This is a genomic window from Prevotella sp. P3-122, assembly GCF_002251365.1.
GTDB lineage: Bacteria > Bacteroidota > Bacteroidia > Bacteroidales > Bacteroidaceae > Prevotella.
Genome location: NZ_NPJH01000037.1, coordinates 57672 through 100639, shown reverse-complemented (window position 1 = coordinate 100639; position 42968 = coordinate 57672). Strand labels below are relative to the sequence as shown.

Below are 42968 nucleotides of genomic sequence, written 5' to 3'. Positions count from 1 at the left end.
AAAGGTCGTTTTTAATAATGTGGATGAAAGATACTCCTCCAAAAGAGATAGTTTTTTCGAATCATCCCTCCTCTTGTTTTGTCTCATACTGATAAGTTAAAAGTGTCAACTTATTCAGTACACTACATGCAATGCTTTGCGTTGGCAGGTGCAATGCTTTGCGTAGGCGGATGCAATGCTTCGATTACAGGACCTCCTCTAATTCTCCCGTTTCGGAATCTATGATAAATCCACGTACCACAATATCCTTTGGCACAAGCGGATGCGTCTTTATTGTCTCGACTGTCTTTTTCACCGATGTGGGAGTATCCTTGAACCCCTCAAGCCAGTGATGCAAGTCTATTCCGCATTTTTGAATGGTGTCGAGTGTTTCATCCTTTACTCCACGGGCTATCATTTCATTGCGGAAATGGTCGAAGCTCATATGACAGGCTCCGCAATGAGAATGTGCCACAACCATTATTTCACACACTCCTAACTCGTAGATGGCGACTATCAGGCTGCGCATGGCAGAGTCGAAAGCGGAGATAACCAGCCCTCCCGCATTCTTAATAATCTTTGCGTCACCGTTCTTCAGTCCAAGTGCAGCAGGAAGAAGTTCGGTCAGTCGGGTATCCATACACGACAACACTGCTAATTTCTTGTCTGGGTACTTGTCTGTGACATACTTCTCGTAGCCCTTCTCGGCAACGAATGTCTTGTTGTAGTCAATAATCTCGTCTATCATATATGTAATACATTCATTATTTCAATTGCCTGTCATTCTATTATTTTAGCAAAAGCTGAGACAAAATTACAGAAAATAGTTGTATTACCAAAACATAATGATAAATAAACTCTTTTTGGGATATGATGGTACGAGGAAGTGATGAGGTCAGGGATACATGAAGCATACCAAGCAATGCAAAAAGGTGGACACACCCAACAAACGGATGTACCCACCTCTTTCTGTTACGGGGAAGTGATTATCTTACGACAAACTTCTTGCCGTTTCTGATATATACTCCCTTTGAAGCCTCGCCCGTGATGCGGCGACCAGCAAGGTCGAAGATTGGAGCATTTGTGACGTCTGCCCCTTCTACTTCAGGCTTTCCAATAGCCGAAGGCGTATCTTGGAAGCTGAACGTAAGGGTCTTAGCTGTGGGTGAACAATATCTCCTTGCGACCTTGGCGGCTTGGCGAGAAAAATATCACGCAATAAACATCTGCGAGAAAAAGCTCTCGCAAAGGCGCAAAGAGCGCAAAGACAATGTACGTTCAAAACGCTTCTGATACATGCGGCATGGCCACGATGTACTGGCGGAAACTCACATCCATGGCGGTTATACAGAGATTACCTGAAGTCATACTACGATGATTTTGACCTATCTAACAACGAACCTTAATTCGGGTGGCGCATTGACGAAGTCAGGAAATGCAACTTTAGTTGTGGCTTGACAAAGGTGCAATGTAAATGAAATGTTTATTTTGGTTTTTGTGGCAAGCAGGGATGGAGATATCAGAAAAACTGACGAGGGTACCATCAAATGAGGTAACCTCGTCAATAGATCTTAAATCGGCTCTGTGTAAAAGGATGGGGATACTTAAAGTACACAAGAAATGGGATACAGATACATCGCAGCCCATTAACTCCTGGCAAAATATATTGAGTACAGCACAGGCAATTATAAGCTATCAATTAAATAGCAGGGTAGTCATAATAGTACCAGTAGGTTTTGCCGAAGGCATCGCGGAGGGCAGTCTGCCGTTCGTGTGGATTGGTATATTTCTTTTCCATTTCCTTATATTCGTTATAGTCAGCCTCGGTTGCAGGGTCGCTGTAAACGACTATGGGTGTTGACCTTGTATGGCAGTAGAGGGTCATGGCCTCGCGGTAGTGCTTGGGCAGGCGTCGCATGTCGTATCTTTTGACCAGCTCGCATGCGAAGGCCTCAAGATTACGGTCGAGCAGATGTCCGCACATTCTGTAGTCGGGCGTTGTACGTACGACGAGCTTAAGCTGCTGGTCGTTATGGAGCATCATCTTGACTGACGTGCCATTTGGACGCATTGCCTCAGATCCTCCAACGAGTGGGTACTCGAAGAGTCTCTCTGGCAGTTTTCCCTGTGCGGCGAGTGCGTATATGCGCAACATTGTCAGGCTGCTGTCTGTTTCGAGAGACTTGCTTCCTGCATTTAGTGCTCCCTCGTAGTCCTTTCCGGCTATGCATCTCTCGGCTGTCATACGGTAGTGGAAGACATTGTTGCTGCTACCTGTGAGTCCCACGAGAGTCATCATGACGGTCATGGTTAAAACATTTATCCATACAGTTCTTGAGAACAGGCCGTAGGAGAAGGAGTCGGGCTCGTAGGGCTGTATCTGTCTTGCCACCCATACGGCGCATGCCCACAGAAGGAGAAGCAACGGACATAGCCACAGCCAATGTCCGAAGGTGAAGCCATGGTCGATGTCGGGGCTTATGTCTGTGAGCACGGCAAGAATCAGCAGCGAGGGGAAATAGGTCAGGGCATGACTTCGGGAAACGAGTCTCGAGACAGCCATGACAGCCACTTGCAGGAGGTAAAGCACGGAGGTTATGAGTAGTGCTCCGACTGTAGCATTATAGTGCGTCTTACCTTCGGACAGTACGTGCTGTGCCATAGCAAGCACATCTGCCTGATAGGAATACAGGTATGTGAATGTGAATATAATGAACAGTAGCGCGCATGTTATCCGTGTAGCCGTGATGCTGTTTTCTTTTTGCCTTACCATATTTATATATACTTAAGTTTCGCTTTGAGGTCGAAGGTCTGAGGTCGAGGGTTTGAAGGGTTTGAGGGGGGTGAGGGGTTCGAGGAGGTAAAAGACAATTGTAAAAGCCCTGCTTAAACATACGTCATTTACCTCCTCTTATCTTCCTTTACCTCCTCTTTACTACTTGTAAAAAGTTGAGTTATACTTTCCTCAAAACGACGGCCGAGCGTGCGGGGATGTATAGCTTAAGCCACTCCTTGTGGTCTTGTGCGTATAGCTGGTCGAAGTTTGTGAAGTGTGTGATGGTATCGTCTGTAAGTCCGTTGCCTCCGAAGTCGGGGTTGTCGGTATTGAGAACCACCTTGTAGGCGCCAGCCGGAACGATGAAGCCATAGTCTGTGTACGAGCGGTTGGGCGAGAAATTGAAGACGAAGATAAGGTCGCCCCTCATGTAGGCGAGTATCTGGTCTCCGTCGTTGTGCCATATTTCCTGCACGGGTGTCTTGTTGAAGTTTTTCTCGCTCTTGATGACGTTAAGCATCTCGCGGTCGAAGTCGCCGAGGTAGTGGTAGTCGAGTTCCTTATTGTCGACAAGGTTCCATTGCCTGCGTGCGTACTTGTAGCTCCATCCGTTGCCCTCTCGTGGGAAGTCTATCCATTCGGGATGTCCGAACTCGTTGCCCATGAAGTTGAGGTAGCCTCCGTTGATGGTGGATGCCGTTACAAGCCTTATCATCTTGTGCAGGGCGATGCCACGATGCACCATGAAGTTCTCGTCGCCCTTCTTGAAGTGCCAGTACATATCGGCATCGATGAGACGGAAGACGATGGTCTTGTCTCCCACGAGTGCCTGGTCGTGGCTCTCACAGTAGGAGATGGTCTTCTCGTCGCTTCGTCTGTTCTTCACCTCCCAGAATATGGAGCTTGGCTTCCAGTCCTCGTCGCGCAGTTCCTTGATGGTCTTAATCCAGTAGTCAGGTATGTTCATGGCCATGCGGTAGTCGAAGCCATATCCTCCGTCCTTGAACTTGGCGGCCAGACCCGGCATGCCGCTTACCTCCTCGGCAATTGTCACGGCCTTGGGGTTCACCTCGTGTATGAGCAGGTTTGCAAGCGTGAGGTAGCAGATGGCGTTATCGTCCTGATGTCCGTTGAAGTAGTCCTGATAGCCACAGAATGCCTCTCCGAGTCCGTGGCTGTAGTATAGCATTGAGGTTACTCCATCGAAGCGGAATCCATCGAAATGGAACTCATTGAGCCAGTACTTGCAGTTGCTGAGCAGGAAGTGCAGCACCTGGTCCTTGCCGTAGTCGAAGCAGAGGCTGTCCCATGCCGGATGCTCGCGCCTGCCTCCAGGATAGAAATACTGGTTGGGGTCTCCGGCAAGGTTGCCCAGTCCCTCAATCTCGTTCTTCACGGCATGTGAGTGTACGATGTCCATGATGACGGCGATGCCGTTCTGGTGGGCAGTATCTATGAGCGACTTCAGCTCCTCTGGTGTACCGAAACGGCTGGAAGCAGCGAAGAACGAGCTTACATGATATCCGAAGGAGCCATAGTAGGGGTGCTCCTGTATGGCCATGATCTGTATGCAGTTGTAGCCGTCAGCAATGACGCGTGGCAGCACATTCTCCTTGAACTCGGTATAAGTTCCTACCTTCTCGGCGTCCTGTGACATACCGATGTGGCACTCGTAGATGAGCAAGGGAGACGTGCACGGCTTGAACTTCTTCTTCGACCACTGGTAAGGCTCTACATCCCACACCTGTGCGGAGAATATCTTCGTCGTATCGTCCTGCACCACTCTCTGTGCCCATGCGGGTATGCGCTCTCCGTTGCCGCCTTCCCAGTAGACGTGCATCTTGAAGAGGTCACCATGCTTCATGGCCTTGGCTGGCAGCTTGAGCTCCCAGTTGTCGGTACCCTTTAGTCTCTTGGCTCTATACTTGTCGCTCTCCTTCCAGTCGTTGAAGTCTCCTACAAGATAGATGTCAGTAGCATTTGGCGCCCACTCACGGAACACCCATCCCCGCGGTGTCTTGTGCAGTCCGAAATAGTCGTAACCGCTTGCGAAATCAGAGAGTGTTCTTTTTCCATTGTCGGTGAGCTGTGCCAGTTTCCACAATACGTGGTCGTGTCTGCCCTGTATGGCCTGCTCGAACGGCTCGAGATAGGCGTCACTCTTTACAAGCCCAATGTGCTTAGGAGCTGCGGGCTTAACAGTTTTCTTCTTTGTAGCCATAGATTGTCTGGTAATAAATATTAAGTTGCTAACGTTTAGTTTAGATTCATCCGTGACGGCGTCAGGCTCTTACCTTGAAGATGGCCTTACGTATTTCTCCTGAGCCAACGCATGGCTTGTGGCCGTCCTGTGGCCAGAATATGGCAAAGTCGCCCGGCTTGCAGTTGACGAGTGTCGGGGAAGCCACGCCAGGATATTTTGTGACGTCCTTGGCATCGTTGTATTCGGCCTCTGGCAGATCGGAGAGTGGAATGTAGCCGTATGCCTCGGGTGCGTCGAGGGGTATTTGAATATCGAGCATACGCCTGTGTGTCTCGAAGACGGCCTCCTCATCGGTCTTGCCCTTGGCAACTGCAATGTTCAGGAACAGGTCGTCGCCCTTGATTGGATGCTTGCCAACCTCAAGGGTCATCAGGTCGTGCTCCTTGACGAATTTGACAACCTCCTCGAAGAGGGGGTTCAGAGAAACATATTTCTCCAGGTTTTCCATTGTATCAACTACCATGATTTCTTTGTATTTAAGAGGTTAATGTATTTACTTATTTTTATAGAGAAGATAGAGAAGATAGAGAAGATAGGGGGAGATAGAGAGAGATAGAGGATTTAAAAAAGTGATGGACGATAGAGATGAGGATTAGTCGTTGAAGCGCTTACCGCTCTCGTAATGTCCGGAAGATATCACCTTGCCGTTGCGGTCCTTCTCTACGAACTTGCCGTCACGACGGTCGTCAACATATGTTCCCTCGAAACGCTTGCCGTCTTTGTCTTCCTCTATGGCCTTGCCATTGCGCTGTCCATTATGGTAAATACCCTTGAAGCGGGAGCCGTCAGCGTAGTGTATCACCACCTCTCCCTCTACCCTACCATCGAGGAACGAGCCTTCGAATATGTCGCCCGTCTTCTTGGTAAGCTTTCCGTGTCCGTTCTGCTTGTCTGCCTTCCAGTCGCCCGTATAGATATCCCCATTACTCCATACGAATGTGCCCTGACCGGACTTGTCGCCCTCAACGAAATGGCCTGTGTATTTGTCGCCATTGGCATATCTTAGAATGCCCAAGCCCGTACGCTCGCCCTGCACATACTCGCCCTCGTAAACATCTCCGTTCTGGAACTTATATATTCCCCGTCCGTTCTGTATGTCGTCGAGCCAGTCGCCTACGTATATGTCGCCATCGGCATAGTGGTTGGTACCTTTGCCTGTACGCTGGTTGTTTGCCCACATGCCCTCGTATGTCGTACCGTCGCCCCAGTCGAAGAATCCCTTTCCCGACTTCTGGTCATCGCTCCAGTTGCCGTCGTAGAACGCCCCGTTGGAATAAGTATACTTGCCCTTACCCTGACGCTTGTCCTTGAGCCAGTTGCCCTCGTATTTGTCGCCATTGTAGTAGTACATTATACCATGTCCCTGTTGGTAGTCACGGTACCATAGGCCTACATATTTATTGTTGTTGTTGAAATAGTACGTTCCCTGTCCGTGTTGCTGGTTCTGAAACCACTCGCCCTCATACTTCTCTCCGTCAGCAAACGTGTATACTCCGAAGCCATGTCTCTTTCCCTTGACAAACTCTCCCTCGTATATGTTTCCGTTGTCAAAGGTCACGCTGCCCTTGCCATGGGGTTTGCCGGCCGAGATTTCTCCCTTGTAGACACCATGTATATTGTCCATGACGATATTGCATGAGCCAAGGACTACTTTCTGTGCTACGGCACCAAAAGGGAGCAAGGCGAAAAATAAAAATATTATTGGTTTTCTCATCAATACAGTTTCATTGTTAAAATCAACTCCAAAAGTAGCAAATTTAGTCCAACGAGCAAAATGTATTAGTATTTTTTAGTATTTTGTGTTTTTTTATTATTATCTTTGCCGCACATACGCAAGGAGCATAGGCAAATTGCGGTGCCAGAAAATACGAAAACATAAACCAAAACATACAACAGTTATGAGATTTGTTGCTATCATTCCAGCCAGATATGCCTCTACCCGCTTTCCAGGCAAGCCGCTGGCCATTCTTGGCGGCAAGCCCGTCATAGAGCATGTGTACAGAAAGGCCGCCGAGGTACTCGACGACGCCTACGTTGCCACCGACGACAGCCGCATAGAGGAAGCAGTAAAAGCTTTTGGCGGCAAAGTGATAATGACCGGCGCCAACCACAAGAGCGGAACAGACCGTATTGCCGAGGCGCTGGGAAAGATTGAGGGACAATGGGACGTTGTAGTGAACGTTCAGGGCGACGAGCCTTTCATACACAGGAGCCAGATTGAGGAGGTGTGCAGGTGTTTCGACGACCCCGACACGCAGATTGCCACCCTTGGCAAGCCGTTTGCTGACATGGAGGGCGTGCTGAACCCCAACTCGCCGAAGATAGTCACGGACAACAGAGGATATGCCATGTATTTCTCTCGCTCGCCGATACCATACGTCCGCGGCAAGGAACAGGCAGAATGGACAGACAACTTCTGCTTCCTGAAACATCTCGGCATTTACGCCTACAGAAGCGAGGTGCTCAAGGAGATAACGAAGCTCGGACAATCGCCACTGGAAATTGCCGAGAGCCTGGAGCAGCTGCGCTGGCTGCAAAACGGCTACAAGATAAAGGTTGGGCTCACGGATGTGGAGACCATCGGAATAGACACGCCCGAGGACCTTAGGAAAGCAGAGATATTTCTGTCACAGCACGCGAACGGTCTGTAAGGCAGAACCGGGCATCGGGACGGCATCCCACAACCCATACTATCTTGCCTGAGGCATCCGTAACGACAAGCTGGCGACGCTTGGCCGTCAAAGGCATCTTCAGGCCGGTAAGGAAGTCGCTTAGCAACTTGCTGCCCTTCATGCCAAATGGCACGAAGCGGTCGCCAGGCTCTACGCCACGTACCGTAAGCGGGAAGACCACCTTGTCGGCATCAAGGCATGCGTGGCACCTGTCGCGAGAGATGGCATAGTCACTATTGATGACGGACGAGGACACACGAATCCTCGCTCCGAAAGGACAGACGTAAAGCCCGGGTTCTGGAATGGTCATTGGCCTGATAGCCTCCCCACTCTTTTCTGACAGCAACAACCGTCCACGGTCAAGACACAACTCGTGGGTGGCAGACAGCCATGTGCGTCCAGGCTCTCCGTCGAGGCTCTGGGACACCTGCGCCACCTGTGCGGAATTGAAGCCATAGGCGCTGAGAATGTTCCACAGATAATACTCCACAGACGGGAACGAGCGCAACAGGCTTGTGCTGATTATTGCCTGCCCATCATTCCATTCCATACAGCCTGCGGCCGAGCTGACAGAGGCATCCACAACCCGCTGTGCCTCGGCCATCCAGCGTGCCATATTCAGAATGTTGGTCTTCACGGCCGGATTTACATCCTCAAGCATGGGTATGACATTAAGCCTTATCTTGTTGCGTTGGACGTCGGCTACAAGATTTGTGCTGTCCGTAACAAAATCCTGACCAAGGGCTGCAAGGTATTGCTCTATCTCACTTCTGTCCACACAGAGCAGCGGCCTTACAACGAGTCCGTTTCGGGGCGCCATGCCCGTGAGACCGTTCAGTCCCGTACCCCGTATGATGTTCAGCAGGATGGTCTCTACATTATCATCCCGATGGTGTGCCACACATACCGATTGGGCATCAAGGTCACGGCAGAGCTGTCGGAAATAAGAATAGCGCAGGTCTCGTGCCGCCATCTCTATGCTTACTTTGTGCAGGGAGGCATATTCCCTTGTGTCGAAGTGTATTCTGTGGAGCTCCACTCCGCATTTCCGGCATAGCGACACACAGAACTCCTCATCGCGTACGGACTCGTCACCCCGCAGGTGGAAATTGCAATGGGCAGCATCGACATCGTAGCCAAGACCATGCAGCAACAGCAGCAAGGCCACGCTGTCAGCACCTCCCGACAAGGCGACAACTTGCTTACGGTCCTTGTCGAGCAGAGTGTTCTCCTTAATAAAGGACGCCACTTTTAGGGTGACGTCCTTCGCAATATTGTCATTCGACATACAATACAAGTCCCTTTAGATATTCACCTTCCGGATGGTAGATATTGATAGGATGGTCAGCAGGCTGATGGAGCTGGTGCAGGATGCGCACCTTGCGTCCAGCCTGGGCCGCAGCAGTGAAGACGGCATTGCGGAAATTATCCTTGGTGACCACCTGTGAGCAGCTGAATGTAAACAGAATGCCTCCACTCTTTATCTTCTCAAATCCCTTAACATTGAGCCTTGTGTATCCTTTCAGCGCATTATGCAGGGCACCGCGATGCTTTGCAAAGGCTGGAGGATCGAGGATGATAAGGTCGTATTTGCCCTCGTTGGCGTCAAGGAACTTGAAGGCATCCTCGCAGAATGCCTCATGCCTCTTGTCACCTGCGAAGTTGAGGTCTACATTGGCATTGGTAAGCTCTATGGCCTTGGCACTGCTGTCGACAGAATGGACAAGCGTGGCACCGCCGCGCATGGCGTAAACGGAGAAGCCCCCCGTATAGCAGAACATGTTGAGAACGCTCTTGCCCTTGGAGTATTTCTCAAGGAGCAGTCTGTTCTCTCGCTGATCGACAAAGAAGCCTGTCTTCTGTCCCTTCAGCCAGTCGACATGAAACAACAGCCCGTTCTCCTTGGTGGTATTCTCGTCACTACCTCCATGTATGAAGCTGTTCTGCTGTCCCAAGTCTGCCTTGAAGGGCAACGTAGTCTCACTTTTATAGTATACGTTCTCGATTCTGTCCTGCATAACCTCGACAAGTGCTGCGCACACGTCCATACGGCACACGTGCATGCCAACGCTATGCGCCTGCATTACTGCCGTCTTGCCATAGCAGTCGATGACAAGCCCCGGCAGGTTGTCACCCTCGCCATGCACAAGGCGATAGGTATTGTTGTCATCGCTGTCGGCAATGCCGAGGCTGCGCCTTACCTCCAATGCCGAGGCAAGCCGCGATGTCCAGAACTCATGGTCGATGGTGATGTCGCGGAACGACAGGACCCTGACTGATATGGAACCTATCTGATAATGGCCTACGGCCAGGAACATACCGTCCGAGGACAGCACCCTGACGATGTCGCCCTCAGCTATGCCTTCATCGCTACGTTGTATGGCACCAGAGAAAATCCAGGGATGAAACCTTCTGAGCGATTCTTCCTTGCCCCGTTTCAAATATATGTTTCTATACATAAGTCTTTGTCTAATATGATCAGTGCTACTATTTATTCTACTCTCTCTCCTTGCGACGCATCCTCCACATTGGAGGCCTCCTGCTGCATGTTTTCCTCGGACACGACCTCAAGGACATAACCGTCCGACTGCAACAGCCGCATTATCTCCTCATAGAGCATTATGCAACTCCACGCATCTGTAGCCGCATACACCTTCTGCTTATCCGTGAGTACATCGTTCTCCCAGTTGGTGAGCCTCTGCCGCTTGCTAATTTTCTGTCCGAAGATGTTTGCATAGAGCTTTTGCAGGCTACGGTCCTCAATGCCAATGTTTCCTACAATGTCCTGAAGGTCAATGAACAGTCCGGGCTTGAAGTCCTCGCGCTTCTTTAGCATCAGTATGTCATCATGCCACGACAGACCAATCTTCTTTACAGTCTTGTCCTCAAGAAGGCGCTTTATGGCAGGAGTAATACCTGTATAGTTGAGCCTGAACAGAAAACAGATGTCGCGGCTCGACACCTGAAGCAGCGATACCTTGTGCATCTCGCCACGCTTGAACGACGGACGAGTCTCGGTGTCCACACCAAGAATGTCACGGGACAGAAGATAGTCCACAGCCTTCTCAGTCTCTCCTGCAGACACGATAACCACTATCCTGCCAGGAAACGTCACCAAAGGTAATGCTGTTATGGAATGCTTGTCAAACTTATTATATATTACTCTTTTCATTGCCAAATGGATGTTACGATTTGCAAAATTAGAAAAAAGTTAGCAAATTATGGAAGAATCTGAGTTTTTTACGCTATTTTTGCAGTTAAAAAACGAAACATTTGACAAATGGCAAAGAAAAAGACAGACCGAAAGAACAAAAATACAAATGAGACACGAGGCATCAGAAGCATTATTTCCAACGAGACCACTGATGCCATGTTTGGCCTAATACTCATAGCGATAGCCATAGTAATGATTATCGCCATGGGGTCATTTTTCGCTACAGGAGCGGCCGACCAGAGCATCCTGGAGAACATGCGGCCTGGCGAGTGGCTCAACAGCGACAAGCAATTCACCAACTACTGCGGCTCCTTGGGAGCATTGCTGGCATACTACCTTATGACAGTAAACTTCGGTTTACCGGCATTCATCATACCCGTATTCGTAATTATGGTAGGACTGAAACTGTTACGGGCATACAACGTAAACTTATGGAAGTGGTTCTTCGGAATGGCTCTCGTAATGATTTGGTCGTCGGTGACATTCGCCAAGATACTGACTCCCATCATGAGCGGGCTGATATTCAATCCCGGAGGCAACCACGGACTATACTGCGTACAGCAACTGGAAAACCTCATAGGTCCTCCCGGACTGACAGCCATTCTATTCCTTGTTGCGACAGCCTTCTTGGCTTACCTCAGCGCAGAGACCATTGAGGTGATAAGGAAAACTCTGAACCCCGTGGAATACCTTACATCAAAGATAAAGTTCAGCGTCACCAATACCCTGCACAAAGACGAGGAAGGAGTAGTGGAACCCATCTATGAGCAGAACTATGGCGACAGCGAAGACACATACAACAGCATAGACAACAGTAGCGACGGGGAGAAGGCACAGACTGTTGACTTGACTGATACCGAGGGTGTGCAGACACAGGCCATAATGGTTGAGCAGCCCGATGAACAGGACGGAGAGAACACGCTGAACGAGGAAGTGGACTGTGACCTGACGGTAACAGCGGCACCTGCCGTGGAGCAAGGACAAGGACGTGACCTTACAATAGAGGATATAATGAAAACCCCGATAAATCCCCTCGAACCGTTTGTCAACTACAAGAAGCCAGGACTTGACCTTCTAAAGAAATACGAGGACAACAACAGACCCGTCGTTGACATGGAGGAGATTACGGCCAACAAGAACCGCATCGTAGAGGTTCTCGACAGCTTCGGCGTGAAGATTAGCCGGATAAGCGCTACCGTCGGACCAACCATCACCCTATATGAGATTACTCCCGCCGAGGGCGTGAGAATAAACAAGATCAGAAATCTTGAGGATGACATCGCCCTGAACCTGGCAGCATTGGGAATACGTATCATCGCCCCAATACCTGGACGCGGAACCATCGGTATAGAGGTTCCAAACAAGAAACCGCAGATTGTCTCCATGGAGAGCGTCATAAACTCGAAGAAATTCAAGGAGTCGAGGATGGAGCTGCCCGTAGTGATTGGAAAGACTATCTCGAACGATGTCTTCATGTTCGACCTGCACAAGCTGCCCCACCTTCTCGTGGCCGGTGCCACAGGACAGGGAAAGTCTGTTGGTCTTAACGCCATCATCACATCGTTGCTTTACAAGAAACACCCCAACGAGCTGAAATTCGTACTTGTAGACCCGAAGAAGGTGGAATTCTCCATATACAACCAGATAACATCGCACTACATGGCATCGCTGCCCGAAAACGAGGACGAGCCTATCATCACGGATGTCAACAAGGTTGTAAGGACTCTCAACTCCCTGTGCAAGCTCATGGACCACAGGTACGACATGCTGAAGATGGCTCAGGTAAAGAAGATTGAGGAATACAACGACAAGTTCATCAACCACCACCTCGACCTTACGAAGGGGCATGAGTACATGCCTTACATAGTGGTCATCATCGACGAGTTCGGAGACCTCATCATGACCGCCGGCAAGGAGATAGAGCTGCCAATAGCACGTATCGCACAGCTGGCACGTGCCGTAGGCATACACATGGTGATAGCCACCCAGCGACCGACAACGAAGATTATCACAGGTAACATCAAGGCCAACTTCCCCGGACGTATTGCCTTCCGCGTGACATCAGTAGTTGACTCAAGAACCATCCTCGACCGCAAGGGAGCCGAGCAACTGGTGGGCAAGGGCGACATGCTGTTCCTTGCCGGTGGCGACCCCATACGCGTGCAATGCGCATTCATAGACACACCGGAGATAGAAAACGTCAATGACTTCATCTCCAACCAGCCAGGACCAGTCGCTCCAATGGAGCTTCCAGAACCTGCCGATGAGGGCAGCGGTGACTTCAGTGGTGACGGCTCTGCCGACCTGAAGAGCCTCGACCCATTCTTCGAGGAGGCAGCCCATGCCATTGTGGTATCGCAGCAAGGCTCGACAAGCATGATACAACGGCGCTTCTCTATAGGTTACAACAGGGCAGGAAGACTTATGGACCAGCTTGAGGCCGCAGGCATTGTTGGCGCACAATTGGGATCAAAGCCGCGTGACGTGCTCATCACAGACGAGAACACACTGAACACACTTCTCGCCAAGCTCAGAGGATAAGCAGGAGCCAGGCGAAACAAGAACAAAACATACATTAATATATATAACAACATCAAGACATGAAAACTAAACTGATTTCACTCATAATGGTCCTGTTCTGCATCAACGCCACAGCACAGAATGCAGAGCAGGCAAAGAAGATACTCGACAAGACTGCTGCCGTAGTGGGCAACAAGAACGGAGCAAGCGCAAACTTCAAGATGTCGAGCGAGAAAATAGGCACGGCAACGGGAACCATCGCCATAAAGGGAAAGAAATTTCAGGCTACCACACCAAAGGCTATTGTGTGGTTCGACGGAAAGACACAATGGAGCTACCTGAAGTCGACCAACGAGGTAAACATCACTACTCCCACAGAGGCCAAGCGAATGAAGATGAACCCTTATACCTTCATTACGATGTACAAGAGCGGCTACAATATGGGGGTGAAGACTTCCGGCAACAACTACGTCGTTCACCTGACGGCACAGAACAAGCAACGCAGCGTGCAGGAGCTGTACGTTACCGTGAACAAGACCAAGTATACCCCTGTACAGGTAAGGATGAGAGAAGGCAACACATGGACTACCATCAACATCAGCAACTTCAAGGCAGCAAAGCTGCCCGACTCTGCATTCACCTTCAATGCCAAGGACTATCCTACAGCCGAAGTTGTAGACCTAAGGTAAGAGGACACGCAGAAATAAAGACATAACAGATATATAAAAACAGCCGCGAGATGAACAAAATCGAGATATTCAAGGCTCTGTACCGCCACAGACGACTTGCCGAGAAACGTGACCCCATGTACTCACAGAACAAGGCGGCAAAATGGATTATTGGCTTCATGTCATTGTTCATCATCGCCTACCTGATGTTCTTTGCCGTGATATTCGCATTGGCGGTAAACTCCAGCCGCAACACTACAGCCCTGGAGATGATGCTTGGCATCATGCCTTTCGTCATGGCGGTAGACTTCGGAGTAAGGTGGCTGTCACAGCAAACTCCCTCGCAGATCATCAAGCCGTATATCCTGCTGCCCCTGCCACGGTATGCCTGCATAGACACGTTCATCTTCAGGTCACTCTTCAACTCCGGCAATACGATATGGCTCGCCATGCTCCTACCCTATTGCCTTATGTCGGTATTCTTCGCCTATGGTCTCGGCTCGTGCCTGCTGCTGATCTGCATGTTCATGATACTGGTGCTTGCCGACAGCCAGTGGTACTCCATAGTGAGAACGCTCGTTCTGAACCATCAGCTATGGTGGCTGCTGCCTTTAGGTGTCTATGCCCTGGTATTCTCTCCGCTGTACTTTAGTTTTGACGAGTTCTTCGACTTTTACAGCCATATCGGCACCTTGCTCGACAAGGGTAGTCTCCTGCCGTTGGCTGCCGCATTATTGTTGCTGGCAGCACTGACGGCCGTCAACAGGAAACTGCAATACGACAACGTCATGGCAGAAATAGGACGGGCACCAAAGGCCACTACCATCAAGCACGTTTCTGAGTTCAGCTTCCTGAATAGTTATGGCGAGATTGGCGAATACCTGAAACTGGAGATAAAGAGCCTTCTGCGCAACAAGAACCCGCGCAAGAGCTTCATCAGCGCTACGGTGCTGGTGGTATTGATAACTCTCATATGCACCTTCTCTGACGTCTACGACGGAGTAGGGATGACAAACTTCTGGTGTCTGTACAACCTCGTTGTATATGCGTCAATGCTCCTGATTAAGGTGATGGGCAACGAGGGCAACTATATCGATGCGCTGATGGTACACAAGGAGAACATCCTCTCCTTGCTCAGAGCCAAGTACATATTCTTCTGCGGACTGATACTTGTCCCCACCCTGTTGCTGATGCCAACGGTCATCATGGGTAAATGGACATTGTGGATGATTCTGTCATACGCCCTGTTCACCATAGGATTCCAGTACTTCGTCATCTTCCAGATGGCTGTATACAACAAGACCTCTATTCCGCTAAATACCAAATTTACGAGCAAAAACGGAGTGGAGAACAACTACTTGCAGATTGTCATCAGTCTGTCTGTATTTATAGTCCCTATCACATTTGTTGAAATTCTCCAGTCATTCCTAAGCGAAATGGTTGCTTACGGCATAATGGCTGTCATAGGAATGTCGTTTGTCATAACCAACAAGCTGTGGATACGCAACATATATACCAGGCTGATGGCACGCCGTTACGAAAACATGGAGGGATTTCGCAGCAGCAGATAGGACAAGTACCCAAAGGCTCATTATTTGTAGGTATTTTCATCCATAATGCCGTTATGACGCAACTTTTTACTATCTTTGCAATAAAAGAAATTATTAGCAGATGAGGTTATCCGATTTAAAGACTGGCGAGCGTGGCGTAATAGTAAAAGTGAAAGGCCACGGAGGTTTCAGGAAAAGAATTGTTGAGATGGGGTTCATCAAGGGCAAGAGCGTTGACGTACTGCTCAACGCCCCGCTCCAAGACCCCGTGAAATACAAGATTATGGGTTACGAGGTGTCTTTGCGACGCTCCGAAGCTGATAACATTGAGGTTGTATCGACCGAAGAGGCAAAGATGCTCAGCGACATTCAGGAAAGCGAGCATCCCTCATACATCAACACACCTGCTTCATGCGACATGCCACTCACTGACAAGATGATGGTAGACGCGGCCATGAAACGCCGCAAGTGCATCAACGTAGCACTTGTCGGCAATCCCAACTGCGGCAAGACCTCACTATTCAACTTTGCATCAGGAGCACACGAGCGAGTGGGCAACTACTCTGGCGTGACAGTAGACGCAAAGGTGGGCACAGCCCACTTTGAGGGTTACGAGTTCAACATCGTAGACCTGCCGGGCACCTACTCCCTGTCAGCCTACTCGCCCGAGGAACTGTACGTCCGCAAGCAGATTATAGAGCATACACCCGACATCATCATCAACGTCATAGACTCAAGCAACCTTGAGCGCAACCTTTACCTCACGACACAACTCGTAGACATGCACCTGAGGATGGTTTGCGCCCTGAACATGTTTGACGAGACTGAGAAGAGAGGAGACGTAGTGAACTACGACAAGCTGTCGGAACTGTTCGGCATACCGATGGTGCCCACCGTGTTCACCTCCGGACGAGGTGTCGACGATCTGTTCTCTGCTGTTATAAAACTATACGAGGGAACAGAGGACGAGGAGGCACACTTCAGGCATATACACATCAACCACGGACATGAGATTGAGGACGGCATATCACGCATACAGAAATATCTGAAGGAGGATGCCGTCATACGCCAACGCTACTCTACCCGATACCTTGGCATTAAGCTTATGGAGCGTGACCGCGATGTGGAGAAATTCATCAACACCCTACCAAACGCCAAGGAGATATTTAACGAGCGAGACCTGGCTGCTGAAAGAGTGCAGGAGGAAATGAAGGAGGACAGCGAGACGGCCATAATGGATGCTAAATACGGTTTCATTCATGGTGCCCTGAGCGAGGCCTCGTATGCTACGGGCCAGAACAAGGACACATACCAGATGACGCACCTCATAGACAGGGTTATCACAAACCGATACCTCGGCTTTCCTATCTTCATAGCCATGATATGGCTGATGTTCGAGACAACATTCTCGCTCGGACAATATCCCATGGACTGGATTGAGGCTGCCGTGGGATGGATAGGAGGAGCCGTAAGCAGCTACATGCCCGACGGACCGCTCAAGGCTATGATTGCCGACGGAATTATTGGTGGTGTAGGTTCTGTCATCGTGTTCCTGCCACAGATTCTGATTCTTTACTTCTTCATATCCTTCATGGAGGATTCCGGCTACATGGCAAGGGCAGCATTCATCATGGACAAGATAATGCACAAGATGGGACTGCACGGCAAGTCGTTCATACCACTGATAATGGGGTTCGGATGCAACGTTCCTGCCGTGATGGCAACCAGAACCATAGAGAGCAAGCGCAGCCGGCTCATTACGATGATGATTCTTCCGATGATGAGCTGCTCCGCCCGACTACCTATTTATATCATGATTACCGGAACGTTCTTCGCCTTGGAATACAGGTCGGCAATAATGATCTCGCTCTATATGGTTGGAATAGCCATGTCCATAATCATGAGCCGCATCTTCAGCCGTTATCTCATCAAGGGCGAGGACACCCCGTTCGTGATGGAGCTGCCACCCTACCGTTTCCCAACATGGAAGGCCATGGCAAGACACACGTGGGAGAAAGGAAAACAGTATCTCAGGAAAATGGGAGGAGTCATCCTAGTAGCCAGCATAATTGTCTGGGCCTTGGGATATTTTCCACACGATGAGAGTCTCTCACCACAGAAACAACAGGAACAGAGTTATATCGGCATGATTGGCAAAAGCGTGGAACCGCTGTTCCGTGCGCAGGGCTTCGACTGGAAACTTGATGTGGGCCTGCTATCAGGCGTGGGAGCTAAGGAGATTGTAGCCTCAACCATGGGTGTACTATATGCTGACGACAGCAGCTTCGCCGATGACAACACAAAATACTCACTATTGCGAAACAGAATGCTCAGCGATGGTATCACACCTCTCTCCGCTTACTGCTTCCTGCTGTTCGTACTGCTTTACTTCCCATGCATAGCCACTATAGCAGCCATAAGGAGCGAGACCGGCTCGTGGCGATGGGCCATCTTCGCCGCAACCTACACCACCCTGCTTGCCTGGGTGGTCTCAGCAGCAGTCTACCAGATAGGCAGTCTTTTCTGAATAATTGGATACTTTTATGCCTATTCAGAACAATGCACACGCTCATACAATGTGCAAGAAACGGGAAAATCGAAAAAAGTTTGGGGATATATAAAATTTCTGCACAAAACGTTTGGGTGTGTGCATGAAAGATTGTATCTTTGCACATGAATTTGAAAAATGTGCAATGAAAAATATACCGAGCTTTAACTCGTACATAGAAAAGAGCATTATTGACAACTGGGATTTGGATGCCATGACAGATTACAAGGGAGCCACTCTCCAGTATCATGATGTAGCCCGCAAGATAGAGAAACTACACATTCTCTTTGAAAACTCTGGCGTGCAAAAAGGAGACAAGATAGCCTTGTGTGGCAGGAACAGCTCATGCTGGGCAGTTGCCTTTCTTGCTACCCTTACGTATGGTGCCGTGGTAGTGCCCATACAGCATGAGTTCACTCCCGACCAAGTATATAATATTGTAAACCACTCAGAGTCTAAGCTGCTTTTTGTCGGTGACGTTGTGGCAACAAGCATCGATGCAGACCAGATGCCCAACCTTGAGGGTATCATCTATATTCCCGATTACTCCATCGTTGTGTCACGCTCGCAGAAGTTGACCTTCGCACGTGAGCATCTCAATGAGATGTTTGGCAAGAAGTACCCGAAATATTTCCGCAAGGAACACGTGAAATATCATCATGACAGCGCTGAGGAACTGTCTATGATAAACTACACCAGCGGCACAACAGGCTTCTCCAAAGGAGTAATGCTACCCTACCGTGCCCTGTGGGGCAACCTCGACCTGATGTACGACGTTATTGGCAAGAACATCAAGAAGGGAAGCAACGTACTGAGCATACTGCCTATGGCGCATATGTATGGGCAGATGGTTGAGTTCATAGCAGAATTCTGTTTCGGCAACCATATATTTTTCCTCACCCGACTCCCGAGTCCATCTGTAGTGGCGCAGGCATTTGCTGAAGTAAAGCCTGCCATTGTAATCTCTGTTCCGATGGTAATAGAGAAGATTATCCGTAAGGAAATATTCCCCAAGGTGCAGACACCTAAGGCCAAGATTCTTATGAAGATGCCGGGAATAGGCAAGAAGGTGAAGGAGTACGTGTACAACATGGTGATGGAGGTCATGGGCGGCAACGCATATGAGGTAATGGTTGGCGGCGCAGGACTGAACCGTGAAATAGAACAGTTCCTTCTCGACATCAACTTCCCAATAACTATGGGATATGGCACCACCGAGACTGCTCCAATGATTACATTCAGCGACTATAAGGACTTTGTTGCAGGCTCGTGCGGCACGGCAGTAAAGCACATGGAGGTGAAAGTACTCAGCGACGACCCAGCCAACAAGCCAGGAGAGATTGTCACACGAGGACTGAACGTCATGCACGGCTACTACAAGAACGAGGAGGCCACAAAGGCTGTCCTCGACGAGGATGGCTGGTTCCATACCGGAGACTTGGCAACAATGAGTGAGGACGGCCACTTCTTCATCCGCGGACGCATCAAGAACATGTTGCTCGGAAGCAACGGACAGAATGTATATCCGGAGGAAATAGAGGACAAGCTCAACTCCATGGCCATGGTGTCAGAGAGCCTCATCGTCCAGAAAGGCGACAAGCTAATCGGAATGGTATATCCAGACCACGACGAGGCATCGGCAATGGGACTCAGCGAGGAGGACATTATGAGCGTAATGGAACAAAACCGCCTTGAGCTGAACGCCATATTGCCACACTTCAGCCGTCTTGCGGAGATACGCATCCACAACCAGGAATTTGAGAAAACAGCAAAGAAATCTATCAAACGGTACCTGTACAAGAACGTATGACAGGACCTGTAACCAAATTTGGACTTTATATGGAAATACCATCCTTCACAAAACTTATTGAGAGTAGCATCGTCAAGAATTGGGACAGAGATGCTCTCACCGATTTCAAGGGAGCCACACTACAATACCATGATGTGGCAAGGAAAATTGAAAAACTGCACATACTGTTCGAGAACTCTGGTGTAGTGAAAGGTGACAAGATTGCCTTGGCTGGCCGCAATAGCGCAAACTGGGCGGTAGCCTTTCTGGCAACACTAACCTATGGAGCCATTGCCGTACCAATACTCCATGAGTTCACAGCAGACCAAATCCATAACATCGTCAATCACTCTGACGCCAAGCTGCTTTTCGTTGGCGACATCGTGGCGACACAGATTGACACTACAAAGATGCCGGGACTGGAAGGAGTGATATACATTCCCGACTACTCTCTCGTACTGTCACGTACCAACAAGCTGACATATGCACGCGAGCATCTGAACGAGATGTTCGGAAAGAAATTCCCCAAATTTTTCCGTAAGGAACACGTAAGCTATCCTGCTGAGGAGAATGCCAACGACATGGCTCTCATCAACTACACGAGCGGAACGACAGGATTCTCCAAGGGAGTGATGATTCCATATCGTGCATTGTGGAGCAACTACGACTTTGCCATAGGAGTACTTGGCGACAAGGTGCATGCCGGCGACAATATCATCAGCATATTGCCTATGGCACACATGTACGGCATGGCCTTCGAGTTCATATTCGAGTTCCTCACAGGTTGCCACATATTCTTCCTCACCCGAGTACCATCTCCTGCCATCATAGCCCAGGCCTTTGCTGAGGTGAAGCCTATTATAATCATTGCCGTACCACTGGTAATTGAGAAAATCATACGCAAGAAGGTATTCCCCAAAATACAGACCAACCGCATGCGCCTGCTACTGAACATGCCCGTAATCAACAAGAAGGTTAACGAGAAGATATGCGATCAGGTAAAGGCAGCGTTTGGCGGAAAGTTCTATGAGATAATCATCGGTGGAGCAGCATTCAACCAGGAGGTGGAGAGCTTCCTCAAACGCATCAACTTCCCGTATACCGTAGGCTATGGAGCAACAGAGTGCGCACCTATCATCAGCTATGCCGACTACTCTACCTTCAAGCCAGGCAGCTGTGGACGCCCCGTCGTACACATGGAAGTGAAAATAGACAGCCACGACCCAGCTAATGTGCCTGGCGAGATACTGGCACGGGGTACTAACGTAATGTTAGGATATTACAAGAACGAGGAGGCTACCAGAAATACAATAGACGCTGACGGATGGTATCATACTGGCGACCTCGGAACGATGGATGCCGATGGCAACATCTTCATCAAGGGACGCTCCAAGAACATGCTCCTCAGCAGTAACGGACAGAACATCTACCCCGAGGAGATTGAGGACAAGCTCAACTCCATGACACTCGTCACTGAGAGTCTGGTGGTGCAGAGAGGCGAGAAGCTTGCCGCACTGATATACCCCGACTACGACGAGGCTTCAGTAATGGGACTGTCGACTGACGACCTCAAGAACGTAATGGAACAGAACAGGCTGGAATTGAACAACATTCTGCCTGCATACTCCAAGATAACAGAAGTAGAGATACTGGAGGAGGAATTTGAGAAGACACCGAAGAAGTCTATCAAGCGGTATCTGTACAAGTAACCATAGGAGCTATTCCCGATTGGAAACGGACGTGGCGCATACCTGATAAATTGGGTATGCGCCACGTCCGTTTTATTCTTCACACAGTGACGTGCAGGGCATCAGTAGTCCTTTGACGTCACGCTGACCTCAAGCAGCACCTTGCCAGTACTTTCCGAGCGGTAGACAAAGTGGAAACCGAAACCCGCATCCTTGTATGCCTTCATCCTCGTGTCGTTCCTCACTCCTGCCACCAGCACATCCTTTAGCTTCTGCCTGTTCTCGCCTATCACGTCTGCATTGTCCGCAGGACCCGTCAGCGTATAATAATAGTTGTATGTGTGTGTATGGCGGTCAAAAGTCAGGCTGTCTGTGCGCTGGTTCTGCTGCACTGGCGTGGGACAATATCGCTCAGTATAGTTTTTGGCTTCCTTCTCCGCCCTGTCATCAAGACTGTCATGGCACGATACCATAAGCAATGCCATAACAACAAAACAAAATACTTTCTGCATAAGTTTAACCATATTTTTTTGCAAAGATACAAATAATATCCGAAATTATTGTTATCTTTGCAACTTAAAGAAAGCATATTGATGAACAACATAAGGAATTTCTGCATAATAGCACACATAGACCACGGCAAGTCCACGCTTGCCGACCGTCTGCTTGAGTACACCAAGACTATTCAGATTACAGGAGGACAGATGCTCGACGACATGGACCTCGAACGCGAGCGAGGCATCACCATAAAGAGCCACGCCATACAGATGGAATATATGTCACATGGCGAGAAATACATTCTGAACCTCATTGACACTCCCGGGCATGTCGACTTCTCATACGAGGTGTCAAGGAGCATCGCAGCTTGCGAGGGAGCATTGCTAATCGTGGATGCCACTCAGGGTGTGCAGGCGCAGACCATCTCCAACCTCTACATGGCCATCGAGCACGACCTGGAGATTATTCCTGTCATCAACAAGATAGACATGCCGAGCGCAATGCCAGATGAGGTGGAGGACGAGATTGTAGACCTTATAGGATGCAAGAGAGAGGAGATACTGCGTGCGTCGGGTAAAACCGGAGAGGGCGTAGAGGCAATACTCGAGGCCATCGTAGAGCGCATACCGCACCCGGAGGGCAACCCTGAGGCTCCGTTGCAGGCACTCATCTTCGACTCTGTGTTCAACTCCTTCCGAGGCATCATAGCCTACTTTAAGATTGAGAACGGACACATCTCTAAAGGCGACAAGGTGAAGTTCTTCAATACAGGCATGGAATACACCGCCGATGAGGTAGGAGTGCTCAAGATGGACATGATACCACGCACTACAATATCAACGGGCGAGGTAGGCTACATCATCAGCGGCATCAAGGACGCCAAGGAAGTAAAGGTCGGCGATACCATAACGCACGTTGCCAACCCCTGCCAGAAAGCCATTGCCGGATTTCAGGAGGTGAAGCCCATGGTGTTCGCGGGCGTCTACCCCATCGACCCAAGCGACTACGAGAACCTTCGCGCCTCGCTTGAGAAGCTGCAGCTCAACGATGCCTCGCTGACCTTCATGCCCGAGTCATCGGTAGCTCTCGGCTTCGGCTTCCGCTGCGGATTTCTCGGACTGCTCCATATGGAGATTGTTCAGGAAAGACTCGACAGGGAGTTCAACATGGATGTCATAACAACGGTGCCCAACGTATCATACATGGTATACGACAAGCATGGCAACTCCAAAGAGGTTCACAACCCCTCCGGACTGCCAGACATCACCATGATAGAGCATATCGAGGAACCATACATCCGGGCAACCATCATCACCGACGCACTATTCATAGGCCCGATAATGAAACTATGCCTCGACAAGCGAGGCGAGCTCATCAAGCAGGAGTACGTGAGCGGCAACCGCGTAGAGCTGCATTTCATGATACCATTAGGTGAGATAGTCATCGACTTCTACGACAAGCTGAAGTCCATCTCCAAGGGCTACGCCTCATTCGACTACCATATCGACTCCTTCCGGCCATCTAAACTCGCCAAGCTCGACATACTGCTCAATGGCGAGGCAGTAGACGCCCTGTCGACACTCACTCATCAGGACAATGCCGTCACACTCGGCAGAAGGATGTGCGAGAAACTGAAAGACCTCATACCGAGACAGCAGTTCGACATTGCCATACAGGCTGCCATAGGTGCGAAGATTGTGGCACGCGAGACCATCAAGTGCGTACGCAAGGACGTTACCGCAAAATGCTACGGAGGAGACGTCAGCCGAAAGCGCAAACTACTTGAGAAACAGAAGAAGGGTAAGAAGAGAATGAAGCAGATTGGAAACGTAGAGGTACCGCAAAAGGCATTCCTCGCCGTACTCAAGCTCGACTGACGACAAGCCCATGGACCTAAAATGACATAAAACTAAAAATCACACATTAATTATATAAGGGGAGGAACCCGATGAAAGATCTAACAAGCACAACCAGAGACATTGCAAGAGAATTGGCAAGAAAATACAGTACGATGACTCACGACGAGCTTGACACACTCGAGAGCATCCTCGTGCCTATGAAATTCACCAAGGGGCAGACTATCCTGGCTGAAGGCGAGGTGTGCCGCAACATAATGTACATTGCCAAAGGCCTTGTGCGACAGTTCTACTTCAAGAAAGAAAAAGAGGTTACCGAGCACATGAGCGTGGAGGGCGGCATGATAATGTGTATAGAGAGCCTGTTCAAGGAGGAACCGACCAAACTTCAGGTAGAAGCTCTCGAACCTACCATAATGTACTTCCTGCCCAAACAGAGGCTGGAAGAGGTGGCACTGCACAATGTCAACATACAGATACTATACAGGAAAATTCTGGAGGAAAGCCTCATACAGTCACAGATTCATGCAGACCTCGTAAGGTTTGAGACCGCACAGGACAAGTACAAGAGAATGTGCAAGCTCGCACCACAGGTAGTCCTGCGTGCACCACTCGTCTACATAGCCAGCTATCTGCAGATGACTCCCGAAACTCTTTCACGCGTGCGTACAGCCGCCCTAAACGAGGAATAATAAAAGTACAGCAAATTATGAAGGTATCTTCGATGGACAACGAAGATACCTTCTTAAATTTTGCCAGTTTTATTCCATGTCATCTGGAAGCTAACATGACATAAATCAAAGCAAGAACACACCTGTTGTGTCCGCTCACAACAGCACCCAAAAACACCTAAAAAAGCACCATTTTTAATGTTCCAAGACAACCTTCTCGGTTTTTAACTTTTATTCACTATCCACAAACTGCTAATTATCAATACATTACGAAAAGGTTACAAAAAGAGCCTAAAAAAAAACTATAAAAAGTGTACGACTTATCAAAAAAAGCATTACCTTTGCATCGTTTTAATAAACAAATGATTGTTTTACAGATTTAAAAAGCAAAGAAAATGAAGAAATTAGTTTTTATGTTCGTAGCTATGGCTGCAATCTCTTTCGCATCATGTGGTAACAAGGCAGAGGCTCCTGCAGCTGACGTTGACACAACAGCTGTTGACACAACTGACACAACTGTAGTTGACACTACTGCTGTTGACACTACAGCCGCTGAGTAATTGTAGTAAGCTCGAATGAAAAAATGAGAGTTAGGGTGCGTCATACACATGTATGACGCACTTTTTTTGTGTTCATCCGACATTTCGAGTGATTACCATTTATAGCAGTGTGCTCTGTATTTGTTACCTTCATTGCCGATAAGGTTATAAATCTTGTCTGTGGCGTATTCATATTTGCGGTTCATGCTATATCTCGAGTGACAATATATTGTTGCGTGGTCTATGCATATATATATCATCCCTGATAAGGTTAATAACCTTAAGGCCGTAAGGTTAATAACCTTTCAGCCGTAAGGTTATTAACCTTATCAGGGATGCAAACGTATTCATGTCCTATGGCAAACTATTTCACCCACTTCAGTTAATAATATACTTCAGGAATAATATATAATAATGCGTCACTCCATATTTCTGATGAACCTTTTTTGTGCGTTAGGCTCAAATAAAACAAATTCTTCGCATTAAAATATTCCAAAGATACTTTCTCGTTTCAGATATTATTTGTAACTTTGGTGCGGATTTCATTCCGGTGAGCCAATGGTTCCTTCCGATGATTTCCAATGACATTGTGGGTAAAACAAAGCATTCGCTATTATTCGCGTTCAGCCAAAAGCGTAGGAAACTTTCATGGATATAACGTAACAAGAATAATATGTGACAGGGTGTCCGTAGATATTTATGGATACCTCTGACCGTACATTTAGCAATGCAATCACGCAATAGGCGTGGTGCATTCTTATGTACGGTCTGAGGTTTCCTTTCCTACGCTACCTCAAAGCTGAACGCAATAAGGTGCATCGCGCCATTATTGTGTCTCGGCGTGATTGATAGTTGAGTGCCAAACGACTATCAATATTTTTATGGCAAACAAAAACCTTAATGCAGCCAAGACGGCAAAGAAGGATGAGTTCTACACTCAGATGTCTGACATAGAGATGGAGTTGCAGCATTATTGGCAGCATTTCCATGATAAAGTTGTGCTGTGCAACTGCGACGACCCTTATGAAAGCAATTTCTTCAAGTATTTCGCTCTTCACTTCAATCATCTCGGATTGAAGAAACTCATCTGCACTTGTTATAATGGTTCTCCCATTCAAGGAGATGAATTGTCTTTGCCATTCGACTTTGAGGATGAAGAACCCAAGAAAATTGCCCATAAGGTGGTAATCTCAGAAGTGAAAGACCTTAACGGCGATGGAGCAGTTGACCTCTCGGATGTAAGAATACTTCTGCAAAACGACAAGAATGTACTCTCCACTCTCGAAACAGGCGACTTTCGTTCTAAGGAATGTATTGAGTTACTTAAAGAGGCAGATATCGTCGTGACAAATCCTCCATTCTCACTGTTTAGGGAATATATCGCTCAGTTGATGGAGTATGAGAAGAAGTTCTTGATAATTGGACATCAAAATGCAATTACCTATAAGGAGGTATTTCCATTAATTAAAGAAAATAGAATATGGTTGGGGTATGGTTTCAAAGGTGGAGCTGCTCACTTCTTTTCTCCATACGAAGATATCGCAACAGCAGGGGACCATCGTGAAGACATGATTAGAGTTTCTGGCGTAAATTGGTTTACTAATATGGAAATCCCAAAACGTAATGAGGAACTTGATTTAGTTTGCCGTTATTCACCAGAAGAATATCCTACATACGAAAATTATGATGCAATAGAAGTAAGCAAAACATCTGACATTCCATACGATTTTGCAGGAGCGATGGGAGTGCCGATTACATTCTTGGACAAATATAATCCTGAACAATTTGAGATAATTGGTCAGACTCAGGGAGATTCTGGAAAAGAGTTAGGTCTCAGACCATACGATAGAGCTTTGAAGAAATATAATAAGAGTCTTCGAGACGGTCAGTTGTATTATATGAAGAATGGTATTCCTGAGAAACCTTATGCACGAGTATTAATCCGCAACAAACATCCACGCCTATGATGACAATAAAGCAAATCAATGTGACCGTTGGCGAGATAACCAAGGGTTATGTCAACGACGAAGAGGAAGGAGTGAGAGGGTATAACGGTCTTCTCGACATCCGTCCAAAATACCAGCGTGAGTTTATATATAGTGATAAAGAACAGAAAGCCGTTATTGAGACGGTCTTAAAGGGCTATCCGCTGAATGTGATGTATTGGGTGAAAAGGAGCGAGGATGCAGAATGTCCATATGAAGTGATGGACGGACAGCAACGCACACTCTCGCTTTGCCAATATGTTGCAGGAAAATTCAGTGTAGGCGAGAAGAATTATTTCAATCAACCGGCTGACATACAGAAGCGAATCCTAAACTATCAGTTGACAGTTTATGTATGCGAAGGAGAAGAATCGGAGAAACTGGAATGGTTTAAAACCATCAACATTGCAGGCAAACCGCTCAACGATCAGGAGATTCACAATGCCGTCTATGCCGGTCCTTTTGTGAGTGATGCCAAGCGCCATTTCTCCAAGTCTAATTGTGGTGCCTATCGCTTGGGCAAGGACTTGATAAATGGCACTCCCATCCGTCAGGACTTTCTCAAAAAGGCTCTTGAATGGATGGTTGCCCACGAGACTCGCAATGGAAACCCACAAACACTTGTAGGCTATATGTCGCAACATCAGCACGACCCCAATGCCAACAACCTTTGGACATATTTCCAAAACGTATTGAATTGGGCAATGACCAACTTCAGCATGAAGAAGTTCAAGAAGATAATGAAAGGTCTCGATTGGGCACTTCTCTACGACACCTTCCATGAGCAGACGCTTGACATCGCTGCAATAGAGGAAGAAATATCCCGTCTCATGCGAGATAGCGACATTCAGAAGTCTCTCGGCATCATTCCCTATGTCCTCACCCGTGACGAACGTCATCTCGACCTACGCTCCTTCCCCGAAGACATCAAACTTGCCGTATGGGAAAAGCAGCACCACATCTGCCCCCATTGCCAAAAGGAATATCCCCTCGAACAGATGGAGGGCGACCACATAACCCCATGGCGCGAAGGCGGAAGGACTGTAGAATCCAACTGCCAAATGCTTTGCAGGGAGTGTAATAGAAGAAAAGGAAGTAAGTAACGTTTAACAATAAAAATCAAACACTTATGAAAAAGTTAATTTTATCAATCTTTGCATTATGTATGAGCACAATTGCAATTGCTCAAGAAAAAGTAGTAATTAAAGCTGGTACTATTGTTCCCCTTCAAGCTGCCCAAACTGTAAAAGCTGCAGACCTCAATGAGGGGCAGGTTGTAGATTTTGTAACTGTATCTCCTTTGACAATTGATGGGAAGACAGTTTTCGAAAGAGGTGCTATTGTAAAAGGTAAAGTTATAGAGGCAAAAAAGAGTACAATTGCTGGAACAAAAGGAAGACTTGTTATCTCCATACAAAAAATGACTCTGCCTAATGGTACACCCCTTTTCTTTTCCGATACAAATGTACGTGTATATGGAAAAAATAAAACACCGCTTGCGGTTGTGTTAGGCTGTTTTGTTTGGCCATGTATCTTTATTCCTGGCACAAAGGCACAGATGCCCCAAGGATATGAGGTCGAGGCAATGGTAGCAAGTAATACAGAGTATTGTTTCTAATTCAGCCAAGATTACCGATTATTAATAGAAAGACCTCATACAACTATCTATATAGTCAAGGTTATTAACTAGGGTGTCCAGTTCTGTGTTCTAATTTTCGAGTTAAAAAGAAGCTTGTACTTCTTCTAACATTATGAGAATCAGATGTTATGCAAACAACGAATACCCCCTCAATTATACATCGCTATTTTATGATTAAAAATTAGTCCATTTCAAATAAGTAACACTTTAAATATCAAAGCTTTGGAATTATATTGTAATATCAGAAAGTGGAACATAGAACTGGACTCCCTAATTAATAACCTTGCGCCAGATGGAAGTATATTGATTCAATCTTGCCTTTTATCTGCTTTATTATCCCCCCAAAAATGAATCAGTGCATTTATCCTTCACCCTTCACCAATCGTGTCGCAACCCCCGATAGCTTTTGTCATTTGTTTACTCGTCATGGCTGTCTGGCAAATCCAGAAGTTTCTCCTTTGCCATATCAACAATCTTTTTGATAAACTCTCCAGCTGGTTCTACTAATGGCAAAACATCAATATCCGACAAGCCGTATGTATCGTCATAATCACCGGTTTGGCGCATGGTGAAGAGTTTGTGATAAAGCCTTCCGTCATCTTTTGAACAAATGCCAGTATTTACAAAACGCATTCCAAATAGGTGGGTAACGCCTGCGTGAGTTTGAGCATTATCTCCATTTGCAATCAATAATGCAGACACTGCATTGTATGCAGCATAATACAACCTATTGGCTATTGTTTCCCAATATCCTAAAGGTAGAACACCTTTTGCTTGCTCGTAAGCCCTTAATGCCTTTTCAATTCTGAATTCGACAATGGCTTTTCTTTCCTCATTGCTTAAACTCATAACGTTATTCCTTCCTTTGTGACATTCTTATAAAATGGAGTAAAACTTTTTGCTTTCCACTCCTTTTCGGTGAACATAATGGGATTTATCATCTCATTGAGGTTCCAACCAAGTTCTCTGATGGGGTAGGTGATGTTGTCCATATCCTCAAGAGTGATGCATTCTTTATCAAGAAGAACTAAGATGTCCCAGTCTGAGTCAAGTCGTGCATCGCCTCTTGCCCTAGAGCCAAAAAGAATGGCTCGTGGCTTATATTGTGCATTTCGGCTAAGTATTCCCTCAATACCCTCTGCAATCAGCCATATATCTGTTGTTCCCTTACTCATATCAGCACCATTTTATCTTGTTCAACATTCATATAGAATGGGGTATATGAGTAACCCTCCCATTCTTTTTTAGAATACACTTGCGGATTGATTTCTTCATTCATATCCCACCCCAAAACCCTGAAGGGATATGCGTATTCATAGTCTTCAGATGTTAGTTGAGGCTTGTCTAACAGGATAAGAATATCCCAGTCGCTGTTTGCATGTTCCTCATGGCGAGCCCTCGACCCAAATAGCAACAATGAAGATTTTGGCGGCAATGTCTCCCTTGCCACTTTCTTGATGCTGTCTATGATATATTCATTGCTTGCCATATTAATCGAGTTTAACCGCTGTAAATATACTCATTATTCCTGAAACGGCAAAGGATTTTGAGGAAAATAATTCTTTTTTATATGGGTCATAGGGACATTCCTCTGGCCCATTATACGCCCTCTGCAAGATTGTTACTAAAGTTTACAAAAAAGCTGTCAGTTAACAGGTTCTGCTTAGATAGAACCTGTTAACTGACAGCGAGTCATAGATATGCGGAGCTTGCTTATTTCTTTCCCTGCTTGATTTTCTCCACGTATGCGTCGATGGTGGCTATGGCCGTGATGTTTACAATATCGCGGACGGAGCTTTCGGAGTCGGTAAAGTGGATAGGCTTGTTCAGTCCCATCTGTATCGGACCGATGATCTCCACGTCGTTAGAGAGCATCTGCAAGAGCTTGTATGCCGAGCGCGCACTGGTAAGATTGGGGAACACGAGTGTGTTGACATCCTTGCCAACCAGCTTCGAGAACGGATATTTCTGGTCTCTGAGCTCGCGGTTGAGAGCGTAGCCTATCTGCATCTCACCGTCAATGCACAATTCGGGCATTTCGTCCTGTACACGCTTGACGGCATTCTTCACCTTCAATGACCCAGGAGCAGTATCAGAGCCGAAGTTGGAATAGCTAATCAAGGCTATGTTTGGAGTCTCATTGAAGAACTTGACCGTCCTTGACGCAAGCTTGGCAATGTCCACGAGGTCGTCGGTGTTCGGGTCACCATTGACGAGCGTATCGGCAAGATACAGAACTCCCTTCGGACTGTTGATGATGTGCATGGTGCCGAAGGTAGAATTCTCTTCGCGTATGCCTATAACCTCCTTTGCCACCTTGATGGTATTCGAGTACTTGGTATACAGACCTGTAATGAAAGCATCGGCATCGCCCGTCTCCACCATCATCATACCGAAGTAGTTTCGCTCATACATCTTGTCGTACGCCTCCTGGAACGTATATCCGTCGCGTGCCCTCTTCTCAGCCAGATGCTTGGCGTATGTAGCACGTCTGCCCTGCTCCTGGTCTGCACGCATGTCGATAAGCTCAATGCCCGTAAGGTCGAGCTTCAGACGTGTGGCCATACGGCGCAGACGGTCTGGATTACCTAGAAGTACCGGATGGCAGATACCCTCCATCTTAGCCTGCACGGCAGCCTTCATCATGGTGTTGTGCTCACCCTCGGCGAAGACAACCCTCTGCGGGTGCTCAGCGGCAGTGGCGTGGATATATCGTGTGAGCTTCGTCTCCTGTCCGAGCAGCTGTCGGAGATTCTGCTTATACGAATCCCAGTCCGTGATAGGCGTGCGCGCTACCCCACTCTCCATGGCAGCCTTGGCAACCGCTGCGCTCACCTCGGTGATAAGTCGTGGGTCTACAGGTTTCGGAATGAAATACCTTGGGCCGAACGAAAGGTCGTTGACATGGTAGACCTCGTTCACAACATCAGGCACAGGTTGCTTGGCCAAGTCGGCAATGGCATGTACGGCAGCGAGCTTCATCTCCTCGTTGATGCTGCGTGCATGAACGTCGAGTGCTCCGCGGAATATGTATGGGAAGCCTATAACGTTGTTAATCTGGTTCGGATAGTCAGAGCGACCGGTAGACATAAGCACGTCGGGACGGCTTGCCATGGCATCCTCGTAGCTAATCTCCGGCACAGGATTGGCAAGTGCGAACACTATTGGCTTGGGAGCCATCGAGCGCACCATGTCCTGAGTAAGCACGTTGCCTTTGGACAGTCCTACGAAGACATCGGCGTCGCGCACAGCCTCCTCCAGAGTGTGTATGTCACGGCGGTCAGTAGCAAAGAGAGCCTTTTGCGGTGTAAGGTTTGTGCGGTCAGACGTGATTACGCCCTTTGAGTCGAGCATCACGATATTCTCAGTCTTGGCACCTATGGCCACATACAGCTTGGTACACGATATGGCAGCGGCACCTGCGCCGTTGACAACGATACGTACCTTAGATATATCCTTGCCTGCTACTTCCAGCGCATTCTTAAGTCCGGCAGCCGATATGATGGCTGTGCCATGCTGGTCATCGTGCATGACGGGTATGTCGAGAGTACGCTTGAGCCTCTCCTCAATATAGAAACATTCAGGAGCTTTTATGTCCTCAAGGTTTATTCCGCCGAACGTTGGCGCAATCTTCTCTACAGCCTCGCAGAATTTCTCCGGGTCTTTCTCATCAACCTCAATATCGAAGACGTCAATACCACCATAAATCTTGAACAGCAACCCCTTACCCTCCATAACGGGTTTTCCACTCATCGCACCTATATCGCCCAGTCCGAGTACGGCAGTGCCATTGGATATCACAGCTACAAGGTTTCCCTTGTCGGTATACTTGTAGACATCGTCGGGGGTTTCCTGGATTTCCAGACATGGATATGCCACTCCGGGTGAATATGCCAGGCTTAGGTCTGTTTGTGTTGTGTACGGCTTAGTAGGCTTAACCTCTATTTTGCCGGGACGGCCATTGCTGTGGTATTCCAGCGCCGCCTCTTTAGTTATCTTTACCATAAGAAGTATTTTGTTTAAGTTTTCTTTTTCCCTTACGTAAGCGGCTGTAAGCTGGATGTATTCAAACCTTTCTTACCATGCCATCATCGAGCCACCTATTGATTATCAAGCGCAAAGTTAATAAAAAACCACGATAACGTGACAGAGTTTTATGTTTTTTTTGTATCTTTGCAGCAAAAACAAGATATGGATAAAGCCAACTTCTCGTCCGCATACAGAAAGGAATTACGCACAAAGATACGCGAGGTTGCCATGCAGCATTTCCTCGCAAAGGGCATCCGCGCAGTCAAGATGGACGACATCGCCAACGCGCTGAGTATCTCCAAGCGTACTCTCTACGAGCTTTACGACAACAAGGAAGACCTGCTCCTGGAAGTTCTCAAGGAAGCAGAAGAGAGCAGGCACAACCGTATCTCTGCCTTTGCCGAGCAAGTAGACAACAATGTCATGGAGATTATCTTTGAGCTATATCGCATGCATGCCGAGGCATACGACAACGTCAACCCACTGTTCTATCAGGAGTTGAAGAAATACCCCAAGGTAACAAACTACCTTGACGAGAAAGACACCGTAGACGAGAACCTAACGCAGGCATTCTTCAACCTTGGCATCGAGCAGGGCTATTTCCGTAAGGAGATTGACTTCGCGATAGTAGCAAAAATGATGCGCGAGTGTGTACGTTACGCAATATACAATACAGACTTTACAACGGTTAAGTTCGACTACCTCTTCACCAACGTAATATTCCTTTTCTTCCGCGGTTTCTGCACAGACAAGGGTATCGAGGCCGTGAACAGGATGTGCGACAAGTAAAGCTCTCTATAGAAGACTAATAGCGTGCAATAAATAAAGCATGCGTGTCTATAAGGGACTTTTCCTAAATTTGCAAATCTCACTCACCCCCCCTTACCCCCCAGGGCACCATTCCTATCCTATGAACACCAACACTACCCAACCACGCTATGAGATACTCGACGGGCTTCGTGGAGTAGCAGCCCTGATGGTGGTAATATTCCACTTGAGCGAGGCTTTCTCCTATGACCCTGTGTACAAGCATCTCAATCACGGCTACCTTGCTGTTGACTTCTTCTTCGTCCTTTCCGGTTATGTCATTGGCTACGCATACGACCATCGCATGCTTAGCGGCGAGATGACACGATGGGACTTTGTGAAGAGCCGTCTTATCAGGCTCCAACCCATGGTGCTATTCGGCCTACTACTGGGTGCTGCATTCTTCTACCTGCAAAGCGGCAACTACTATCCACGCATAGCAGAGACCAGCCTTGCGACGCTGCTGTTGTATGTTGTGCTGGGCTTCTTTATGATTCCCCAGACACCGGAATACAACATACGAGGCAACGACGAGCTGTTCTCCCTGAACATTCCTCAGTGGTCGCTCATCTACGAGTATATCGCCAACCTTCTCTATGGTCTGTTTGTCTACCGTTTGGGAAAGAAGTGGCTCGCCGTACTTGTGGCAGTCTTTGCTGTGATACTTGCCGACTGCGCCCTGAGCCTAAACATGTTCGGGATGCTTGAGGAGCACGACTATCCATGGGCACTCAACGGTGGCTTCACATGGAACACGGAACATATATATATAGGTATGGCGCGCGTGGGCTATTCATTCTTTGCCGGTCTGCTTCTCAGCCGTTTGGGCTTAGTAGTGAGGGCGCGTGGTGCCTTCTGGATATGCTCCATCATAATCGTGGCGATAATATGCACGGAGAATGTCGGAGGCTATGCCCTGCCCCACCTTGACGGAGCCTTCAGCCTGATCTGCACCCTGCTTATTTTTCCCATCGTGGTATGCATAGGCGCAGGCACCAATCCCAAAGGTAAGACCACCATCGGCGTATGCCGTTTTATGGGTCGCATATCCTACAGCCTCTATCTGGTACACTACCCCTTCGTATACCTGTTCTTCACGTGGATAGACAACAATGGCGACGCGCCGCTATCTGTGAAACTCTTCCTCTCGGCAGCCATAGTGGCAGTAAGCGTCCTCACGGCTTATGCGGCGATGATGCTCTACGATGAGCCTGTAAGGAAACACCTGAGGCAGAGGTTTCTGAGGAAATAGCCTGAGGCAATAATAGCATTATGAGAAAAAATATGTAACTTTGCAGGCAAAAACAAGGAAAAGAGGATGGGGATAGAAAGAGGTATATTCAACCGCGCCCAACTGCTGTTGGGAAGCGATGCCATGGAGAGACTGAACAGCATCAAGGTGATAATATTCGGCGTGGGAGGCGTAGGCTCTTGGTGCGCTGAGAGCCTTGTACGCTCAGGTATCAGCCACCTGACGGTAGTCGACAGCGACAGGGTATGCATAACTAACATCAACCGTCAGCTCATGGCCACGGTGAAGACCGTAGGGCAGGTTAAGGTGGAGGCTCTCAAGGAGAGGCTACTTACCATAAACCCCATGGCAGAGATAGATGCACGGCAGCAGATATTCTCGGAAGAGACTGCCGACAGCTTCTGCCTCGACAGCTACGACTATATCATCGATGCCATAGACTCGCTGAAGGACAAGCGGTTGCTTATTGAAATGGCATGCAATACCAAGGCGGTATTCTTCTCATCAATGGGAGCAGCGCTGAAGATGGACCCAACAAGGATAAAGGTTGCAGAGTTCTGGAAGGTTGAGGGATGCCCTCTGGCCCGTGCCCTGCGCCAGAGATTCAAGCGGCTGAAACGTAAACCCGCAAGGAAATTCCTATGCGTATACAGCGACGAGCTGCTGGAGAACAAGGGGCATAACGCATCGTGCGGAACAGAGAAGTGCATGTGTCCGAAGGCAAAGAACGGACCTGGCGACGCAGCCCTGCTCAATCATGAGTGGTGCTCAAGCAAGGCGCAAATCAACGGCTCGCTGATGCATATCACGGCAATATTCGGCATGACCATTGCCGGACTCGTAGTGAAGGACGCTGCGGGGCGACCCTGACGACAGGTCCTTCACTATGTGTGGGAGAGGTAGATTGTTATACTATTCGGCAATTCAAGGAATTCAGAGAATGAAATCTTCTATTATCATATTATCGCTTGTTCTGGCTGCTCTATCAGCCACGGCACAACAGACGGAGACGGCTGTTGCAGACACCACATATGGTTACAAGGACGCATACAAGGACTATTTCAGTATTGGTGTCTCGCTAAGTGCACGCAACGTGAGGTCCGCAGAGCAGATGGACATAGTGAGGAGGAACTTCAACAGCGTTACGGCGGAGAATGCCATGAAGCCAGGAGTTATACACCCGAAGGAGAACGTCTGGAGATGGGACGATGCAGACAGCATAGCCAACTGGTGCCGGAGAAACGGCGTGAAGATGAGAGGCCACTGCCTGTGCTGGCACGAGCAGTTTTCCAACTGGATGTTTACAGGCTCCTTGGGCAACGAGGTGACAAAAGAGGTGTTCTACCAAAGACTGCGCAACCATATCCACACCGTGGTAGGAAGATACAAGGATGTTGTCTACGCCTGGGACGTGCTTAACGAGGCCATTGCCGACGGAGACGGGGACAGGCTGCCTGATGACAATGGCGAACCAAGCCCATACAGGCAGTCAAGGCTCTTCAAGCTATGTGGAGAAGAGCTTGTTAGAAAAGTATTCGAGTTTGCTCATGAGGCTGACCCTGATGCCAAGCTATTCTACAACGACTACAATGCTGCTGTTCCGTCAAAGCGTGACCATATATATAATATGGTGAAGAAGATGAAGGATGACGGAGTACCCATCGACGGCATAGGCATGCAGGGACACTACAACGCCTGGTGGCCATCGGCAGAAGACGTCGAGGCAGCCATAAGTAAATTTTCTGAGATTGTAGACGAGGTGCAGGTGACGGAGCTGGACATAAGAACAACCAACGAGATGGGAGGCCAACTGCAGTTTAGCCAGGGAAATGCAGGAGGCGTGCCACAGCATATAGCAGAGATGCAAGAGAGGCAATATGCCAACATCTTCCGCATTGTGCGAAAATGGAGGAACGTGGTCACGAACGTCACGTTCTGGAACCTCTCTGATGCCGACTCATGGCTCGGAGCAGGCAACAGTCCCCTACCCTTCGACACAGACTACAAACCAAAGAGCATATACTACACCATCAGGGACTTCAATCCCGCAAACGACAGACGGTGATAAGGATTTGAGGTGGCAACTCTCCGCAAATCCATATCCTACAAAACTCCATAAACATTTCATTGCTACATTTTATTTCATCTGAGTTTTTAACGTTTTAGCCTCTTTTGCGTCATATATTATAGGAAACGGCAATAATCGCAGGCTTTGAAACGCTTCACGAGTGTGCCGATGAAAAAGAACCAGCAATGAAAGAGATCGACGACACATATATAACAACTCTAATGGGGCGCGACCCACAGCGCGGCTTCAAAAGCCTCATGGACAAATACCAGGAGAAAGTATACTGGCATATCCGGCGGCTTGTTGTCGGGCATGAGGAGGCACGGGACGTCACGCAGGACACATTCGTAAAAGTGTTCAGGTCGTTCAGCTCGTACCGTGGCAACGGCTCGCTTGGCGGATGGATATACCGAATAGCCACCAATGAGGCATTGGACCACATTGCGCGCAACAAGGCCAGGCAGATGGAGACAGACCTGGAGGGAACGGACTACTTCAGTCTTCACGCCGACGAGTACACAGACTATACGAAGGCAGACGCCGTGGCCATGCAGAGGATTATATCGTCCCTACCCGAGAAGCAGCAGGTGGCATTCAGCCTCAGATACTACGACGAGCTGCCTTTCAAGGAGATAGCCTCTATCATGGGTACAACCGAAGTGACGGCAAGAGTGAACTATAGCATTGCCAAGAGTAAGATTACCAATATTATAACGGAGAAGGAGTAAATATATGCAAAAGAAAAGATGTGAAATGCCATTTATGGTATCGGAGGGGTTCTTCGAGGACATGCAGTCCACGGTATTCAGCCGGCTTGCAACAGACTTCGACCAGGCAGGAAAGAGTATTCGAAGGACTCTTATAACAAAACTGATGTATGCTGCTGCGTGTGCCGTGTTGTGCGTGGTGATGCTCGGACAATCGGCAGGAGACATGGGCAGTAGAACATTCTTGACAGTGGACGAGGCATACAGCCAGCTTAGCGAGACCGATCAGGAAATAGTGCTCGAATCATACGAGCAAGACATATTGTTTAACTTATAAAACGACAAAGAAGATGAAAAGGATTATCAGAATTATGGCCCTTGCCATGTTCATGGTATGTATGAGCATGGGAGCTAACGCCCAGAACAAGCAAAAGAAAGACGGAAGCAGGATGAGCGTTGAACAGCTGACTGAGCTGCGCGCCAAGCGCATAGCACAGGCTCTGGCTCTTGACGATGCCACTGCCCAGAAGTTCACTACCACATTCTGCGCATGCCAAAAAGAGCTTTATGCAGCCAACAAGGCCATGAAGGAAAACAAAGGCAAGAAGAGAAGCGAGATGACGGATGCGGAGATTGAAACTATACAGAAGGACAGATTCAAACAAAGCCGCAAACTGCTCGACCTTAGAGAGAAATACTACGGCGAATACAGAAAGTTCCTCTCTGCCCGTCAGGTACAAAGGGTATACGAGCTGGAAAAACAGGACTTCAAGAAATTCGCAATTCATGCTGCCAAGAACAAGAAGGCACCAGCAAGGAAAAGAAAGTAAGCCTGCAATAGGTATCAAGTACAGGAAAAGAGGGGGCTATGCTCCCTCTTTTCGTATTCTTAGCATGCCAGCGTCCTTATATGGCTGGCAGGAGCTGATGGCGTGGATGATGCGTTATAGAGCAGTCTCGCTGTCAACGGGATATCGGCAATGAAGGTAGTATACACAGACCACACTGCAAAAATAGTAATCACTCGAAATGTCTGATGCCGCCATACAGCATACGTCTGTTCGGCAACGTTAAGGACTTTATTCCATTTCGGCAATTACAAAACTGACATTTGTCTGACAAATAACTCGCCCTGCAAGAGCTAAAGCATAATTGGCTATTATTTACGCTTTACCCTTGCAGGGCGAGTATTGTAGTTGGAAATTCTTATTCTTGCTGAAACCAGAATTACGCAGTTGAGCTATTGCAGATGGTAATTACTTGGCGTAAGCAACAGAACGTGTCTCCCTGATGACTGTAATCTTCACCTGTCCGGGATATGTCATCTCGTTCTGTATCTTTGTAGCTATCTCGCCACTCAGCTTCTCGGTCTCCTCATCGCTCATCTTGTCGGCTCCGACAATAACCCTAAGCTCACGTCCAGCCTGAATGGCATAGGTCTTGGTAACACCAGGATAGCTCATGGCTATAGCCTCAAGGTCGTTGAGACGCTTGATATATGCCTCGACAATCTCACGGCGTGCGCCAGGACGTGCTCCAGAGATGGCGTCGCAGACCTGAACGATAGGTGCGAGAAGAGTATTCATCTCCATCTCGTCGTGATGGGCACCGATGGCGTTGCAGATATCTGGCTTCTCCTTGTATTTCTCAGCAATCTTTGCTCCATAGAGTGCGTGCGGCAACTCGCTCTCCTCGTCAGGCACCTTGCCGATGTCGTGAAGCAGTCCGGCTCTCTTGGCCTTCTTTGGATTGAGTCCCAGCTCAGCAGCCATGACTGCACACAGGTTTGCCGTCTCGCGTGCATGCTGCAGCAGATTCTGACCATAGGAGCTTCTGTACTTCATCTTGCCGACTATACGGATAAGCTCAGGATGCAGGCCATGGATTCCAAGGTCTATGGCTGTACGTTTACCAGTCTCTATAATCTCGTTCTCAAGCTGTTTCTTCACCTTGGCAACGACCTCCTCGATGCGTGCCGGATGAATACGTCCGTCGGCAACAAGCTGATGCAGGGCCAAACGGCAGACCTCACGGCGGATTGGGTCGAAGGCTGATATGACAATAGCCTCAGGAGTATCGTCAACGACAATCTCAACTCCAGTAGCAGCCTCAATGGCACGGATGTTACGTCCCTCGCGTCCGATGATACGTCCCTTTACTTCGTCATTGTCGATATGGAATACGCTTACAGAGTTCTCGATTGCCGTCTCAGTGGCGACACGCTGTATGGTCTGAATGACAATCTTCTTAGCCTGTGCATTGGCATTTAGCTTTGCCTCGTCCATAATCTCGTTGATGTAGCTTGCCGCATCAGTACGGGCCTCATCCTTAAGGCTCTCCACGAGTCGGTTCTTTGCCTCCTCAGCACTAAGTCCAGAGAGTTCCTCAAGTTTTTCCCTCTCCTGGTTCTGCATCTTCTCAAGTTCCTCCTGCTTGATGGCGATGAGCTTCTTCTCGTTCTCTATACGCTGTTGGTTCTGCTCAACCTCCTGCTTGCGTCTTCCCAGTTCCTCCAGCCTTTGATTGAGCGAAATCTCACGCTGCTTGAGCCTGTTCTCGCTCTGCTGGATTTTCTGATTTCTCTGCTGAACCTCTTTTTCGAGCTCACTTTTCTTGTTCAGGAACTTCTCCTTTACTTCAAGGAGTTTTTTCTCTTTGATGACCTCTGCCTCATTATTAGCGGCCTCTATCATCTGTTTATATTTTCCGGTAATGACATATCGGAAAAGTACGTAGCCGACAATTCCTCCTATTAGGATTCCTATGACGGCCGAGATAATAACTGTTGTCATGGATAACTCTTTAATTAATTTATATGTGTGTATATTCTCCTACTTCTTCAGGGCGTCCTCAATCTCCGAAGTCAACTTTGAGAGAATACCAACCACCGGTCCAAGGTCGTTATGCATAGCCTCTTTCTCATATCTTAACGCTATATCAATGAGTACGGCATACAAAATCTCCTTATCACTCTTTTTCCCCTTGAAATACGAGTAATAAGTGTTCATTGTTTCGGTTATAAGCTTGCCAGCCTTCCGATACTGTTCCTCCTCGTCGCGGTTGCACCGCAGAGGAATTTCCATATCGTAGACAAACAATCTTATGTTTAATTTCTCTTTGTTTTCCTCAGCCATAGTACGTTATCAACTTTCGCTCAAGAGCGTGATACATTTGTTGACGTCCCTGATGAGCCTCGACACCCGCTTCTGTACAGACTCCATGTCGCCGTCTGTAATCTCAAGCATCTTGGCCATCTTCAGCATCTCATAATCTCTACGTGCCTGTTCCAACTTGGCCTCCAATTCCTTTATCCTGGAGTCGCGCTCGTCAACCATTGCGTAAAGCTCCGCATTCTCATTCTTCGTCTCATTGTACTGAAGAATCATCTGCCTTACTCTGGTGGTGAAAGCGTTTAAAGTTTTCTCATTAGCATCCATAGAATTATTATTTGGCTACAAATTTACCAATTTATTTTTAAAAAGGCAAGATATAAGCATATATTTTTTAGGCAGACCGAGAGTTTTTGCCGTCTCGGACATTTTTTCCTACTCCTCAGTCTGTCTTGGCTCTTTCTTGGCAAGCATCACGAGCTGATATACATAGTCTGTAATCCACTTCTCGCTGAAACCGAGACGCTTATTATACTGACGTATGGCAACGATGGTCTTTAGCACGCCAGCATCGGTGTAATCGTTCTTGGTAAAGATGTCGTGCACGGTTTTTTCCGTCATCGTCCTGATAGCCTTTTTGAAAAACGACGGCAACCTCAATTTGAACTTCATCAGATTGCCCGTAAGCATCATAATATCCTGGGAGAAATTCTGGAATTGAACAAGATATACCTGCACATCCTGCAACTTGCGGCAGTTCTTGCGTATGCTTTGGTCGATTTCCTTGAAGAAAGACTCGTCGGTACCATAGATTTCGTTCATCATTTTCATGCAATGTTTCTTCTCTCCGACTCCCAGTTTATTGTTTACCGTCGGCACATGGAACGTAGACTTGAACACCCTCAGGTCCGGCACCATTGCAAGGTTGGTTATACCAACATTAGAAGCCAGCGAAGCCTGGAAATAGACACGTATGAGGGTCATATAGTCCTGCATGCCTCCAGCCCCGTTCTCTGCCTCCTTCTTTCCAAATAGTTTTTTTATGAAGCTCATAATGTTTTTTCAGAATTTATCTATTACATGTTTTCTATTATCAAATGCAAAATTAATAGAAAATATTCAAACTGCAAAATTTATTTGCGACTACCTCTGTCTTTTTTGCCAATTAGCCCATCTTTCGTTACGCCTTACAGCATCTTTAGAGCATCACAATTGACTTGCAGCATAATTTCAACAGTAAATTTGAAAAAAAGTGCCACAAGTTTTCGTATCTCAAATATAATTATTAAATTTGCCACAAATTAGCGGGAACATCTCGTTACCCGATGTTTTGCAACAAAATATACGTCTCAAACAAAACGACAGTATACCAGAACTCTAGTTCATCTAGTTCAATAAGTATTAACAACATACTCTAAAGCAATACGACAAAGTGAAAGGAATTGTATTAGCAGGCGGCTCGGGTACACGCCTATACCCCATTACCAAAGGCATAAGCAAACAGCTCATTCCTATTTTCGACAAGCCGATGATATATTATCCCTTGTCGGTGCTGATGCTTGCAGGTATCCGTGACATACTCGTAATATCAACACCTTACGACCTTCCTGGTTTCAGACGGCTCCTTGGCGACGGCCACGACCTTGGCATCAACATCAGCTACGCGGAGCAACCAAGTCCCGACGGACTGGCACAGGCATTCATCATAGGCGAGGAATTCATCGGCAGCGATGACGTATGCCTCGTTCTTGGCGACAACATCTTTTACGGAGCAGGCTTCAGCGCATTGCTCAAGGAGAGCGTAACCGCAGCCACAAACGGCAAGGCAAGTGTGTTCGGATATTACGTAAACGACCCCGAGAGATACGGAGTTGCAGAATTCGACGAACAGGGCAACTGCCTGAGCATAGAAGAAAAACCTGCCAACCCGAAGAGCAACTATGCCGTTGTGGGACTGTATTTTTACCCAAACAGCGTGGTAGAGATAGCAAAGCACATCAAGCCAAGCGCACGCGGAGAGTTGGAGATAACCACTGTCAATCAGGAATACCTCTCCAGGAACAGCCTCATGGTTAGAACATTGCAGAGAGGGTTCGCATGGCTTGACACTGGTACCCATGACAGCCTCAGCGAGGCAAGC

The 42968-nt window shown here is 48.0% G+C and carries 38 protein-coding genes (1 of these 38 only partly in view); 21 read left to right on the top strand and 17 right to left on the bottom strand.

The genetic code is table 11. The features are described 5' to 3' along the window. Positions 1-184: 184 nt before the first annotated feature. From CIL02_RS07095 to CIL02_RS07070, 5 genes are all read right to left on the bottom strand, one after another. On the bottom strand, positions 185-727 hold the full coding sequence (locus CIL02_RS07095) for a carbonic anhydrase (protein ID WP_094400332.1): 543 nt from the start codon (positions 725-727) through the stop codon (positions 185-187). A gap of 951 nt (positions 728-1678) precedes the next feature. Beyond that, positions 1679-2752: a DUF6057 family protein gene (locus CIL02_RS07085; protein ID WP_094400328.1), complete on the bottom strand. Its 1074-nt coding sequence runs from the start codon at positions 2750-2752 to the stop codon at positions 1679-1681. 181 nt (positions 2753-2933) lie between these two features. Further along, positions 2934-4976 carry an alpha amylase C-terminal domain-containing protein gene (locus tag CIL02_RS07080; protein WP_094400326.1) on the bottom strand — a complete coding sequence of 681 codons (2043 nt, stop codon included), beginning with the start codon at positions 4974-4976 and terminating at the stop codon, positions 2934-2936. 61 nt (positions 4977-5037) lie between these two features. Further along, positions 5038-5481: a YhcH/YjgK/YiaL family protein gene (locus CIL02_RS07075; RefSeq protein ID WP_094400324.1), complete on the bottom strand. Its 444-nt coding sequence runs from the start codon at positions 5479-5481 to the stop codon at positions 5038-5040. Between the two features lie 129 nt (positions 5482-5610). Continuing rightward, on the bottom strand, positions 5611-6732 hold the full coding sequence (locus CIL02_RS07070; RefSeq protein WP_094400322.1) for an MORN repeat-containing protein: 1122 nt from the start codon (positions 6730-6732) through the stop codon (positions 5611-5613). Between the two features lie 184 nt (positions 6733-6916). On the opposite strand from CIL02_RS07070, the gene kdsB reads away from it, so the two are divergent. After that, positions 6917-7669, top strand: a complete 753-nt coding sequence (kdsB, locus tag CIL02_RS07065) for a 3-deoxy-manno-octulosonate cytidylyltransferase (RefSeq protein ID WP_094400320.1) — start codon at positions 6917-6919, stop codon at positions 7667-7669. Here the strand turns inward: kdsB and tilS are convergent. Genes tilS through CIL02_RS07050 form a run of 3 tightly spaced genes read right to left on the bottom strand, consistent with a single transcriptional unit; the run spans position 7623 to position 10862 of the window. Further along, positions 7623-8978, bottom strand: a complete 1356-nt coding sequence (tilS, locus tag CIL02_RS07060) for a tRNA lysidine(34) synthetase TilS (RefSeq protein ID WP_094400318.1) — start codon at positions 8976-8978, stop codon at positions 7623-7625. The two genes, kdsB and tilS, sit on opposite strands and share 47 nt — an antisense overlap. Beyond that, a complete protein-coding gene (locus CIL02_RS07055; protein WP_094400316.1) occupies positions 8968-10149 on the bottom strand; it encodes a class I SAM-dependent rRNA methyltransferase in 1182 nt (393 codons plus the stop codon). Before CIL02_RS07055 ends, tilS begins: the two co-directional genes overlap by 11 nt. Before the next feature lie 32 nt (positions 10150-10181). Next, positions 10182-10862 (bottom strand): 3'-5' exonuclease, encoded by a 681-nt coding sequence (locus CIL02_RS07050; RefSeq protein ID WP_094400314.1) that lies wholly within the window; start codon positions 10860-10862, stop codon positions 10182-10184. 108 nt (positions 10863-10970) lie between these two features. Between CIL02_RS07050 and CIL02_RS07045 the strand changes: the two genes are divergently transcribed. The 6 genes from CIL02_RS07045 to CIL02_RS07020 all read left to right on the top strand — a co-directional run bounded on the left by CIL02_RS07045 (position 10971) and on the right by CIL02_RS07020 (position 21688). Beyond that, positions 10971-13445, top strand: a complete 2475-nt coding sequence (locus CIL02_RS07045; RefSeq protein WP_094400312.1) for a DNA translocase FtsK — start codon at positions 10971-10973, stop codon at positions 13443-13445. A gap of 59 nt (positions 13446-13504) precedes the next feature. Then, complete coding sequence (locus CIL02_RS07040; RefSeq protein WP_094400310.1) at positions 13505-14113, top strand: LolA-like putative outer membrane lipoprotein chaperone; 609 nt, start codon at positions 13505-13507, stop codon at positions 14111-14113. A gap of 50 nt (positions 14114-14163) precedes the next feature. Beyond that, positions 14164-15663: a DUF5687 family protein gene (locus CIL02_RS07035; protein WP_094400308.1), complete on the top strand. Its 1500-nt coding sequence runs from the start codon at positions 14164-14166 to the stop codon at positions 15661-15663. Positions 15664-15763: 100 nt separating this feature from the next. Beyond that, positions 15764-18169 (top strand): ferrous iron transport protein B, encoded by a 2406-nt coding sequence (gene feoB / locus CIL02_RS07030; protein ID WP_094400306.1) that lies wholly within the window; start codon positions 15764-15766, stop codon positions 18167-18169. Positions 18170-18335: 166 nt separating this feature from the next. Next, on the top strand, positions 18336-20000 hold the full coding sequence (locus CIL02_RS07025) for an AMP-binding protein (protein WP_094400304.1): 1665 nt from the start codon (positions 18336-18338) through the stop codon (positions 19998-20000). A gap of 29 nt (positions 20001-20029) precedes the next feature. Then, positions 20030-21688 carry an AMP-binding protein gene (locus tag CIL02_RS07020; protein WP_094400344.1) on the top strand — a complete coding sequence of 553 codons (1659 nt, stop codon included), beginning with the start codon at positions 20030-20032 and terminating at the stop codon, positions 21686-21688. Between the two features lie 101 nt (positions 21689-21789). On the opposite strand, the gene CIL02_RS07015 is transcribed toward CIL02_RS07020, so the two are convergent. Further along, entirely contained in the window at positions 21790-22191 is a 402-nt protein-coding gene (locus CIL02_RS07015; protein WP_094400302.1) for a hypothetical protein, read from the bottom strand. 69 nt (positions 22192-22260) lie between these two features. Here CIL02_RS07015 and lepA point away from each other — a divergent pair, with 69 nt between their 5' ends. The 6 genes from lepA to CIL02_RS06990 all read left to right on the top strand — a co-directional run bounded on the left by lepA (position 22261) and on the right by CIL02_RS06990 (position 28834). Continuing rightward, a complete protein-coding gene (gene lepA / locus CIL02_RS07010; protein ID WP_094400300.1) occupies positions 22261-24042 on the top strand; it encodes a translation elongation factor 4 in 1782 nt (593 codons plus the stop codon). Between the two features lie 71 nt (positions 24043-24113). Beyond that, positions 24114-24713, top strand: a complete 600-nt coding sequence (locus CIL02_RS07005) for a Crp/Fnr family transcriptional regulator (RefSeq protein WP_094400298.1) — start codon at positions 24114-24116, stop codon at positions 24711-24713. 374 nt (positions 24714-25087) lie between these two features. Then, a complete protein-coding gene (locus CIL02_RS16310; protein WP_170935038.1) occupies positions 25088-25252 on the top strand; it encodes a hypothetical protein in 165 nt (54 codons plus the stop codon). Between the two features lie 860 nt (positions 25253-26112). After that, on the top strand, positions 26113-27198 hold the full coding sequence (locus CIL02_RS07000; protein ID WP_094400296.1) for an adenine-specific methyltransferase EcoRI family protein: 1086 nt from the start codon (positions 26113-26115) through the stop codon (positions 27196-27198). After that, positions 27195-28319 (top strand): DUF262 domain-containing protein, encoded by a 1125-nt coding sequence (locus CIL02_RS06995; RefSeq protein WP_240513564.1) that lies wholly within the window; start codon positions 27195-27197, stop codon positions 28317-28319. The genes CIL02_RS07000 and CIL02_RS06995 overlap by 4 nt, the downstream gene beginning before the upstream one ends. Positions 28320-28345: 26 nt before the next feature. Continuing rightward, entirely contained in the window at positions 28346-28834 is a 489-nt protein-coding gene (locus CIL02_RS06990) for a hypothetical protein (protein ID WP_141210153.1), read from the top strand. Between the two features lie 438 nt (positions 28835-29272). Here the strand turns inward: CIL02_RS06990 and CIL02_RS06985 are convergent, their stop codons facing one another. The 4 genes from CIL02_RS06985 to CIL02_RS06970 form a co-directional block, all read right to left on the bottom strand. Next, positions 29273-29704 (bottom strand): HEPN domain-containing protein, encoded by a 432-nt coding sequence (locus CIL02_RS06985; protein ID WP_094400292.1) that lies wholly within the window; start codon positions 29702-29704, stop codon positions 29273-29275. After that, positions 29701-30030, bottom strand: coding sequence for a nucleotidyltransferase domain-containing protein (locus tag CIL02_RS06980; protein ID WP_094400290.1), 330 nt, complete (start codon positions 30028-30030; stop codon positions 29701-29703). The genes CIL02_RS06985 and CIL02_RS06980 overlap by 4 nt, the downstream gene beginning before the upstream one ends. Continuing rightward, positions 30027-30344, bottom strand: a complete 318-nt coding sequence (locus tag CIL02_RS06975; RefSeq protein WP_094400288.1) for a nucleotidyltransferase domain-containing protein — start codon at positions 30342-30344, stop codon at positions 30027-30029. Before CIL02_RS06975 ends, CIL02_RS06980 begins: the two co-directional genes overlap by 4 nt. 224 nt (positions 30345-30568) lie before the next feature. After that, positions 30569-32860 (bottom strand): NADP-dependent malic enzyme, encoded by a 2292-nt coding sequence (locus tag CIL02_RS06970; protein WP_094400286.1) that lies wholly within the window; start codon positions 32858-32860, stop codon positions 30569-30571. A gap of 186 nt (positions 32861-33046) precedes the next feature. Between CIL02_RS06970 and CIL02_RS06965 the strand changes: the two genes are divergently transcribed. The 7 genes from CIL02_RS06965 to CIL02_RS06935 all read left to right on the top strand — a co-directional run bounded on the left by CIL02_RS06965 (position 33047) and on the right by CIL02_RS06935 (position 38548). Then, positions 33047-33673, top strand: a complete 627-nt coding sequence (locus CIL02_RS06965; protein ID WP_094400285.1) for a TetR/AcrR family transcriptional regulator — start codon at positions 33047-33049, stop codon at positions 33671-33673. A 121-nt stretch (positions 33674-33794) separates the two neighbouring features. Beyond that, complete coding sequence (locus CIL02_RS06960) at positions 33795-34943, top strand: acyltransferase (protein ID WP_170935037.1); 1149 nt, start codon at positions 33795-33797, stop codon at positions 34941-34943. 66 nt (positions 34944-35009) lie between these two features. Further along, the gene (locus CIL02_RS06955) at positions 35010-35813 is read left to right on the top strand and encodes a ThiF family adenylyltransferase (protein WP_094400281.1); all 804 of its coding nucleotides are present in this window, start codon (positions 35010-35012) and stop codon (positions 35811-35813) included. Between the two features lie 70 nt (positions 35814-35883). After that, complete coding sequence (locus CIL02_RS06950; RefSeq protein ID WP_170935036.1) at positions 35884-37008, top strand: endo-1,4-beta-xylanase; 1125 nt, start codon at positions 35884-35886, stop codon at positions 37006-37008. 188 nt (positions 37009-37196) lie between these two features. Next, on the top strand, positions 37197-37739 hold the full coding sequence (locus tag CIL02_RS06945) for an RNA polymerase sigma factor (RefSeq protein WP_240513563.1): 543 nt from the start codon (positions 37197-37199) through the stop codon (positions 37737-37739). Positions 37740-37743: 4 nt separating this feature from the next. Then, positions 37744-38055 (top strand): hypothetical protein, encoded by a 312-nt coding sequence (locus CIL02_RS06940; protein WP_141210152.1) that lies wholly within the window; start codon positions 37744-37746, stop codon positions 38053-38055. Between the two features lie 13 nt (positions 38056-38068). Next, complete coding sequence (locus CIL02_RS06935) at positions 38069-38548, top strand: hypothetical protein (protein WP_141210151.1); 480 nt, start codon at positions 38069-38071, stop codon at positions 38546-38548. A 426-nt stretch (positions 38549-38974) separates the two neighbouring features. Here CIL02_RS06935 and rny read toward each other — a convergent pair whose 3' ends face one another. From rny to CIL02_RS06915, 4 genes are all read right to left on the bottom strand, one after another. After that, positions 38975-40510 (bottom strand): ribonuclease Y, encoded by a 1536-nt coding sequence (gene rny, locus CIL02_RS06930; protein ID WP_094400273.1) that lies wholly within the window; start codon positions 40508-40510, stop codon positions 38975-38977. 39 nt (positions 40511-40549) lie between these two features. Next, entirely contained in the window at positions 40550-40852 is a 303-nt protein-coding gene (locus CIL02_RS06925) for a cell division protein ZapA (RefSeq protein WP_094400271.1), read from the bottom strand. Between the two features lie 9 nt (positions 40853-40861). Next, complete coding sequence (locus CIL02_RS06920; RefSeq protein WP_094400269.1) at positions 40862-41155, bottom strand: hypothetical protein; 294 nt, start codon at positions 41153-41155, stop codon at positions 40862-40864. A 108-nt stretch (positions 41156-41263) separates the two neighbouring features. Next, entirely contained in the window at positions 41264-41881 is a 618-nt protein-coding gene (locus tag CIL02_RS06915) for a hypothetical protein (RefSeq protein WP_094400267.1), read from the bottom strand. Between the two features lie 379 nt (positions 41882-42260). Here CIL02_RS06915 and rfbA point away from each other — a divergent pair, with 379 nt between their 5' ends. Continuing rightward, positions 42261-42968, top strand: partial view of a glucose-1-phosphate thymidylyltransferase RfbA gene (gene rfbA / locus CIL02_RS06910; RefSeq protein WP_094400265.1) — the 5' portion only. 177 nt of this gene lie beyond the right edge of the window; the window shows 708 of its 885 coding nt (coding positions 1-708); its start codon is at positions 42261-42263; the stop codon falls past the right edge of the window.

Coding starts and splice junctions, on each gene's coding strand:
- CIL02_RS07095 (WP_094400332.1), bottom strand. CDS start 727: ATGATAGACGAGATTATTGACTACAACAAGACATTCGTTGCCGAGAAG.
- CIL02_RS07085 (WP_094400328.1), bottom strand. CDS start 2,752: ATGGTAAGGCAAAAAGAAAACAGCATCACGGCTACACGGATAACATGC.
- CIL02_RS07080 (WP_094400326.1), bottom strand. CDS start 4,976: ATGGCTACAAAGAAGAAAACTGTTAAGCCCGCAGCTCCTAAGCACATT.
- CIL02_RS07075 (WP_094400324.1), bottom strand. CDS start 5,481: ATGGTAGTTGATACAATGGAAAACCTGGAGAAATATGTTTCTCTGAAC.
- CIL02_RS07070 (WP_094400322.1), bottom strand. CDS start 6,732: ATGAGAAAACCAATAATATTTTTATTTTTCGCCTTGCTCCCTTTTGGT.
- kdsB (WP_094400320.1), top strand. CDS start 6,917: ATGAGATTTGTTGCTATCATTCCAGCCAGATATGCCTCTACCCGCTTT.
- tilS (WP_094400318.1), bottom strand. CDS start 8,978: ATGTCGAATGACAATATTGCGAAGGACGTCACCCTAAAAGTGGCGTCC.
- CIL02_RS07055 (WP_094400316.1), bottom strand. CDS start 10,149: ATGTATAGAAACATATATTTGAAACGGGGCAAGGAAGAATCGCTCAGA.
- CIL02_RS07050 (WP_094400314.1), bottom strand. CDS start 10,862: ATGAAAAGAGTAATATATAATAAGTTTGACAAGCATTCCATAACAGCA.
- CIL02_RS07045 (WP_094400312.1), top strand. CDS start 10,971: ATGGCAAAGAAAAAGACAGACCGAAAGAACAAAAATACAAATGAGACA.
- CIL02_RS07040 (WP_094400310.1), top strand. CDS start 13,505: ATGAAAACTAAACTGATTTCACTCATAATGGTCCTGTTCTGCATCAAC.
- CIL02_RS07035 (WP_094400308.1), top strand. CDS start 14,164: ATGAACAAAATCGAGATATTCAAGGCTCTGTACCGCCACAGACGACTT.
- feoB (WP_094400306.1), top strand. CDS start 15,764: ATGAGGTTATCCGATTTAAAGACTGGCGAGCGTGGCGTAATAGTAAAA.
- CIL02_RS07025 (WP_094400304.1), top strand. CDS start 18,336: ATGAAAAATATACCGAGCTTTAACTCGTACATAGAAAAGAGCATTATT.
- CIL02_RS07020 (WP_094400344.1), top strand. CDS start 20,030: ATGGAAATACCATCCTTCACAAAACTTATTGAGAGTAGCATCGTCAAG.
- CIL02_RS07015 (WP_094400302.1), bottom strand. CDS start 22,191: ATGGTTAAACTTATGCAGAAAGTATTTTGTTTTGTTGTTATGGCATTG.
- lepA (WP_094400300.1), top strand. CDS start 22,261: ATGAACAACATAAGGAATTTCTGCATAATAGCACACATAGACCACGGC.
- CIL02_RS07005 (WP_094400298.1), top strand. CDS start 24,114: ATGAAAGATCTAACAAGCACAACCAGAGACATTGCAAGAGAATTGGCA.
- CIL02_RS16310 (WP_170935038.1), top strand. CDS start 25,088: ATGAAGAAATTAGTTTTTATGTTCGTAGCTATGGCTGCAATCTCTTTC.
- CIL02_RS07000 (WP_094400296.1), top strand. CDS start 26,113: ATGGCAAACAAAAACCTTAATGCAGCCAAGACGGCAAAGAAGGATGAG.
- CIL02_RS06995 (WP_240513564.1), top strand. CDS start 27,195: ATGATGACAATAAAGCAAATCAATGTGACCGTTGGCGAGATAACCAAG.
- CIL02_RS06990 (WP_141210153.1), top strand. CDS start 28,346: ATGAAAAAGTTAATTTTATCAATCTTTGCATTATGTATGAGCACAATT.
- CIL02_RS06985 (WP_094400292.1), bottom strand. CDS start 29,704: ATGAGTTTAAGCAATGAGGAAAGAAAAGCCATTGTCGAATTCAGAATT.
- CIL02_RS06980 (WP_094400290.1), bottom strand. CDS start 30,030: ATGAGTAAGGGAACAACAGATATATGGCTGATTGCAGAGGGTATTGAG.
- CIL02_RS06975 (WP_094400288.1), bottom strand. CDS start 30,344: ATGGCAAGCAATGAATATATCATAGACAGCATCAAGAAAGTGGCAAGG.
- CIL02_RS06970 (WP_094400286.1), bottom strand. CDS start 32,860: ATGGTAAAGATAACTAAAGAGGCGGCGCTGGAATACCACAGCAATGGC.
- CIL02_RS06965 (WP_094400285.1), top strand. CDS start 33,047: ATGGATAAAGCCAACTTCTCGTCCGCATACAGAAAGGAATTACGCACA.
- CIL02_RS06960 (WP_170935037.1), top strand. CDS start 33,795: ATGAACACCAACACTACCCAACCACGCTATGAGATACTCGACGGGCTT.
- CIL02_RS06955 (WP_094400281.1), top strand. CDS start 35,010: ATGGGGATAGAAAGAGGTATATTCAACCGCGCCCAACTGCTGTTGGGA.
- CIL02_RS06950 (WP_170935036.1), top strand. CDS start 35,884: ATGAAATCTTCTATTATCATATTATCGCTTGTTCTGGCTGCTCTATCA.
- CIL02_RS06945 (WP_240513563.1), top strand. CDS start 37,197: ATGAAAGAGATCGACGACACATATATAACAACTCTAATGGGGCGCGAC.
- CIL02_RS06940 (WP_141210152.1), top strand. CDS start 37,744: ATGCAAAAGAAAAGATGTGAAATGCCATTTATGGTATCGGAGGGGTTC.
- CIL02_RS06935 (WP_141210151.1), top strand. CDS start 38,069: ATGAAAAGGATTATCAGAATTATGGCCCTTGCCATGTTCATGGTATGT.
- rny (WP_094400273.1), bottom strand. CDS start 40,510: ATGACAACAGTTATTATCTCGGCCGTCATAGGAATCCTAATAGGAGGA.
- CIL02_RS06925 (WP_094400271.1), bottom strand. CDS start 40,852: ATGGCTGAGGAAAACAAAGAGAAATTAAACATAAGATTGTTTGTCTAC.
- CIL02_RS06920 (WP_094400269.1), bottom strand. CDS start 41,155: ATGGATGCTAATGAGAAAACTTTAAACGCTTTCACCACCAGAGTAAGG.
- CIL02_RS06915 (WP_094400267.1), bottom strand. CDS start 41,881: ATGAGCTTCATAAAAAAACTATTTGGAAAGAAGGAGGCAGAGAACGGG.